Raw genomic sequence first — 57,671 nt, 5'->3', positions numbered from 1 at the left:
AAGAGTGCTTGATACAAACTTTTCTATGTCGTCTATTCTGTGGAACTTGAGCATATAATCACCATAAAGATTGCTTAATATAATTATATGTTCGAAATGTTCAATTGATAATGTGTTATGACTTAACTAATTTATAATTATCTTTTTTTAAAATATAATAATCATTCCCTACTTTTATTTTTACTCCGTTTTCATCATAACCTATAAACTCAACTAAATTAATATCCTTTATATTAAGATCTGTTATTCTTTTTATCTGCTTTGATTTTAAATCTATATACCAAAGATGAATACTACCGTCCTTTTTAAAATAAGGAAGCTCTGATAAAAACAAAATCCTCTCATCATAAGCGATATATGGCTTTGCCGCCCATATATAATCAGGGTTTGATGCTAATATATCCTTTCTATAAAAATTTTTATTTAGTTTTGATGATCTATAATAATCCCTTGTCAGCTCCTTAACATTACCCTGTGAATCTAAAAAAAGAATTTTACCTGCCTTAATATCGTCAAAAACAGCAAACTTTTTATTTTGAGAAATATTATAATTCGTCTCTCCCTTTAAATCCTTGATCTCGACTATTTCACCTTTAACCGTATCTATATAAAATTCAAGGATAGACCCATCGCTTTTTTTATACTTTTCAACTTTTATATTTTTAACTTCCTTTTGAGACTCCTTTACGTTTTCCTTATTCTTTGGTTCTTGTGTTTTTTTATCTTCGACCCTTTTTTCTATCTTCATCTTTTCAAAAAATGCAAAATTGAATTTTTTCAAAAAGTCCAATTTAATAAATCTATCTCCAAAAAAATAAACAACGCTTATTATAATTAAAATTATCAAAGTAATGTTTATTCTTCTTCTTCGCATCATCTTTTCATAATCCTTGCTGAATATGCTGGGCTTTCCCATCCCTTCACCTCCCTTGTTTCTCAATAAGGATTATACACTAATATGTAAAAAAATAAAGGATAAATAAAAAAACCACCATTTTGGTGGTTTTTTGGTGGGCCATCGGGGACTCGAACCCAGGACACCCTGATTAAGAGTCAGGTGCTCTACCAACTGAGCTAATGGCCCGCATTCTAACTGGTGCGCCCAGTAGGACTCGAACCTACGACCTCCAGATTCGAAGTCTGTAACTCTATCCAGCTGAGCTATGGGCGCTCACATATTAACTTATGTAAGCAAAATTAATGGTGGGCCATCGGGGACTCGAACCCAGGACACCCTGATTAAGAGTCAGGTGCTCTACCAACTGAGCTAATGGCCCACATTATGGTGCGCCCTGAGAGATTCGAACTCCCGACACACGGCTTAGAAGGCCGTTGCTCTATCCAACTGAGCTAAGGGCGCTTATCTGGAGCGGGTGATGGGAATCGAACCCACGTAACCGGCTTGGAAGGCCGGTGCTCTACCATTGAGCTACACCCGCATGCCTGGAGCGGGAAACGGGACTCGAACCCGCGACTTTCACCTTGGCAAGGTGACGCTCTACCAACTGAGCTATTCCCGCATAATAAATGGTGCGGGCGGAGGGACTTGAACCCCCACGCACGAGGCGCTAGATCCTAAGTCTAGTGCGTCTGCCAATTCCGCCACGCCCGCATATTTTGGTGAGCCACCGGGGAATCGAACCCCGGACACCAAGATTAAAAGTCTTGTGCTCTGCCGACTGAGCTAGTGGCTCACATGGCTGGGCAGGTAGGACTCGAACCTACGAAATGCGGGAGTCAAAGTCCCGTGCCTTACCGACTTGGCTACTGCCCAACATTTATGGGGTGGATAGTGGGATTCGAACCCACGACCTCCAGAGCCACAATCTGGCGCTCTAACCAACTGAACTATATCCACCACAATGGTGCGCCTTGAGAGATTCGAACTCCCGACACACGGCTTAGAAGGCCGTTGCTCTATCCAACTGAGCTAAAGGCGCTTATCTGGAGCGGGTGATGGGAATCGAACCCACGTAACCGGCTTGGAAGGCCGGTGCTCTACCATTGAGCTACACCCGCGCAATCGACATGTTTAATTATATCATATTTAATCATTTTGTCAAGCACTTTTTTAATTTTGGTCGGGGTGACAGGGATTGAACCTGCGACCTCATGGTCCCAAACCACGCGCGCTCCCATCTGCGCCACACCCCGACTTTTCGTCGTCGGCGTCGTCCGCCTGACGACATAATAGAGTATACAACAGAATGTGATATGTGTCAATACATTTTTTAAAATTTTTTTAGTTAATACTCAAATTTGTATGTAAAGGCTTCAAAATCGCCCTTTTCGTCGAATAGGAGTTTAATACACCCTGGACTTTTATCCCTTGGCAATGTTGTGCTTCCTGGATTTATAAAAAGTATATTATTTACCCATTCAATATTTTGAACATGGGTGTGACCATATAGGACTATATTGGCCTCTGCTTCTAATGCTCTAAAATAAAGTCTTTCAAGTCCAAAGTAAACGTTGTATCTATGGCCATGGGTTAACAATATTTTGTTGCCCTTTATAGTGATTATCTTTTCCGTTTCCTTATATGACCAGTCATTGTTTCCAGCTACATATACGATTTCAATATTATTATATTTTTCGCTTATCTTTTTGACATCCTCTACACAGTCTCCAAGATGAATCAAAAGATCAATCTCACCCATATTTTTAATTGCCTTATCCAGCATAAAGAGATTTTTATGGGTATCGCTTACAATTCCAACCCTCACTTCCGCTCCCCCTATAGCTTATACTTTTCTTCGAATAACTTAACAAAGTTATCAAGCGCCCTTCTTCTATGGCTAATTTTATTTTTTTCTTCTGGACTTAGCTGTGCAAATGTCTTGTTAAGTTCCGGATAAATAAATAACGGGTCATATCCAAATCCATTTTCACCTTTCTCCTCAAAGGCTATTTTCCCAAATACTTCCCCTCTTGCTAAAATTTTATCACCATCATCTGTTACAAAGGCAATCACAGTAACAAATCTGGCATCCCTTTTATCGTAAGGAACATCCTTTAAAAGCTCTAATAGTTTTTGATTGTTCTTTTTGTAATTCCCATGTTCTCCGGCAAATCTTGCTGAATATACTCCAGGCGCTCCATTTAAAGCAAACACTTCAAGCCCTGAATCATCAGCGATACAAGGCAATTTTGTTAACTTACAAATTTCAGAAGCCTTTTTAAGGGCATTTTCCTCAAAGGTAGTCCCATCTTCCTCAACCTCTACCTCTATTCCTACCTCCTTTAATGATAAAACTTCTATTCCATATTTATTAAGAATGGTTTTTATCTCATCAACCTTGTGCTTGTTATTGCTGGCTAGTATTATCTTCTGAAACTTCAACACTAATCTCCTCCCCAATTCTATTTGCAGCACTGCCTAACTCTCTTTTTTGAATTTCGATAAGTTTTTCTATCCCAATCTCTGCAGCTTCAAGCATCATATTAAGTTCTTTTCTATTAAAGGGTGACTCCTCTCCTGTTCCTTGAATCTCTACAAAATCTCCCTTGTCAGTCATAACAACATTCATATCAACCTTGGCCTTAGAATCCTCCTCATAGCAAAGATCAAGCAAGACTTCTCCGTCAAATATACCAACGCTTACAGCCGCCACATAATTTCTAATCGGATAGACAGCTAATTTTTCAACCTCATCAAGTTTATTAATGGCATCCACAAGGGCAATAAAGGCGCCTGTGATGGATGCTGTCCTAGTTCCACCATCTGCCTGAATAACATCGCAATCTATCCATATAGTTCTTTCTCCGATTTTTGTAAGATCAACCACTGATCTTAATGCCCTTCCTATTAGCCGTTGAATTTCTGCCGTTCTTCCATCTATCTTACCCTTTGCAGCCTCCCTTGGCTTTCTCTCCACAGTCGACCTTGGGAGCATCCCGTATTCACATGTAATCCATCCCTGTCCTGTTCCCTTTAAAAATTGTGGAACCTTATCATCGATGGATGCTGTGCAGATTACTTTAGTATCACCAAATTCAACTAAAACAGACCCTTCTGCATGTTTTATGTAATTTCTTGTAACCTTAATTGGCCTTAGCTCTAAGTTATCTCGTCCGTCAACTCTCATTTTAATCCTCCTTAAAAGCTTTATATATTTCATCAGATGATGGCTCTTTTATTTCTATTTCCTTACCACCATCGTTTAATATAATGTCCTTTTCTGTAATTTTTCCAATAATAGATGCATGTATTCCTTTTTCTTTAAATATATTTAAAAGCTCCTCTCCCTTTGAAGTTGAAATTAGCATGGCGCCACTTGAGATTAGCCTATACGGATCTAAACCTAAAGCATTACATATTGATTTTGTTTCTTCAAGCATTGGAATTTTATCCTTATAAACATATACTCCTTTCCCGCTTGATGCTGCGACCTCCCAAATTGCTCCTAATATTCCCCCTTCAGTTGCATCGTGCATTGAATTAACCCCAAATTTGCCTGCAACAAGTCCAACCTCCAAAACGCTGATAGACGGCTGCTATTTTTTTTACTTTATCTAATATATGCTTATCAACTTTAAATATAAGTTTATCATAAAGCTCATTTGCCAAAATAAATGTTCCTTCAAGCCCTGCATAGCCTGTCATGATAAGATCATCTCCAACCTTTGCACCACCAGTTTTAACTATATTTTTCCCTTTTCCTATAGCTGTTATGGATAAGATATATCTATTAACAGCGTCGGTTATTTCTGTATGACCACCTAATATATCTATATTTAAACCTTCACAGGTTTTTATTATATCATCCATTATATTTTCAATTTCTTCTATTTTAGCATTGGGCGGTGCTAAAAGCGTTACGGTTATGCCTATTGGCCTTACCCCTGAAGATGCGATGTCGTTGCTGTTTATTATAACGCCAATTTTACCAATATCCTTAGTTGCAGCCGTAATAGGATCCGTCGTCACCACACAGACTTCATCGTCAAATTTAATGGCAGCACAATCCTCACCAATGGATGGCGTTACTATAACATCTTCATTTATTTTTCTTATTTTTCTCAAAATTTTTTCTCTTAAAATTTCGTTTGGTAGCTTTCCTATATCCATAGCCTAACCTCCATTCCAAATATATTATATTATTTTGTAAGAAAAAATTAAATGCCTTTGTAACATAACTTGTCCAATCATCATATTATAATAATAGAACTTTATTTGTCGGTGATTGAGGTGGATAAATTATTAGCCTTTGCTAAGCTGAAATATTATGCTCTAAATAATATTTTATGGACATTATTTTACTCAGGATGTGGAATCCCGTATTTTTTCAGTGAAAAGGAAAGAGAACATATCAACAAAATTTCCAGCGATGAGGATAAGGAACTTTTAGAAAATCTTATGCCTTTGCATTGTATTTATAAGGAAGCAAAGGCAGGCTTTTCAGAGGCGCCCTCTTCAATTGTAAACCCAGGGAAATATATTTGGGATTTTAATTCCTTTAAAAAAGAAATTACGGTAAGTTCACAAGTTTTTGCAATTACTTCAATGATAAGCCTTTTAAATCAACAGCCTACAACAGAAGCAAAGGATTTTATAATAAGACGACAGATTAAAAACTTTATAGAGTTTCTTACGGGTTATCTTAGAAACAAAGATGGTCTTTTTGTGGATGCAGAGGATAAAACAAAGTTTATCGGAGACAATTTAAAACTAAAACAAAACTCAAAGGAATTTGACTTTTTAGATCAAGTGTTGGTTTTTGAAGCCTTTATGGCTTACAAAGAAACACTAAAGGAAAACTCAGAAAAGGAGAAGATGTATAAACTAGATGGGGAGAAAATATTTAAGTTCCTCTATGAAAACTTCAATCTTGCCCTAGAGTTAACAACAAGAAATCTTTCCTTAATAATATCATCGCTATATAGAGCTTCAAAATATATAAAAGATGAAGAAATATTAACCTCAATTTGCGAGCTTATTGCCTTAGGTTGTGCAGAAATAGAATCAAGAATAAAAATAACTGGTGAAATTGAAAAATCACCAAATAATTTCCTTCCTGCTTCATTAATTACCCATTTTAGAGCAGCCTCGGCTCTTTTAGAAGGATATTTAATAACAAAAATTGAAAAGTTTAAAATCTCCGCCGAAAGAATATTGAATATGCTGCTTGAAACCTTTAACGAAACTTTGGGTATATTTGCCATTGAAGATGAAGTAAAATACTCCATAAGGGATGCTGCAGAAGTTATAAAATGTCTTTATACCTATTTCTTAATAAAAAAGGACGATAAATTATTAGATATAATCGACCTATTTATCAGCAATACTATCGATAAACTCGTTCAGTCAACAGTTGAAAGAAAAGTAAACATCGATGGATTGGATATAGAAATAAACGAAAACATTCCTATATTCAGCGAAGTGAATTTAGCTCCAGTATTTCTAAAGTCAATTAAAATAAGCAACAATTTAATTCCTCTATCTGAAGTATCTAAAAAGGTAGACAATCAATTTTCAATCTATGCAAGCTCAATATTCATTAATTTGCACTATTTGGGAGATACTAATAATGGGAGGGAAGAGGATGACCAACATCAACTGCTCGGCTAATTGCATTTATGAAATGGATGGCAAATGCAGCCTTGATCACATCAGCATAACACAAAACGTTTTAAATCAAGAAACCCAGTGTGCATATTACACGCCTAGAAAAACCCCTCCTAGAAAAAAATAAACCCGCAAAATAGCGGGTTTATTTTTGTTATTTCTTTTCAATATATCCGTAATCGAAGTAAACGAATCCAAGAGCTGACTTATGAACATCCTTTACATAGTCCTTTATACATACAACATTTGTATAGTAGTAAAGTGGGATAAGTGGCATATCTTCCATAAGGATGTCTTCAGCTTCATGCATAAGTTGCATTCTCTTTGCTTGATCAAATTCCTTCTTTGCAGCTTCGATTCTCTTATCATATTCTGGATTGCTATATCCTATGTTGTTTTGTCCTCCATTTGTTACCCACATGTCAAGGAATGTCATTGGGTCAACATAGTCAGCAAGCCAACCGTGTCTTGCAAAGATATAGTTCTTATCGTTTCTTGTCTTTTGGAATACCTTCCATTCTTGGTTAGCAAGTTCTATATTTATTCCAAGGTTCTTCTTTAGCATATCTTGTATTGCCATTGCAATAGCCTGATGGCCTTGGCTTGTGTTGTAAATTAACGTAAGTTTTGGGAATCCCTTTCCATCTGGATATCCAGCTTCTGCAAGAAGTCTCTTTGCTTCTTCTACATTACCCTCTGCTGGGAAGTAGTCCTTCTTCTTAAAGTCTGTTCCATCAGCATCTGGAATACCATTTGGAACGAAGGATGTTGCTGGTAATTGTCCACCCTTAGTTACATTTTCAACTAATGCCTTTCTATCAATTGCAAGAGCAATTGCCTTTCTTACTCTAACATCCTTTATAGCCTTTGCAGCAGCTGGGTCTATCTTTTCTGCATTTGGTGAAAGGTTAAAGATGTAGAAATAAGTTCCAAGGTTTGATAAAATTTGAGCTTCTCCTGTCTTTACCATGTTTGGAATTTCAGCCTGTGGTGGTGATTCAATGAAATCAAGCTGTCCAGTTCTAAACGCAGCAAGGGCACTTGTTGCTTCTTCAAGCATCTTCATTTCGATTCTTGAGAATTTTACCTTATCTGCATTATACCAGTTTGGATTCTTTTCAAGAACGATAGCATCCTTTTGTCTCCATTCCACAAGCTTGAATGGTCCGTTTGAAATATAAGTTTCTGGTCTTGTTGCCCAACCTTGAGGATCCTTTTCAACTACATCCTTTCTTACAGGCATATATGTTGGGAATGCAGTTAAGGATAAGAAGTATGGTGTTGGTGCTTCAAGTGTAACTTCAAGAGTATAGTCATCAAGCGCCTTAACTCCTAATTGGTCAACAGGCATCTTTCCTTCGTTGATTGCCTGACCGTTCTTTATATAGTATAACTGATAAGCATATTCTGATGCAGTAGCTGGGTCAAGAGCCCTTTGCCATGCATAAATGAAATCTTGGGCCTTAACGGGCTGACCGTCAGTCCATTTTGCATCTTTTCTTAAGTAGAACTTATAAGTTAATCCATCTGCTGATACATCCCATTTTTCAGCAATTGCTGCAACTGGTGAATCATTTGCATCAAGTCTTGTTAAACCATCAAAGCAGTTAACAATAACTGTAGCACCGTCAACGGCACTATTTAATTGTGGGTCGATTGTTGCTGGTTCTGCACCTAAGTTATATCTAATTGTTTGACCAGCTCCGCCTCCCCTAGCACAGCCTGAGAATAATGATACTCCTAAGGCTAATACTAAGGCGAGGACGATAAATAATTTTGATTTTTTCATCTTCATTCCTCCCCTTTTTTATGTATATTTATCCGGCACTAAGGCCGGATATTGACATTAATATAAGTGACAAGCAACCATATGTCCTCCACCAACATCCTTAAAAACTGGGTCCTGCTCTGAGCAAATAGGTTTTGCGTATTTACATCTTCCTTTGAATCTGCATCCAGGAGGTGGATCGATTGGTGATGGTATTTCTCCTTCTAGAACTATTCTCTTTTTTGACATAGCCTCATCTGGGTCTGGTATTGGTATTGCAGAAAGTAGTGCCTGTGTATATGGATGAAGCGGTTTTGTATAAAGCTCATTGCTCTCTGCAAGCTCAACCATCTTACCAAGATACATAACCCCAACTCTATTGGAAATATGCTTAACCATTGAAAGGTCGTGGGCTATAAATAGGTAAGTTAATCCAAAATCTCTTTGTAGGTCCTCAAGCATATTTACAACCTGAGCTTGAATTGAAACGTCAAGGGCTGATATAGGCTCGTCACATATTATAAACTCAGGTTGAACTGCAAGGGCTCTTGCAATACCAATTCTCTGTCTTTGACCACCTGAGAACTCATGTGGGTATCTGTTTGCATGTTCGCTGTTTAATCCAACGACGTTTAAAAGATAATGAATTCTTTCCATTCTTTCTTTACCAGTCATGAGCTTATGGATGTCTATTGCTTCGCCTATTATGTCAGCAACCGTCATTCTTGGGTTTAATGATGCATATGGGTCTTGGAATATCATCTGCATCTTCTTTCTATAAGGAAGCATTTGATTTGGAGTAAACTTTGCAATATCTACCCCATCATATATTATTTCACCGGAAGTTGGTTCGTATAATTTTATTATTGTTCTTCCTGTTGTTGTTTTCCCGCATCCAGACTCTCCAACAAGACCTAATGTTTCTCCCTTCATGATTTCGAAGGAAACATCATCCACTGCCTTAACATAGCTTACTTGTCTTCCAAAGAGTCCCTTCTTTATAGGGAAATACATTTTAAGATTTTTTATGCTAATAAGTGCCTTTTTATTTTCCATCATTCATGCCTCCTTCCAACTGGTGCTTCAACTTTTGGCGCATCAGGATGGTTTAGCCAGCATGCTGCCTTGTGATTTTCTCCAACTTCAAAGAGTGGAGGCATATGAGTCATACATACCCTCATGGCATACTCACATCTTGGAGCAAATGGACATCCTGCTGGTGGTTTTAAAAGGTCTGGTGGCTGTCCATCGATTGGCTTTAGCCTTTCCTTTACAAGGGTCTTTGGATTTGGAACGCTCCTTAAAAGTCCCCAAGTATATGGATGCTTTGGATTATAGAATATATCTGAAGTTTTTCCTGTTTCCACTATAAGGCCACCATACATAACATTTATTCTATTACATACGTCAGCAACAACTCCAAGGTCGTGGGTTATTAGAATTATTGAAGTATTGATCTTTGACTTTAAATCCTTCATAAGCTCTAAAATCTGAGCTTGGATAGTAACGTCAAGGGCTGTTGTTGGCTCGTCGGCAATTAGAAGCTTTGGCTCATTTATAAGGGCCATTGCTATCATAACTCTTTGTCTCATACCGCCTGAAAATTCATGAGGATACTGCTTAATTCTCTTTTCTGGGCTAGGAATTCCTACTAGCCTTAACATCTCAACTGCCCTTTTGTATGCCTCTTCCTTAGGCATCTTCTTATGCTTTAAAAGAGGCTCTGTTAGCTGATCGCCAACTGTTAATACTGGGTTTAAAGAAGTCATAGGATCTTGGAAAATCATTCCTATTTCATTACCTCTAATTTTTTGCATTTCGTTTTCTGAAAGGCTAGCAAGGTCTCTACCATCAAACCAGATTTCTCCATCAACTATTTTCCCGTTGTCAGCTAAAAGTCTCATAACTGACATCATCGTTATACTTTTACCACTACCTGATTCTCCAACTATACCAAGGGCTTCTCCTTTATCGAGGTGAAAGGATACGCCTCTTACTGCCTTTACTTCTCCAACATGTGTAAAGAATGATGTTTTTAAGTTCTTTATATCTAATAATCTTTCCATAGTGTCCCTCCTACTTACGCATCTTTGGATCTAGCGCATCTCTTAATCCATCTCCAAGGAAGTTAAATGCAAGTATCGTCAATGATATTGCAAGGGCTGGGAATAACATCTGATATGGATATATATACAATGTTTCCATTGCTTCTGATGCTAAAACTCCCCAAGAAGCCATCGGAGCTGAAACTCCAAGTCCTATAAAGCTCAAGAATGCTTCTGTAAATATCGCTGATGGAACCGATAATGTAAGTGTTACTATAATTGGTCCCATACTGTTTGGAATAAGGTGTCTTAATATAATCCTCATGTGTGGTGCACCTAAAGTCTTTGCAGCAAGAACGAATTCCTGTTGCTTTAATGAAAGAACCTGAGCTCTAACTATTCTTGCCATTGATAGCCAATATGCAATCGCTAAGGCGAAAATTATACTCTTTAATCCTGCACCTATAACAACCATTATAAGAATTACGTAAAGAAGCATTGGTATCGCATAAAGTGTATCAACAATTCTCATCATTATATTGTCAACTCTACCGCCAAAGTAGCCTGAAATACCACCGTATAAAATACCAATTGTAAGGTTTAATATACTTGCAGCGTAACCAACTACAAGTGAAATTCTGGCACCGTATAAAATTCTTGTGAATATATCTCTTCCAAATGGATCAGTTCCAAACCAGTGGGCTGAACTTGGGCCTTGGTTTGCAATTGAAAAGTCCTGTGAATAATAGTTATATGGTGATAAATATGGTCCTACTATTGCAACCAAAGTTATAAATATTACGAAGAAAAGTCCCCCCATAGCAAGCTTATTCTTCTTTAATCTTCTCCAAACGTCCTGCCAATAGGTTTCGCTTGGCCTTACAATTTCATTGATATTTCTTTCTTCCTTTGGAACCTTTTCAAACATATCCTTTGTTAACTGAAGGTTTGTATATTCCATATCGTCTCCTCCTTACGCTTCTAGCTTAATTCTTGGGTCTATTACTGCATATAATAAGTCAACTATAAAGTTAAATGCTATAAGCAAGAAGCTGTCGAATACTGTAAGACCCATTATCATCGAATAATCTCTGTTGTATATTCCTGTAACGAACTCTCTACCAAGACCTGGTATACCAAATACCTTTTCTATAACGAAACTTCCTGTTAAAATACCTGCCATTAAAGGTCCTAAATAAGTAACTATTGGAATAAGTGCGTTTCTTAATGCATGCTTGTAAATAACGACATATCTTGATAATCCCTTTGCCTTTGCTGTTCTTATATAGTCCTGTCTTATAACATCAAGAAGGCTTGACCTAGTTAATCTCGCTATAAATGATAATGAGTATCCGCCAAGAGCTAAAACTGGCATTACATAGTTTGCTGGTCCTTCAAAGCCTACAGCTGGAAGAATTTGAAGCTTAACAGCAAAAACTAAAATTAAAAATGTTGCCATAACAAAGCTTGGAACAGTAACTCCTAATGTTGCAATAACCATAACAAGCTGATCCTGCCATTTTCCTTGATTTAGAGCTGCTGTAACTCCAAGATAAGTTCCAAATATGAGTGAAACAATAACAGTTACAAGTCCAAGTTTAGCTGATGTTGGGAAGGAATAAGCAATAATATCATTTACTGTTCTTCCTTCATACTTTAATGATGGTCCAAGATCTCCCTTTAAAAGATTTTTCATATACATCATATATTGCTCAGAAATAGGCTTGTTTAGCCCAAACTTTTCCTCAAGATTTGCCTTAATCTGAGGTGGAAGCGGCTTTTCGCTATCAAATGGACCTCCAGGGATAGCATGCATTAAGAAAAATGTTGCTGTTGCTATTACCCAAAGAGTTACAATACTGGCCACGAGTCTTTTGATGATGTAATTTAGCATACGATCTCTCCCCTCTTTTTTGCGTTTGTTAACTTTATTTTAATTTGTTTTAAATTTTTTAACAAATTGAAAAAATTTAATTTTCGTTAAATTTTTAATATATTTCTCTCGATTTTTCGTTATTTATTGGATTTTCGAATACATTCTGATATTGCCTTCAGTTTTTAAAAAAATTTAAAAATAATTTAAACTACGAAATAAATTATAATTCAAATAAAATTTTAATTCAAGATAAAATTTTTGAATTAAAATATGTGTTATTTTTTCACGAAAAAGAATTTTTATGCAAATATCTACTAATAAACTAATGATTTTATTTATATTTATAAATTGTTATTTGTAAAACAAATTTAAAATTCTTTTTTCATAATATTTTTTATATTGAATAATATTTTTTTATTAATTTTAATAATTTTTTGAATAATTTTTATTTTGAAGGCATTTGCCCAAAAATAATAGCGCATGCAATTGGCACGCGCTACCTTTTTAAAAGCTCTTCTTCTACTAATTTATTAACCATCTGAGGATTTGCCTTACCCTTTGAGGCCTTCATAACTTGACCTACTATAAATCCAACCGCCTTTGTTTTTCCGTTTTTAAAATCTGTCACAGATTGTGGATTTTCGTCGAGAACTTTATTAACTATTTCCCTTATTGCAGCTTCATCTGTAATTTGAACAAGTCCTTTTTCTTCGACAATTTTTTCAGGATCCTTTCCTGTTTCAAACATATCTACAAAAACCTTTTTTGCAATTGTATTTGATATTGTTCCCTTTTCCACTAAGGAAATCAATTTCACAAGGTCCTTTGCAGTAAATTTTACATCCGTAATTTCCATTTCCCTGTCATTAAGTATTCTTAAAACTTCACCCATAATCCAGTTGCTTATTGTCTTTGGATTTCCGCCGATATTTACAGCTTCTTCAAAGAAGGCTGCAAGTTCCTTTGAAGTTGTAATTATATTGGCATCGTATTCTGGAAGGCCAAATTCTTCTATATATCTTTTTTTCTTTTCATCTGGAAGCTCTGGCATTGTCTTTCTTATATCTTCAATCCATTCATCATCAAGCTTTAAATAAACCATATCAGGTTCAGGGAAATATCTATAATCATGAGCCTCTTCCTTGCTTCTCATAACTATTGTCTGACCCCTTGCCTCATCCCATCTTCTAGTTTCCTGGACTATTCTTTCTCCCTTTTTAATTGCATTTATCTGTCTTTCTATTTCATACTCAAGGGCCTTTTCAAGGGCTTTAAATGAATTCATATTCTTGATCTCTGTTTTTACTCCAAATTCGGTTGAACCCTTTGGCCTTACTGAGACGTTGGCATCACACCTTAAGGAACCTTCCTGCATCTTGCAGTCGGAAACTTCTGTGTATAAAAGGATTGATCTTAACTTTTCAAAGAACATCCTTGCCTCTTTTGGACTTCTCATATCCGGATTTGTAACTATCTCAATTAATGGCACCCCGGATCTATTAAAATCTATAAGTGAGTTTTCCCCCTCATGAAGGGCCTTTCCTGCGTCCTCTTCAATATGTATTCTTTGAATTCCAATTCTTTTTACTCCCTCATCGGTTTCAATTTCAATATATCCTTCGCTGCAGAGGGGAGTTTCATGCTGAGTAATCTGATAATTCTTAGGTGCGTCCGGATAAAAATAGTTTTTTCTTGCCATATATGTATCCTTATTTATTTTACAGTTTAATGCAAGGCCTGCCTTTATAGCAAAGTCTACAACTGATTTATTTAAAACCGGTAATGCTCCAGGAAGTCCAAGACAAACAGGACAGCAATGGGTATTTGCATCTTTACCGAATTCAGTAGTGCAGGAGCAGAATATCTTTGATTTTGTTGAAAGCTCTGCATGTATCTCAAGACCGATAACTGCTTCAAAATCCATATTAGCACCTCCTATAGATTAGGCCTTAAGTTAAGGGATAGAGCCTTTTCAATTCCATGGGCAAGGCTTATAATCTCCCCTTCTTTAAAGTAATTCCCTATAATCTGAAGCCCTACAGGTAAGTTGTCTGATAAACCTGCTGGGATGGATACTGCAGGAAGTCCTGCAATATTAACAGGAACTGTGCAGATGTCTGATAAATACATCTTTAGTGGATCATCAGCCTTTTCTCCAAATTTGAAGGCAACCGATGGTGATGTTGGAGAAATTATTAAATTAACATCCTCAAAGGCCTTCTTAAATTCATTGATTATTAAAGTTTTAACCTTTAGAGCTTTTTTGTAATATGCATCGTAATATCCAGATGATAGTGCATAGGTTCCAAGCATAATTCTTCTTTTAACTTCCCTTCCAAAGCCTTGGCTTCTTGATTTAACATAAAGAACAACGACATCCTCAAAGTCCTTTGCCCTAACTCCATATCTTATACCATCGAATCTTGCAAGGTTTGAACTAGCCTCTGAACTTGAAAGAATATAGTAAACCGCAAGGGCATATTGAGACATTGGAAGATTTATTTCCTTTATTTCAGCATCTAAATCCTTTAAAAGGGCAATTGCCTTTTCTAGTTCCTTTTTAACTCCATTATCTATGCCCTCTCCAAAGTATTCCTTTGGAAGACCAACCTTAACTCCCTTAAGGGATTTATTCAAATATGTAGTAAAGTCCTCTACCTTAACATCTACTGAAGTTGAATCCTTGTTATCCTTTCCGCATATTGCATTTAAAACTAAAGCAGCATCCTCGACATCCCTTGTAAAAGGTCCTATCTGATCTAAGGATGATGCAAAGGCAACAAGTCCATATCTTGAAACCCTGCCGTAGGTAGGCTTAAATCCAACAACACCGCAAAGTGACGCCGGCTGCCTTATGGAACCTCCTGTATCTGAACCTAAAGTATAATATGCCTCACCTGCTGCAACTGCTGCTGCAGAACCACCTGAGGATCCCCCTGGCACCCTTTCTAAATCGTATGGATTTCTTGTCTTTTTAAAGGCAGAGTTTTCTGTTGATGAGCCCATTGCAAATTCATCCATATTAAGCCTTCCAACGATTACTGCCCCATTATCCTTTAGCCTTTCTACAACAGTTGCATCGTATGGCGATACGAAATTTTCTAATATCTTTGATGCACAGGTTGTTTTTCTACCCTTCATGCAGATGTTATCCTTAATAGCCATTGGAATTCCTGCAAGGTCCTTTACATCTTCCCCTTGCGCTATTTTTTTATCTATTTCCTTTGCGGCCTCTATTGCATCTTCAAAAACTTCTAAGTATGCGTTAACCTTACTATCAACCTCATTTATTCTTTCTAATGTTTTTCTTGTAACCTCTTCTGCTGTAACTTCCCTTTTTCTTAAAAGATCCCTTATCTCATGTGCTGACAAGTAATGCATCCTTATCCCTCCTAATCAACAACTTTAGGAACCCTAAAGTATCCATTTTCTTTATCTGGTGCATTTAAAAGGACTTCATCAAGGCTCAAGGATGGCTTAACCTCATCCTCCCTTAAGGCGTTAAACATAGGATATGATGATATGCTTATTTCAACGTTTTCTGTATCAATTTCATTGAGCTTTTCAACAAACTGCAAAATCTTATTAAAATCCCCTACAAACTTTTCCTTTTCCTCTTCGCTAAACTCAAGCCTTGCAAGTTTAGCAACATAGTCAACTTGACTTTTATCTACTGCCATACTAACCTTCCTTTCCCTTTAAGTTTATCTTTATTCATTATAGCAGAATATAGAATTTTTCTAAATATTTTCAGCTTCCTTTATCATTTCTAAAAATTCTGCCTCGTTTACAATATTTATATTAAGTTCCTGGGCCTTTTTCAGTTTGCTTCCAGGGCTTTCACCAACTAAAACAAAGCTTGTTTTTTTAGATACGCTTCCTGAAACCTTTCCGCCTAGCCTTTCAATTAGTGATTCTACTTCATCCCTTGTAAATTTTTCTAAAGTCCCAGTAACAACTATCGTTTTGCCTTCAAATATTTGAGGTGCTGCAGAACCTTCTTTTAGTGTAGCCATATTTACTCCTGCAAGTTTGAATTTTTCAATAAGCTGAAGGTTATGCTCCTCCTTGAAAAATTCAAAAATGCTTCTTGCAATTTTTTCTCCTATTTCTTCAACCTGCATAAAATCCTCAATGCCCGCCTTCATTATATTTTCAAGGGTTTTAAAATACTTTGTTAAATTCTTAGCAGATTTTAAACCTACATATCTTATTCCAAGCCCAAATAGAAATCTTTCTAAGTCATTTTCTTTACTTTTTTGAATGGCTTGAATTAGCTTTGCGGCAGACTTTTTCCCAAACCTTGGAAGATTTACAAGGTCCTCCTCCTTTAAAAAGTAAAGATCAGCAGCATCCTTAATAAGATTATTATCTAAAAGTAGATTTACGACCTGTGGACCTAATCCTTCTATATTCATGGCATCCCTTGACGCAAAGTGAACTATGCTTCTTTTTATCTGGGCAGGGCAGGACATATTAGTGCATCTTAAAACTGCCTCTCCTTCCTCCCTTACAGCCAAACCACCGCATACAGGGCAATTCTTTGGCATTTCGAAGGCAACTTCGCTTCCATCCCTTTCTTCAAAAACAACCTCGACAACTTCAGGGATTATTTCCCCTGCCTTTTGGATAATTACTGTATCTCCGATTTTTATATCCTTTTCCCTAATATAGTCTTCGTTATGTAAAGTTGCCCTTGAAACCGTCGTCCCTGCAATCCTAACCGGCTCTAAAATTGCAGTTGGAGTTATAGCTCCGGTCCTTCCAACCTGAAGGATAATATCCTTTAATTTTGTTTTTTCTTTTCTGCTGGATATTTATAGGCAACTGCCCATCTTGGGGTTTTGGCCGTTTGGCCTAATATGTCCCTTTTATCAAGCTCATTAACCTTTACTACAACCCCATCTATATCATAGGGCAGATCTCCCCTTGTCTCTCCTAATTCCTGAATTTTTTCTATAACTTCATCTATATCTTTGCACACATATCTTACTGGGCTTACCTTAAACCCAAGCTCCTTTAAATATTCAAGTCCGTCCTTGTGCTTTTCAATTTTAGGTCCTGAATATCTTTGGATGTTGAATATAAATATGTCAAGTTTTCTCTCTGCTGTAATTTTGGGATCAAGCTGCCTTATTGAGCCTGCTGCTGCATTTCTCGGATTTGCAAATAGGGGAAGCTCTAATATCTCACGCTCTTCATTTAGCCTTTCAAATTCTTTTTTAGGCATATAAACTTCACCACGAACCTCTAAAAGGTTCTTATCTTTAATCCTTAGAGGGAGAGATTTTATAGTTTTTACGTTTTGAGTAACATCCTCTCCTATATTTCCATCTCCCCTTGTTGCTGCCCTTATAAGCTCTCCCTTTTCATAAAGAATTGAAACGGAAAGTCCATCTATCTTTAATTCCACCACATATTCAACCTCACCAACTGCCGATACTACCCTATTGTGCCAATCTTTTAGCTCTTCAAAGGAAAAAACATCCTGCAAAGAGAGCATTGGGACAGCATGCTGAACCTGTTGAAATTCTTTAAGGGGTTTTCCCCCAACCCTTTCGGTGGGGGAATTTGGTGATTTAAACTGAGGGTATTCCTCCTCAAGCTTTTTAAGTTCCCTCATCAGCATATCGTATTCATAGTCACTTATCTCAGGATTATCCTCAACATAGTATTTATGGTTGTGGTATTCTATAATCTCCCTAAGCTCTTCTATCCTCTTTTTTATATCCTCCATCCTATCCCTCCTAAACAACCTCAAGGGGTGCTGTTGATAAAAGTAAAGTTTTAACTCCTGCCTTTTCAAAGCTAACCGTAACCTGAAGATCTCCCTTAGAATCCTTTATGGCAATCACGATTCCAATTCCAAATATCTTATGCTTTACCCTATCGCCAAGCTTAACTTGAATATTATTCTTCTTTTTAGGCTCTTCAATTTTTACTTTGCTATCAACAGTATAGGCAAGCTGAGTATTAGGCTTTAGGTCTTCATAGATAAACCTTGATGGCTTTGATGTCTTCCTCGATAGATCCTCCAAAAGGTCCTCTGGAATTTCATCTATAAAGGAGGATACCGGGTTAAAGGAGGTTCTTCCAAAAATTAGCCTCTGTTTTGCACATGTAAGATACAATATTTCCTTTGCCCTTGTAATTCCAACATAGCAAAGTCTTCTTTCTTCCTCCATTTCATCATCGTCCTCAAGGGCTGAAAAATGAGGGAATATTCCATCCTCCATGCCGGCTATAAATACAACTGGAAACTCAAGCCCCTTTGCTGCATGCAGCGTCATCAATGTCACTGATGTTTTTCCTTCTATCGTATCTTGGTCTGATACAAGGGATATCCTTTCAAGATAAGCCTCAAGGGTTTTTTCCTCCGAAGTTTGTTCAAATTCAACTGCAGATGAATAAAGTTCCTTTAGGTTTTCAATTCTTGCATCCGCCTCAGGGGAGCCCTCCTTTTGAAGCTCCTCTAGATATCCTGTTTTTTCAAGTATTTCGTTTATAAGTTCTGAAACCTTTATTTGATTTTTTATGCTTATAAAGTAATTCATTAGGGACGTAAACTTTCTTATTGCCGACTCTGCCCTTCCTGATATTCCAACTAAAGCTAAATTATTCAAGGCATCAAAGAAGGATATGGACATCCTTTCTGCTGCCTGCCTTATTTTATCTAAAGTGGCATCCCCAATGCCCCTTTTGGGTGTATTTATAATCCTTTCAAGGCTCAGGGTATCCTGCGGGTTGTTTATAAATTTTAAATAGGAAATAATATCCTTAATTTCCTTTCTGTCGTAGAACTTAAAGGCACCAACAACCCTATAGGGGATTCCCTGCCTTACAAAGGCCTCTTCTAAAATACGTGACATAGCGTTGGTTCTATAAAGAACAGCAAAGTCCCTATGGGAATAACCGTCCCTCAAGAGCTTTTCAACCTCATAGGCTATAAACCTTGCCTCTTCTTGATCTGTTTCCGCCCTGAAAAACTTTATATTATCCCCAAGTTTATTCTGCGTCCATAGCCTTTTTGCCTTTCTATTTTCATTGTTTGCAATAACATAGTTTGCTGCTTCAAGTATCCTCTTTGTGCATCTATAGTTTTGCTCTAATTTAACAACCTTAGCCTCAGGAAAGTCCTTTTCAAAATCTAGGATGTTTCTAATATCAGCCCCTCTGAACGAGTAAATTCCTTGATCATCATCTCCTACAACACAAAGGTTTCTGTGCTCCTTTGCAAGAAGATTTACAAGCTCATACTGAGCCCTATTGGTATCCTGATACTCGTCAACAAGGATGTATTTAAACTTCTTTTGATAATGTTTTAAAACATCTTCGTGATTTTTAAAAAGCTCAATTGTCTTAAAAATAATATCATCAAAATCAAGGGCGTTGTTTATCTTAAGTTTTCTTTGATATAAGGAATATATTTCAGCTATTTTTTTGCTTCTAAAGTCATTACTCATCCTCAAATATTCTTTTGGATCGATTAACTGATCCTTTAAGCTTCCTATTTTGCCTAGCATCTCCTTTGGAGGATATACCTTTTCACTAAGATCAAGCTCCTTTAAAACCTGTTTTATTATCTTTTCCTGGTCAGATGTATCGTATATTACAAAATTTTTGCCATAACCTAATCTTTCTATATCGTTTCTAAGTATCCTAACACAGGCTGAATGGAAGGTGCTAATCCACATGTGCTGGGCCTTATCCCCAACAAGGGACATCACCCTTTCCTTCATCTCATCTGCAGCCTTATTTGTAAATGTTATGGCAAGTATTGAATAGGGGCTAACTCCTCTTTCTATTAAATATGCTATCCTATAGGTTAAAACCCTTGTTTTACCAGAACCTGCCCCTGCTAAAATCAAAAGGGGGCCTTCTGTTGTAGTTACCGCCTCATATTGTTCCTTATTTAACTTGCTAAGATCCAGCATCTTTTCCACCTCTAAAACAAAATTCTTTAATATTATATCATTCCCCATAAATCATTGACAACAAAGTAGAACTACTCCTTAGACCTTACAGCCTCCCTTAAAAGCTCAACTTCCTCATCCGTCAGCTCCCTATACTCGCCTAATTCTAAGTTTTCATCAAGTTTTAATGGGCCAAATTCTATTCTTTTTAAATATATAACCTTTTTCCCAACCGCCTCAAACATCCTTTTTACCTGATGATACTTTCCTTCATATATAACAAGCTCAATTTCAGAAACTTCACCTGAAACTAAAATTTCAAGTTCCGAAGGCAAAGTCCTATAACCATCGTCAAGGACAACCCCCTTTTTAAACTTTTTAACATCATCTTCAGTTACCCTTCCTAAAACCTTTGCGTAGTATTTCTTTGGAACGTGTCTTTTGGGAGATAAAAGAAAATGATTAAGTTCACCATCGTTGGTTAAAATCAAGAGCCCCTCAGTATCCTTATCAAGCCTTCCAACTGGTGATGGGGAAAACACCTTGTATTCATCTTCTATAAGATCAAGGACGGTTTTTTCAACATCATCGTATGTAGCCGTAATTACCCCTTTAGGCTTATTGAGCATAAGATATATAAATTCTCTGTAAAATACTTTTTCGCCATCAACTAAAATTTCATCCTCTTGAGGGTCCACATGGATGGAGCTATCCTTTACTACTTTCCCATTCACTTCAACAAGTCCATCCTTTACCATCATCTTAACTTCTTTTCTTGTTCCATATCCTAAATTTGAAAGTATTTTATCAAGCCTTTCTCTTTTCATATTATCTCCTCCACCATTTTCATTAATATGATTTTAACCTCAAAAAAGAAAAAAGGCAATTCCAAAGGAACTGCCAAACTAATCCACCGCCTTTTCCCTTTGAACATTCTCCCTCTCAAGCAATAGGGCAATTAGCATATTTGATATTACAATCTTTGGAAAGGCCATAGCAATGAATCTTCTCATCCTTTTTACCTTTTCATCCTTTTCTTCTATATTAGCATCATAGGATATTAAATATTTTTTATCAAAGGCATTTTTCAAAAGCTCCTTGTCAAATTCAAGTTGAGTCCTTGCAAGTAAAAGCCTATTTATCCATGGCATATTTTCTTTATAGTTTTCGCTTTCTATAATTTTATTATATTCTTCTAATATTCTCTCAGATAGTTCCTTTAGGGTATAAACCCTCTTTCTTTCTATTCCAAGCTGTTCTGCTGCTATTTCAAGCATCGCAGGAAAAACTCCCTCTAAAGAAAGTTTCCCATTTGAATACTGCTGAATAGTCCTTATTATCTTATCCAAAATAATTTTATTTGCTGCACTTTTTCTAACCCCTATATCAAGTCCTAAAAAGGCATACATCCTTTTTAGGTAATTTATATCAAGGCTTTTTATAAACTCCTTCCCCTCATCAAATTCCTTGTTTGGAATAAAGTAGTATTTGTGTCCTTTTAATTTTCCAAAAACCCTTAAAGTATCAAGATAACCCAGTTCAATATTTTCCTTTGACCTTTCTCCATCGAATTCTAATGTCCCCCCAAGATCCTCAGAGTTCTTTATCTCGATTATATTAATTCCCCTTTTATTTACCCTTTTGACAAATCCAACTCCTGAAATATCAACAGTTATTATGTTTTTTATATCCTTTTTTAACATTAAGCTCAAAGGGATATTATCATAAATTCCACCATCTATAAACTTTTTATTGTCTATCTCGTGGGGTTTAAAGGCTGGAAAACAAGCACTTGCAAGAAGATAATCAACAAGCTTTCCCTCAGGAATTTCATCCTTAAAAACCTCAACGGGTTTAAAATCCGTAAGGGAGAAGGTAACTATTCCAAGATCTATTGGGGATCTTCTTATTTTATCTTCATCTATAACTTTATTTAGCATCTCCTTAAGGGGGGAAACATCAAGTCCTCCGTTGGTTATTAAATTTTTTATGGTATTTATAATAGGTATAGTCTTTCTACCTCCTTCCCCAGCTGCCACAATTTCCTTTTCAACATTTATTACATTTTCTATGCTTATCGTAGTCCAAAGTTCATAAGCAACATCAAAATCTCCTTGAACTATTATGGCACCATTTAGAGCACCAACAGAAGTCCCTGTAACAGCCTTTATAGGGACATCAAGTTCCCTAAGGGCCTTCCAAACACCTATTTCATATGCCCCTTTGGCCCCTCCACCTCCAAGGACCAGACCAAAACCATCCATCTTCCATCCCCCTCTTTAGGGCTTAAACCCTTTCTTCAATAGATTTATATTTCTCATAATATTTCATAACCTTCTTAACATAATTTACAGTCTCAACAGGCATTTTATTTATCTCTTCTACTGTATCTACGCCTCTTTTTTGCATCCTTCCAATTCCACCGTTATATGCAGCAAGGGCAAGATATTTATTCCCGTTAAATCTATTTATAAGCCCCTTTAGATATTTAACTCCGCCTTCAATATTCTCAACAGGATCAAAGGGATTAACCCCAAGGGATTCTGCCGTCTTTGGCATTAGCTGCATAAGGCCTATTGCACCTGCCCTTGATATGGCATTTGGATTAAAACCAGACTCCTGCTTAATAACTGCCTTAATAAGGGCCTCCTCAACACCAAATTTTCTCGAGGCCTCTTTAATGGCAGCTTCAATTGAAATACCCTTTTGTAAACCTTCTATTTCTCCTTCATAATCTCCATTTGATGTATTTTTATTCATATCTTCATTTGTTTTTACGCCCTCTTGATTTAAACTTGACTTTAAAATATTCTCTAAAACTGTTTGAAAGAGCATTTGCCCTTCAATGCTAGTCGACGCTGTCCCTTGCATAATATAAAGCTGTAAAAGCTTTGCAACATCATCTACTCTCACGGCTACCACCTCGACTTTATTATAGCACATTTGTTTTTTGTTTTTTTACTTATTTTTTCTGTATTTTTTCCCAAAAAATCACACAAAATAATATAAAAATTTTTATATTTTTACATTATTTTATTCCAAAATCAAAAAGGGGTGATAAAATGACCTGCCCAAGGAAAAAGGATGTAGATCTTCAAAACATCGACGATAAAGAGCTTGATATTTACACTCCCGACGGACTTGATTATCCAATAATCGAAAAAACAAACAACGCCCTTTTATGGCCCGACTCACCCAAAAGCGGCATAGACATCGAAGACTTTTTAGATGAAACAAACGTCCCCGAACACCCAAACAAGCCACTTAAAGATATGGATATGCCATTTTAAAACCCGTCCTATCTGGACGGGTTACTTTCTAAATACAAATAAGTATTCATGCATTATCAATAAAAAATTATACTTTAAACTTTTATTCTTCCAATATGGTGTAGAATTACAGTTATGCTGCTCTTTAATTATTATTTCTTTTAACTTAAATCCTGCATCAATGAACTTTTGCATTACACTAAAACCTATAGGAATTATATGCCCTTTTTTCCTTGTATCTCCTATTAAAATTGCACAATACTTATCCTTCTTTAATACTCTATAACATTCCTTTGCAACCTTTTCAATTTCTAACAAAAATTCTTTTACATCTAAATGTGATAAATCTCCATTAATATTTTCGCTATATTTTATTATATTTGCATAAGGTGGATGAGTGCATATTAAATCTATACTATTATCTTCAATAAAATATAAATTTCTTGCATCACCTAATTTAATATCTATCTTGGGATTATATTCATAGTTAAATTTTAAATTTTCTCTAGTTATTTCTAATGCAATAGGATTAATATCTACACCAACAGCATTTCTATTTAACAATTTTGCCTCTACTAAAGTGGTTCCACTTCCTACAAATTGATCTAATATTAATTCTCCTTCATTAGAATATCTTAATAAAATATTTCTTGGTATATATGGCGACCAATTTCCTCGATATTTACCTGAATGTGTTGCCCAATTACCTCTATCCGGGAAACTCCATATTGTAGTTGTTTCTAATTCAAATTTTTCCGGTGAAAGGTTTGTTAAATAAAGTTGTTTGCTTTCTTTTAAAAGCATATCGTTTCCTGAAAAAATCTTCTTTATGAAATCCTTTGTAAAGTTATATTTTTCAACGCATTTATCAATTTGCTTTTCTTCATAATTATTTAATATTTCTTCAATTATTCTTATGAATTCATTATTATGAAGTTTTTCAAGATGTTTCGGATAATCTTTTTTATAAAATAATTCATCACAAAACTGGCATTTTATTTTTCTTCCCATATTCTAATCCCCTATTTTAGTATTTCTTCTAATATGCCATTCTCTAACATACATATATTCAATACATAATCAATTTTATCAAAGGCCTCTCTTAATGGTCTATGTGAATCTCTCCATCCTAAGCCATCAGTAATCCAGATAAATTCATGCTCAGGAGTTTTTGATTTTATAAAATTAAATAAACTTATAAATTCACCTGATACTGACTTTAGTTTCGAGCCTCCTCCACTAAAATAGTTGGCTTCTACAAGGAAAAGTTTTTTGCCATTATCTATCGCAAAATCAAATTTTCTATCAGCTTCATCTACTATTATGTCATATCCTAAAAATCTTTTTATATTATTTGCTTTTGCTTGTTTTATGTAGCGATAATTGTATTTCAAACAAATTTCTTTTATAAATTTTTCTACTATATCTTCCATAATCCTTCCAATCCTGTTTTTCCTTGCATTTGAATCCAAACCAACCTCTATTCCAATAACATAATCAATTAAGTTACTTATTTTATTATTTATAAATAAATTAAATATACCTGATTTATCTGCAAACTCTACAACTTTTTCAACTTCATCATTACTTAATTTTTGACATCTTTTAAAATTATAAACTATATAATTGAATTTATTATCGATGGAATTTATATCTAAAGCTTTTATTTGTTTTTCTCTTATAGCTAGCAAAATAGGCATAACCTCTATAACTTCAGGATAATTTAAAATAATATTTTTAAATTCATCCTTTACATTATCTTTGCCGAACAAATTATTCAAAAGAATAAGCTTTGGAGCTATATCATTAATATTATTAAATACTTTCCTCCAATCGACAAAAAAATCTAGTTTTCTTATGGTTTCTTTTAAATTACTTAAAATAAACTGAAATACATCTTCATCATTTTTGCAATTTATTTTTTCTTTATAAATATCTAAATACTTCATATTACCCCATCCCCATTGTAATTTTATAATTAATAATTTAATACTAATATTTCATTTATATTTCCTCTTTTATCTGCCTTTGAATTTATATAACGTTTTGCTTTTATTCTATAAATATTAAAATCTTTATATAAGTCGTCAAAAAAATTATCGTTTTCATCTACATTTTTAGGATCTGAATTACTTAGCATTAGATAAGCCCCTTTTTTATTTGCCTTTTTAAAAAATTCGGCTAATTCGATTTGAGCATAATCGTCAAAATTGATTTCATTATAAGATGTAAAATTTGAAGTTTTGCTAATAGGTCTATACGGTGGATCAAAATACACAAATGTATCTTTATCTATAAAATCAATACTTTTTTTGTAATCGTCACAAAAAACTTTTACTTTACTAAGCACTAAACTTACGCTATATAAATTTTCGGCATCGCAAATTGTAGGATTCTTGTAATCTCCAAAGGGAACATTAAATTTACCTTTGCTATTTACTCTATAAAGTCCATTAAAACATGTTTTATTTAAGAAAATAAAGTATGCTGCTTTCTTTACATCAAATTCATTGTAGTTATTATATTCATCCCTAATTTTGTAATAAAATTCTTTTCTTTCTTCTTCACTATATTTTTTATATTTCTCTTCTATTTTTGAAAGCATTAATATTAAATGTTCTACATTATTTTTAATTATATTATAAACACTTATCAATTCTTTATTAACATCAAAAATATATGCTTCATTAATTTCATATTTTTGTAAAATATCAAATAAAACAGCTCCTCCGCCAACAAAAGGCTCTACATATCTACTTATTTTCCCATCCTTCAATTGCTTAGGATAATATTCATTAAATGTTTCTAGTAACTGTCCTTTACCTCCCGCCCATTTAACAAATGGTTTTGCTTTATTAGTTACTTTCATTTGCATTAATGCGTTAATCATTTATCGCATTTCTCCTTTCAAAATAAATAAATTAAAAAAATTTCTCTAACATTTTTCTTTTTTATAGTAAAATATTTTATCATAAATTCATATTTTATGATATTACATTAATATAAATAATTGGGATGAAAATAATGATTCAATATCTTCAAGAAAAGAAAACAATAAAAATCAACGACAACATAGAACATCAATAATTGATATAATTTGTAATAATAATGAAATTATACACGTATTTCCGGGTTCCTTATCATCTAAAGACGTTTTATTAAATTCATTATATAATATTTTACTTTGATAAAAAATATTTGGATTATAAATAATCTTTAGCTTTTTACTTAACACACAAAAAGCACTTTATACAAATGCCAATTAACAAACTTAGAATAAAATAGGCATCCGATAAAGTGCTTCAATAAAATTATTATTGTTTGTTTTTATTATTTTCTTTTATATTTTTTAACATATGAACATTTATCATTGGTATTCTTACAGGTGGATTAATTCCTGCAAGGGCAGTTGCTGATAAAATATATGATCTTGTAAGTTGCGATAAAGCCACTACACCATTTAATTCCAACATATTTTTAAAATCGTCAAACTTTAAATGATTTTTATTACCTATAAATTTACCTTCATAAACAATTAATATCTTAAATAGAACACTTTTCCCCTTCTTAGCAATAAAAGTTGTTTTAAACTGAACAACACCAAAATAAGCATCATTAAATTCTTCTATATTTATAATGTCATAGTCAAATTCGTTTTTTACATTAACTTTCTCATTTCCTTCATCAACTTCTTTTGTTTCTAATTCAAATTTTACTACTCTACTTGCTATCATTTGAAAATTAGCAATTATTTTATTTGCGTCTATCATGCTGCGTCACCTACAATTTCTTCAATATTGGATGATATAATATTATCATCAGTTATATCCCAGATTGTAACACTTTGCTCTTTTTCTTTGAAAATAATTTTAAACTCCAATCCTAATGCTGATGCTATTTTCCATAATTGCTCTACAGAAGGATTATATTCACCACTTTCAAGTTTAGAAACCATCGCTTGAGTGCATCCCAATTTTTGTGAAAGCTCTTTTTGCGTCAAATTATTATTAATTCTATAATTTATTAATGTTGTTGCAATATCAACCAAAATATCATCTAGTTCAAAATATCTCGTTTCTTCTTCATCTGCTATGTCATCAATTAAATCATATGGATTGCCTAAATATTTTTTTATATCCATCTCTAACCCTCCAATTTAAACATTCTAACTTATAAGTATTACCTATTAACTTAATTTTAGACCTAAAGATAATAATTCTTTTATTCTTTTCTCAGCTATTTCAATTGCTTTGTTGTAACCATCACTACTTTTTAATTTTTTATTATCTTTTTCCTGAAAACAATTTAACAAAATTACTACATCTTTATTATTAAGATAAAAAAATGAAAACAATATTCTAATATTTTTTTCTCCAACAAATCTCATAGAATATAATTTGTTATTATCTTTAAGTTGCTCAAATGATTTTTGAAATATACAATTCTTCTTCAAGTTAGTTAAAAACTGCAAGTTCTTTCTATATACCCTTGAAAAATTTTTCTTTTGACCACTTTCCTCTATCAAATCCTTTAATTCTTTATTAAAGGTAATATAAGTATATATATAATCAGAATTAAAAATTTCTGGATAAAGTATTTTATTAATCTCTTGCTTTTGTGATTTCATCCTTTCACCTCAATTATATAACTTATAAGTTATAAAAGTCAAGAAAATCTTTTAAAGATCCTTTACTCCGATAACAATGTTAGAACCAATGTTATTTTTACTCAATATATCTATATTATTAAGTTCTGTCAAATTCAAGTTGTATAAAAATGGAAAAAATGAATATAGATTTTCTGCTTCAACTATATCTATATAATCTCTATTTTGTGCTATTAAGTAGCAAGCAATCAAAAAGGCCTTAACTTGTGCATTTTCTATTATTATTTTTTTACCAGATTTATAAATTCCAATCTTTTCATTTTCAATTAATCCCCATTCCTTTAAGCTCATAATAATTCTATCTATAGAATATTTTAAAGTCTGTCTTTCGCCCCATTTTTCATAAATTTTGTTTTTTATATTTTCAAGCTTAAATCTCTCATCTAAATATAATGCTTTACCAATCAAAGAAACAATATCGTTGAAAATTGGAAAGGCAATCATCATAAGGCCATAATGAAGAGCAATCTTTTCTTCTTCTTTTACATTATCATATAAATCTAACGCAAAATCTCTAATGTTTTTATATTCTACATCCACCCATGCATTCATTAATATTGCAGCAGCTTTTCTTATCGTATCTTTACTTTGATAAAAATTACTTATGTAATCTTTTAAAAATTGCCTAATATTTTCGCTATCATTACCTTTTTTAAGTTCTTCGACAGTTAAATTTAGCCATTCTAACTTTACTGGTTTTAAAAATCCTACAAGCTTCATAAATTCATCCTTCCTTAGTGTTTTATTCTAGCAAATGGAACTATAACCTCTTCAAAAGATATACCTCCATGGCTTAATATTGATTCACCATCCTTATAAAAGGAATAATTATTGTCACATATAATATAATTATACTCATTAGGTAATCCTGTTCCAATCCATTCTATTATTTTCTTATCATTTAGATAAATATTTTTTAAATCGTTTTCATAAACAGCAATTCTACTTGATAATGTTTCAAGCAAAACACCCTCTTTAACGTTACCTTGTCCTATCGCTGATATATTCCCATGATCTGAAGTAATAAATATTTCATATCCATATTCTAAAATATTAGTAAAAAACTTATCTAAATATCCTTCATTCAAATAAAATTCAATATTATTATATAGCCCCTTATAATCAAACATTTGATTATGAACAAATCTATCTATTAAATCAACTACAATGCCAATTACATCTACATTCTTTTCCAATGCATTTTGCAAGCCTTCTTCCTCAAAAGTTTTTACATTTCTAAAAAACATAATATTCTTCTCATTATAGCCATGATTTATAAAAAAATTTTTAAAATGTTTTTCATCGTAATTTGACGTAAATAGAGTCTCTTTAAAATTAATAGGAATTTCTCCGGAAAACAATGCCTGTCTTGAAACAGAAGTTATAGTTGGAATCCATGCAAAACAAGCTTTATCTTCAATCAAATACCCCTTCTTATTAAGATAATGCTTAATAATACTCCAATTAAATTGTGACATGCAATCAAATACTATTAAAATTACTTTTTTCTTCTTTTCTTTTTTAATGGTATTTATTATATAATGTTGAATTTGATGAATCATTACAGGTCCATTAAAATAAGACAAATATGGCAGTTTACCATAATTCATATAAAGCCAGTTTTTAAATTTATCGTTTAAACTTAAACTTAGCGATTTATATTCTTCTTTATTTAAAATGCAACTTATTCTAACTATTTCCCCAAAAATCTTGGCTAATTCTATCCAATCTTTATAATCACTGATGCTATCAGTTTTCTTCTTTAATTTATTAATCATCATTCCATATTCGTTATTTAAAACAGAATTTCTATCTAGTATAATCCCTATTTTAGCAAATTCGGGTATATTATCATTTATTTGAATATCAACAGAATGCAAGTATCCTTCCGAGAATAAATTATCAATATACACTTTTATATCTGTATCATTAAAATCAACAATGCTTTTTATAGACGGATTAATAAAACTATTCACAAACATTTCCCACTGATTTTGTAAAAAATTAAAGAATTTATCTTTCCCCATTAATATTTCATTAAGTAAATCATAATCTAAATTCAATCTCTCATATAAATGCTCTACTAAAATGCTAGGCAGCTCAATTCCTTTGTAATATAACCTTAATATGATTTTAATTAAGTCATTAAAAGTGTTAATAAGTTGGATATCAATATAATAAACATTTTTTAATAAAAAGTCACAAGTTTCCTCATAAGATAATATTCTTTTAATATTTTTTGCTTTTTCATAAATAATACCATAATTTTCTCTTGCAATATATTTTAAAACCCTAACATCAATATTTTTAAATATATCATTTAAACTTATATCAACCAAAAAATAATCCTCTTTAATATCATATGGAATATAGACATTATCATTTACTATTAATATAAGCTTCTTGGAGGAATTCCTACATTCCGCTTCAAAATAAATTCTATAATATTCGATGTCTTTAAATTCAAAAATCTCATAACCTTCCTTTAGTATTTTTTCTATTATAAGTTCGTTTGAAATTAAATTGTCAAAATCAAAAATTAAAATATGTTCATATAAGTTTAATGGAATTTTTCTCAACAGAATATCATTAATATTCATACCATCACTCCACATATACCATATATAAAAGCTTCAAATTAGGAATTATTTTCTTTTTATTTTCTATTAAATTCAATTTATTTTTTTCTTCCATTTCAATTTGACTTAATCTATGTTTTTTAATTGATTCTATTCCAATTTTCATTGCAGCTTCTTTTCTAAGATTATAGGCAGTTTTATACTTTTCAAGTTCTTTTTCAACATTTTTAAAATAATCTTCCTTCATATCGCTAAAATAGTTATATCCAATATCCTTGGCAATTTTACTTATAATACTAAATATATCCTGTCTCAATCCACACTCTCCATCAAAATCAATATTTTCTTTTAAAAACAATTCAAATAAAGCCTTTGATGTTGCTGGTCTATAATCACCTATAGAATTAATAAATACAGAAAAAACTTTGCAATACCTTTCATTATCACTAATATTTACTTCCCAAAGACTCCAATATCCTTTTTCAAATTTATTACTAAGATTAACTCTAGGTATCTTATCTTTAATAGGGAATTCTTGAATATTTAAAAGGCTTTTTATTCTTTCGTCAAATAAATTAATTGGAATAAAATCTAATTTTACTTCTTCACCTATCGATAGACATTTATATTTATACATTTCCTTTAAATAATATATTATATCTTGTGATGGTAAATCATAAATAAGATCTAAATTTAATTCTTTTTTATCCTTAAGGATTTCTTTTAATTCAGATAAATTTTTTGTTTTTTCTTTAATTTTTTCCTCCACACTTTTTATAAAGACATCCATATATTTAGGATTAGCAATTGATTTTATATAAACATCTGTAAAATCAACCCCTGCATCAAAACTATCAAGGACATCGCTTATCTTATCTACTCCAAATTCTTTATATATAATTTGTAATTTTTCTTCTAGAATTTTTCTTACTCTATTTTCAATAGTATCCTCTAATATGAAATTAAATACTAAAACATCCCTATGCTGTCCAATTCTATCAACTCTTCCTATTCTTTGTTCTATTTTCATCGGGTTCCATGGCATATCATAATTAATAACGATATGACAAAATTGAAGATTTAACCCTTCTCCTCCTGCATCAGTAGATATTAAAATATCCGCATCTTCTTTAAAATTTATTAATACTTCTTTTCTTTCATCCATATCCATAGAACCATTTAATAATGCAATTTTATATCCTTTCTTTGATAACATTTCCTTTAAATAGTTTTGTGTCCCAATAAACTCGGTAAATATTAAAAACTTCGCTTCATTTTCTTCCATTCTTATTTTAAAAATTATATCGTAAAGCATCTCAAGCTTCGCATCAATAAATTGATATTCTGCTTGTTGTGCAACTGTCAAAATTTCTTTAAGTTCCTCAATTTCCTTTTTAATATCAAAGCTTGTCGTTGCAATTAATTCTTCCAGTGCTTCCTCTCCATAACCATCATATATATCTTCAATATCATATTTTTCATTATCAAAATATTGATTATTTAAAACTTCAATTCTTCTCTCAACAAAGTCCCTTATTGCCCTTGTGCTGCTTGTTACAAGTCTTTGCATGAGAACCATTAAAAAACCTATATAATTTTTTCTTTCTTTTATAGCTCTATTATATCCTCTTGAAACATAATTTGTTACCTTTTCATAAAGCAATCTTTGCAATTCATGTTTTTCCGTCCAATTTATATTAATTATCTTTGTATATCTATTTTTAAACAATTTATATCCATCAAAGTCTATTGCATCTCGTTTTTCAGTTCTAATTACATAGGGTGATACTACTTGTCTTGTTATTGCTTTTTCATTTGGAAATGCTTCTTCATCTAAAAATTTTAAAAGTCTTAAAAAAGAATCGCTTTTACCCTGATGCGGTGTTGCGGATAATAATAGTAAATATGGTGTGGATAAAGATAGTGCCTTACCAAGTTTATATCTTGCAACATCTGAACTGGATCCTGACAATCTATGAGCTTCATCAATAATTATTAAATCCCATCCTGACGAAATTAAATTGATAAATCTTTCACTATTTAATAAATCTATATCTTCTTTTGTCCAGCCAGCTCTGTTTTCTACTGGCTTAACAGAATCATGAGATGTTATTACCTGATCAAATTTTGTCCAAATATTCCCGTCGCCATAAATCTTTTTTAGTGAATCAAAATATTGAGGCAATATTATATTAAATTCCTCCTTAAATTTTTCCCTAAGTTCCTCTTGCCACTGCGTTACAAGCCCCTTTGGCGTTATTATTAAAATCCTTTTTATAAGTCCCCTTATTTTTAGCTCTTTTAAAATTAATCCGGCTTCAATTGTCTTTCCAAGACCAACTTCATCAGCCAAAATATATCTAATATTGTCATTTGAAATTGCCCTTTTTAAAGCATAAATTTGATGGGGAAGTGGAAGAATACTGCCGCTTATTGGCGACAGTATTCCATTTGATATTTCATTTTTAATTTTAGCTGAATATAAAATATATTTAAATTCATAAATATTATTTTTTATTTGCAATTCTATATTTTCTTCATTAAGTTTTAAAAGTTTATTTGTTGACGTATCTAAAGCTAAAAATATTTTATATCCCCAAAGTTCAACAACATCTAAAATTTTAACGTGTCTTTTTAATTCCTTAGCATAAACATATTTACCTACCTCAACCATATCAATCACCTAATCTTGTTACAGCATTATCGTAATACATAAGAAGGAAATTATCTTCCTGCAAAACAGTTTCTGGAAGCCTCTCGGCAACCTTTACGATTGTTTTATAATCTTTTTTCTGCCATAAATCTTTAAATCCAGCTCTTATCGCCTCTGTTCTAAAAACTTTAAGTTTACCCTTTGTATTTAAATAGCCTTCAAATTCCTTTAATAAATTTTTATTTCTTAATTTTTCAATATCAGATTGTTTATTTGGATCTGGAACATACCATCTTCCTTCTTCATCCTGTAAAAAGTTCTCCTTTAACATATCTAAAAGCTCCGGCATTTTTTCATGTTTAAATTCATGCTTCTTTTGTAAAAATTTCGGCTGAATCTCTTGATATGTTTGAGGTTGCTTTTCAAGTTCACTTCTTATCCACTGTATTGCACTTTTTTCATCAACAATTACAAATGTAAGTTGCTCCATAAGTTCTAATTTATATCTTTTTTCTTCATACTTTATAACCTGGCTTGGTAGGAAGAACATTCCATCTCTTTCAACAAATCTTTCCTTTAATCCTTTATAAAATTCAGCAGCACCCATAGGTATACTTAATCCTTTTTGAATATGATAAGCAATCATAGCATCATAAAGTAAATAATTTTGCCTCTCTGGAATAATCTCTAATTTATTGTTATTCTCTATTATAACTGGTAACATTTCAAGATGTTGCCTTACAAAATCCCAAACTCCATCCTCTGTTCCAGCTTCTAACATAAACTTCTTTTCAAAGCTTTCCTTGGGTTTGTAGGCTGAAATTAATAAATCCTTATTTGTTGTATTTGCATATGTCAATTGATTGGTTGTTGATTTCTTTTTATCTAAAATTCTTACATTTGCAATTATAAATCCTGACCTTAACATTGCCTCCTGAATCGCATTCCATACGGAGTTCTTTGAGTTATGAAACTCTACAGTTATCCACCTTCCCGGCTTTAAAATTCTATACATCTCTTTAAAACACTGTTCCATTAGTTCTTGATATTCTTTAAGTCCTTTTCTTTGAATTTTGTTTATTATCGCCTCTGATTTATTATTTGTAAATACTTTAAGCCATGCTTCCCATATAAAGTTAAGCTCTGAATACATTAGGTTATCACCAAATGGTGGGTCAGTGAAAATATAATCTATAGAATTATTCTTTATATAAAATAAATTAACAGTAGAATTTGTTGATATTATATAATTATAATTTTTTATATTCTTAAATATTATTAATGCTTTATGAATACTGTTTATTCTTGTTTTTAACATCGATATAATATTATTCTCTTCATTTAAACTTGGAATATATAATGTTCCAGATAATACACCAACATGCCTATTCCCATATTCAGGCATATATCTATTCCTTATTGAGGCTCTCGCTAAGGATGATAATATAGAAGCAAAAAATAAATAACAAAACTTAGAATTATATTTTTTTTATTTAAACAACTTAACACCCACAAATTCCTCTTTATATAAAAATGATGCACATGTGTTATACCATACTTATCATTTCTTCTTGATTCATCCCCCTCTGGCATCCTGTTTGTAGGATACCAGTAAGGAATATCCATATCATCAATCTTTTGAATTAGTCTTAAATCAAATTCATCTGGTTTTTTTTCATATCTTTTGCCGTTTACCGTATAGTTTATTAAAACTGGAACCTGCTTTGCTTGAGTGATAAATTCCTTCAATGCCCTATCATAAACTGTAGTTTTAGCCCTTTCAAGATTATTTTTTTTTAAGAATTGCCCCACAAGAATGACATTTAAATTCATTAAGAACTTGTCCATCTTCTTTATTTACTGCTACATCCCAAAACACAATTTCCTCTCCACAGCTTGGGCATATAAAAACATCTGACCAAACTGTGTAGTTAATTCTCCCTTTTATAGGCTTCCCTTCTATATCTAATATAGGCTCTCCATTATCATTAATGTGAATAGTTTCATACATCCATCCGCATTCCTTTTCAACTTCCTCCAAAATACTTTTAGCTTCCTTTTCAAATTCTGCAGGATCAACTGGGGTATTATAATTATATGCAATAAATGTTGCAGCAGGAGATATATCGCAAAGTATGGCTCTTCTTGCACCCCACTCTATTTTTTTCCCTCTTTCTTTGAACTCCTTTTCAAGCTGAAGTTTAAACTCTGGATCAGGATTTTCGCACATAGCTGCTGCAACCCCTGTCATACCCGTCCCACAAAATCCATCAAAAACAATATCTCCTGGCTTTGTATAATGAAGTATATATCTCATTATAGCCTTATAAGGAACCTTTGTATGATAGGAATGTGCATTATATATAGGATCGTTTTTCCCTTCCGATACATCTGCTGTAAAAGGCTCTACATAATAATCATCACTATTCTCGTCATATTTTTTACCAAAATTTTCTATAAAATCATTTATAAATGAATTGGGGCAAGCTGTATAATAAGGTGGATCTGAAAGATTTATTATATCCTCATCTTTAGCTATAGGGAAACCTTCTATATGCCTTACTTTGTCTAAATCATCTTTTGTAAGCTTCATATTATAACCTCCATTACTTTATTAATATTCTTACTTTATCCTTTTGTTTTCCCTTTAATAAATTGTTTATATATTTATCTATCGCATCTTTAAATTCGTCTACAGTTATAGGTCCTTTAGGAATTATATCCTTTAAATTTTCGCTTTTTATTTCTATCTTATCAAAGCCATCCATTAGTTGGTTAATAGCATTAATAAAGCTAATTGTAATAATTTCAGGTAATTTTTTATTGCTTATAAATTCTTCAATTTCCCTTTTTTCATCTGATTTTAAATATTTCATGTTTTCTACAATAATACTATCCTCAAGTGCCTTTAAAAGCTGTTGTTCCCAATCATTTAAAGTATTTAATATATCCTCCTCTATTGAATCCATTAGGCCATAAACTAAAACTTTATTATTATCCTTAGGATTAAATTTACAATGCGGACATATTACATTTCTTTCAATATCATCATTTGTCAAATTAAAACAAGTTAATGCAGAACTAAACTTTTTGCTAATGTCATCAAATTTCTTTGAATTAAATATATCCTTTATCTGGCAAAGCTTTCTCAAGTTATCAAATTCTTTGCTTGAAAGCAGTTTAGCCTTTTTATTATCTGCATTAATGTCCAATCTATATTTCTTATGCTCATCCAAATAAACTTCTTTATATCTGTTTTTTGCTTTTTTTAAATCTTCCAATATTTCGTTAATATAATCTTCATTTAGCTTACTTAAATCATTCATAGCTTCTTTTATCTTGTTTTTAACCTTATCTATAATCTCTTTAAAAATGCTATCATCTATAAATGCATCTGCCGTCTTTAAATATTCTACATAAACTTGTATTTTTTCTCTAAATTCCAATATAAATTTTATATCTTTTAATATTTTATTAGGTTTAAAATTTTCTTCTATTTCATCTGCTGTATATTTAAAGGATTTTAATTTAGCAGGGGTGTTATATATTTTTAAGCTATCTAAAAATTCTTTAAATTTGTTTAATTTATCTAAATATGTATCTTTTTTTCTTTCGATCATTTGAGGAACACAATCCCAAATATATATGCCTTTATTAATTTGCTCTTTTACATAAAATATATCTTTTATAATTGTATCCACTTCCTTTAAAATATCAGTTATTGCTTCTACTCTCCTTGCTGGATTTTTTATATGTCCTGGTATACCTAAACATTCCGAAAGTTTTATTAAAGCTTCAATCGGGATATCCTTTGGTCTTTTTATATATTTAAATTCAATTATATTATACAGATTTGCTGATGCTAATTCATTAAGTTTTGTTGAATCATATTCTTTATTAACTGCATCAGTTAGGATAATATCACCACTATAAACAAGAGAAGCTAAAATAACCACAACAAAATTAGGCTCCAATTTAAATTTTTTATCAATTTCATCTTCACTTTTATCTTTTTCAAATAAATCTTTTTTGTTTATAACCATTCCAGGTGCTAAATCTGAAACTAAATCTAAGTAATGTTTAGCATAAATAGAATCAGAGGGATCAACCCTTTCCCCGTCAAGAAGTCCTAATGAATCCAAAACTCTTAGTCCAAGTTCTTCTTTTTTGCCTGCAATACAATTTAGAGCTGCTTTAGTTGCCTGTTCTATGTTGTTAAATGTTATAATTGTTGAAAACTTAGGATAATCAGGATATATTTGGTTAAAATAGCTTGATAAATAATTTGAAGCTATAACATCGATTATTTCTTTAAAGCTTTTTTCTCCTATAGTTTTAATTTTTATAGCTTCTAAAATAGTTTTTTCTTGACCTTTATACCTTATTTTAAAACAATTTAATATATTATTCTTTATTAAATTTATTATACCTTTTTCAAATTCTTTTGCTTTATCTAAATACGTCCTTTTATCCGAACTATTTCCAGGTGATGCTATCGCCAATTCATTTGCAGCCGCATAAAGTTTAAGTTGATTTTCAAAATCATCGTTTATTACATTAAATATAAAGAATACCTCATCTTCTTTGTTTTGATCCTTCCAATCATTATATTCAAAAAGTCTTAAAAAGTATATATAAAAATCTCTTGGTGGTTGAGCTGTTGGCCTTTCATTAGGGTTTCCAAGGAATAAATATCCTTTTCTTTCTACATTTTTATCTGTCCATAAGAGCTTATATTCCCAAATTTGATGTCCGGGAACGCTTGATGTAATATCTTCCCATTCTAATAATTTTAATAATAGTTTAAAGTAATATCTATTTAGATGGTCTTCTGAAAGCATTTCTACCTTTTCTACAATCTTTGCTTGATAATCAACAACCTTCTTTAAATCAAGGTAATATTGTCCATTATTTTCATTATATGAAATGAATTGACCACTAACCGTCTTTATTATTTCTCTAAGTATTGTTGAAATTGTCGACAATAAAAATTCTTCATCAATTTCAGGAGATTCTATAATGTTTAAACATAAATCATCCTTTATATTTTCTATAGTAATTCCAATTGGTGCATATATATCACCTGTTGTCAATCTATGAACGCTTAATGCCTTTATTATTTTTATAGCATATTTTTTATAAACTGGCTTAGTGAAGGAAGAATCGATTATATTTTCTAAAGTCTTACTTTTATCTACAACTTCTCTAATCTGCACATCTGTCCTTGCTGCCGTCATTTCTTTTAAATGATCCCAATATGAATCATAGGAAATAATACCTGTATCATTTTCTGGAATTTCTTCATTCAAAATCTTTTTTATTGTTAAACTTATTGTTTTTAATATATGCCTGTGCTCTGCAATATATATATTTTGAAAAACCTCAATATATTTAGGATGTATTGGATATAAATCAACAAATGTTTCAAGGGTATTAACCATATTATTATAAAGATGAGTGAACTTTTGAAGGTGCTGCCTTATATATGCCTTTTGCCTTTCATCCTTTTTCAACAGTCTTTTTGATACTACATATGCAATATCTTCTCTTCTTATAATTATATTTTCGTATCTATCCCTAATTTGTAATATCTTGTCTTTTACATGTGAAAATTTTGGACTATCAAATAATGATTCTTGAAGTCCTGCTATAATTCTTATTCTTGTATTTTTACAAACTTCCCCAAGCTCCCTTAAAAAGCCTAAATCAAGAATAAGTTCATGTTCTCTTTTGGTCTTTAAAAAATCTAAAAGCTCATCAATAATAATAAGATATCCTTTGTCTGGATATTTTTCCTCAAATTTAGCCATCATTTCAATTAAAGATTCTTTATTATTTGTTATTTCATTCATTTCAGGGAAGATAAAATCAATGCCTCTGTTTTTTAAATCTATTTCTATTTCTTTTTTCAATATAATGTCTCTAAGATTTGTATAAACAGATCCCAATTCTATTCTTAAAACTTCAAATTTCCCAGCTATCTTTTCTGCTTCTATTTTAAATTTCTCATTATCAACATATTGTAATAACTCTCTATCTTCTGCAATTGATGATATAACCGACATTAAGTGTGATTTTCCTGTCCCATAGTTTCCTACTATAAATATTCCTTTATTGTCCATTATGTTATCAAATTGCAGCTGAGGTATTACAACTTCATTTAATAGTTCAGCCATAGAATCCGACATAACATAAGATTTTACTAAATTGATTGCTTTTTCTTTTTGATTAGCATCCAACAATTGAATTAAACTCTCAAGCGGCTCAAAATTTACTATTTCATTGTATCTCATTTAATCACCCCTACACTGTAATTAAATTATTTAACAAATCATCCAATATATATTTTTTAAATTCTTTTTCTCCTATTTTAGCATAAGTTAAAATATTATTTTTATAATTTCCTCTTACTGATGCAATTATATTTTTATATTTGCTTATATTTTTGAGTTCTTCGATTGGATTTAATTTTAAATGCTCTTCGAATAAGATTTCTGTATTGTCAACAATTATGGTATCATGTTCCTTTTTAAGCAGAATATTTTTAAGCTCTTTATCTGCATATATCCATCTTTCGTTAAAAGGAACATAAATAAGTCGTTTTGATAATTCTAAATTAAGGTTTATATAAGGAATGCTATTTTTTTCAGCAAAATTTACTAACAAACTATTTATTTTTTGAAAATCTTTGGTGATAATTAATATCAACTTATAATAATTTTGATTGATATTATTTAATTTTTGTAACAAAGTCTCCTCAAACAAAATAATAACACCTCCTTTAAATTTTTAAAATATATAAAATTAACTAATTTTTCTTTTTTATCCCATCCTCCAATGCTCCAATTTTCCCTCATTTTTAATTAGCATTATCTCGCTTATTATGGATAGTGCGATTTCGGGTGGGGTGTTGCCGCCAAGCTTTAGGCCGATGGGGGCGTAGACTCTTTTTAGGGCTTCTTCGTAGCCTTCTTTTTTTAGGTTACTAAAGATGTAGTTTACTTTGTTTTTGCTGCCAATCATTCCTATGTATTTTGCATCCCTTGTTATTACTTCCCTTAAGGCAGCTTCGTCATATTCGTGTCCCCTTGTTACTATTACAATAAAGCATCTATCGTCAATTGGATAATTTTTAAGATTAGTGACTATATCTCCAAGGACAATTTCGTCAGCTTCAGGAAATCTTTCTCTGCTTCCGAATTCTTCTCTGTCTTCAAAGATTACAACATAAAGGTTTAAGAGCTTTGCAAATTTATAAAGTTCAAGGGCAACGTGGCCGCCACCGACTATGAGCAATTTTTCTCTGCTTCCAATAACCTTTATAAAAACATCAACCTTGCCACCGCATTTTGATTTTAAATCAGTATCGTTAAGGGTATAGGTAAAGGTCTTTGATGTGCCTTTTTTTATCGTTTCAAGGGCATCCTCTGTAATCTTTGCCTCAAGAATTCCTCCCCCAACCGTTCCAAAGGATGTGCCATCTTCAAAAACAAGCATCATAAAGCCCTCTTTCCCTGGTGAAGAGCCATATGTGTTTGTTATTGTGCAAAGGGCCATCCTTTTATTTTCCTTTAAACCTTCTAAAACCTTTTCAAAAATCAAATTTTCCATCAAAATCCCCCCAACATAAAAATAGCTTCTAAAACGCCTCCTGCAACAGCAAGGGCTTTATCTGAAACGGTATAACAGTGCTCTTTATTTCCCCTTGGGTCTATATCTCCAATTTTCATATTCTCATAAACTTCATATCCGTCCATGATAAGTCCACGGATAACGCCATCTATAGAAGCTGTAACTAATGTATCGTCAACATAAAGAATTTCATAACCCTTTTTTACATAATCGCCTATATCCTTAATTAGTTTAACTTTTCCTTCTTTAGGTGATCTTATAACCCTCTCTTCCCGATATCCTAAAACATCCCCTGGAATTCCTGTATTCTCTTCTGCCCTTCCCTTAAGATAAACCCTTCCAAGGTAATGACCTCTGTTTGTCTCAACCACAGCATTTACATCAACTCCAGCCTCAAAACCTGGGCCAAGTCCTATTGTTATTGGTGCCATGTCTATTTTTGTCCCTAAATTTTTCTTTGCAAGAACTGCATCTACTAAAACGTCTACATTAAGATGATTTAATATGCTTAAATTTTCATCTATTAAAACAGGAATCTTATCCTCCCTCCACGCCCTTTCTATATCAGTTAACTTTTCTACTAAAATTCCCTCTGTGTCCTCAACCTTTATGCTTTTTTCATAAACGCAGGAGGCAAAGGCAACCCTTCTTCTTATAACCGAAGGCCTTTCAATTTCCGTCATAATTATTTTAAACCCACACCTTTTGAGCCTTAGGGCAACGCCTGATGCTATATCCCCTGCACCTTTAATTAAAACTATCCTTTTATCTAAATCTTTAAGGTCTTTTTCTATATCAACATCTTGAAATATTTTTACATCTTTAAAATGGACCTCTTTAATTTCATGAGAAAAATCCTTTAAAAATGTTTTTCCGCCTCTATCACCTTGAAGGGCAAAAAAATTTTTCGAAAATCTAAATGGAAAAATTATGGGCGATCTGAACTCAAAAAGGCAGGTTGGAACAATAATCTTTTTTTCCATTTCATATTCATCTATTAATCTATCAATATCCTCCCTCTTAAAAAGGGGCATATCACCAGGTAAAAACATTACCCCATCCTTTAATTCAATTTCCCTTAATCCAAGCTTTATTCCTTCGCTCTGTCCAAGGTGGGCATTGGGGTTAAATATGCATTTTACTTTGTATTTTTTTGAAATTTCCTTTACCCTTTCATCCCTATAGACTACTATAACTTCCCCTGCCTTCGATTCCACTGCGTTTTTGATGGTCCATTCAATTAAGGGAAGATCTTTATATTTTAAAAGGAGCTTGTCCTTATTCATCCTACTTGAAAATCCCGACGCTAAAATAACAATAGAAACCATAAAATCATCTCCATTTTTCAAATATGCCAAGCTTTACTGATGAAACTGCAAATTCATATCGGACTAAATGAAATATTTTTTTTGCTAAGGCCTTCTTTTCCTCATCATCCACTTTGTTTATGACAACAATTTTTCTGCTGTCATCTGGGGCACCCTTAAAAAGGCCCTCCTTTGAGGTAATGAGTTTTGCAATTTTATATTCATCCAGAAGGTCTCCAATCTTTGATCCTGTGATGGTGCAAAACCTGTCTAGCCTGAATACGTTTTTTTCGTTTATTGTTTTATAAAGAGAATCTATTCCTATAACTCCTATTACAATGCTTGAAAAGGAAGGAATTACAGGCTCGTGCTTTTCAGGTGCCTTTATTGGATGTCCCCTTGAGCCGTCACCTTCTATAAGGACAATGTCAAAATATTCCCTTATGGTCTTTATTTTTTCCTCCTCAAGGCCTATAATTTTGTTCTCGTCATTTATACCGTTTCCTATTACAGTTATCCCCTTCATCCTTTTAAAGGGAAATTCTACATATTTATAATAGTAATCGTATTGATCATCTAAAGGGTAATATATTTTGGTGGTCGTAGTCACTAAAACTTTTTTTTGCCTTAGCTCCTTTGCAATGCTAAACATAAGGCTTGTTTTTCCGCCAGCCCCAACTATGGTTACAACGCCATCTTTTATTCCAAGTTTTTTAGCTATATCCATGCTAATCCCTACTTTTTAAAAAGGTTTTTAGAATATCAACTTGGTAGTTTTCCTTAACCTTTTCTAATAGTTTAATCCCCTCTTTGCAGTAAAATTCTAAATCATCCTTAAGGTAATCCTCAAATTCCTTTCTAACTCTTTCGTTATACTCCATATTATTTTTAATCTCTGCCTTTATTCTTAGAAGGATTCCATTTTCATAGGGGCTTTTCAGCTTTTGAACAAAGGTATCAGCCCTTTTAAGGTGTTCCATAGCACTTTGGTATTTCCCCTGCTTAATCAACGTTAAAGTTAAATATCCTTCAGCAACTGACCTTAACCAATATGCGTCAATTTTTTCGTATATGTCAACAGCCCTTGCTAAATAGTCCCTTGCCTTTAGGTAATCTCCCATCTCATAGGAAGCATGCCCTGCATTTGTTAAGAATACCGTAATTCCAGTCATTATTTTTGAATTTAAACACATCTCTATAGCCTGCTTGTAGTAAACTAATGCTCCTTTAAAATCCACATTTAACCTTTTTATATTTCCCAGGTAATTTAAGGCTGCAGCTATGTTTAAAACTTGGCTACCATCATTATTAAGCCCTTCTAATATCATGAGGGAGTGTTTAAGGGAATCCTCTGCCCTTTCAAATTTTTCATGCATTATATAGTTTAATCCCTTGAGTCTTAAAAGAACTGCTATTTCTTTTTTGTTTTTGTGCTTAGTTGCAATTTTAAAGGATTCATCTATATATTCTCCCATCCCCTCAACATCGTGAACCTGTATTGCATAGTTTATCATCTGCCTTAAGGATTTTAAGAGCATTTCATCATCTTTAAGATGTCTTGATATTTCTATTGCCCTTTGAATAAAACTTGTCCCCTTTGTATATTCTCCTTCCCAAATGAAATATCTTCCCTTTAGGTAACAGAATAGCAGCAAAATCCTTGGATATTCCTCATCAGAGGATTTTATTTTCTCAAGGTCCTCCTCTATCTCATCAAGCTTTTTAAACATCGTTTTTTGGCTTTCTTTATCAAAGGACTTTATATCGCTGCCCTCTGGAAAAAGTTCATTTGTGTAGTTTAAATATTCGCATAAGTTTTTGAGCTTATACTTTACTGCCTTTAATCTCTCTCCTGCACCTTCAAAGTGGTAAATCAACCCTTCATAATAATAGGCATCCTTCTTATCTCCCTTTAATTTAGCTTCAATAAGGTTGGCTATTTTAAGATGAAGTATCCTCTTTTTAGCCTCCGACAGATTTTCATAGACAAAGTCCCTTAGCTTTTGGTGGGTAAATTTATAAAATATATCTTCTTTTTTTGTTTCGGTCAAAATGAATTTATAAATAAGCTCATCTAAAATATCTAGTAGCTCATCGTCCTCCATATTGGATAAAAGTTTAATATATTCATAGGGTGCCTTATCGTAAAACATGGATATTATATCTAATACCCTTTGAGCTCCCTTGGATATCCCTAAAAATCTCGTATTGAGTATTTCCTTTAATTTTACATTAAAGCTTTCTAACTTTTTTCCGTTCTTCAAAAGGTTTACATATTCTACAATAAAAAATGTGTTACCTTCCGTTTCAATGTAGATGTTCTGTAAAATTTCATCAGGAACTTCCTTTGAAAGGGCCTTTAGGACAAAATTTTTGGTATCTTCTTTGTTAAACCTTAAAAGCTCAATTTTTTCTATCCTGTCGTATTTTACGATTTCAGAATAGAAGTTATTTATCTTTTTATCATATCTTGCAGTTAGAATAAAGGAAAGGTTTTTTCTTTCTATGGCTAACAGCTTTTTTAGTATTGAAAGGCTGATATTATCCATCCAATGCAGATCCTCAAATATAAAAAGGAGTTTATGTTTGTTTGATAGGTTTAAGATAATACTCATAACAATTTCTTCAATGAGTTTATACTTGTTGGTATCGTAATTTATTGCTTCGTCGATTTTAAAAACTTTTTCTAAGGAAGGGAAAAAAGATGATAGGGCTATTTTCCAGGATCTTGGAATGTCCTCCATCTTAAGTTCTTCACCAAGGGAATTTAAAATATCACCCCAGGGTTTTAAAATATAGCTCTCCTCCGCTGCATAGCAGTTTACCTTTATTATTTTACATCCTTTAAAGGAGTCCACAAATTCTTCAACAAGCCTTGTTTTACCTATTCCTGCTTCGCCTAAAATTAATATATTTTTAAAGTTTGAGCCATCAGTAAAACTAGAAAAGTTTTGCAATATTTTTGAATATTCTAAATCTCTTCCGTAAAAAAATTTTTTCTTCTCATCTTTTCTTTCTAAAATTATTTTTTCATAAAGATTTTTAGTTTTTGCCTCAGGATTTATTCCAAGCTCCCTTGACAGCTTTTCTTGAAAATTTTTATAAAGCTCAACAGCTTTATTTATCTCACCGTTTTTTGCATAAACTTGCATTAAAATCCTTATAGCCCTTTCATCAAATTCATCTACAAGGAGTATCTTTTTAGCATAATCCTTTGCTTCGTTAATTTTATGTTCCTTAATAAATAGGTTTATTTTGTCATATAGCCTTTTTTTGTATATTTCCTTTAACTCTTCTCTTTTTTGCATTACAAATCCCTCAAAGGGTTCACAATCTTTAATGCAAAACCCCTCTAAAAAATCACCTTTATATTCTTCTATGGAACCGCTGTTTAAAAACTTTACAACATCGCAGTTTATTTCAAGTTCAGGATTTAAAGTAAGGTTGGATTTGCCGTGAGATATGAAAACTTCTATGTTAAAGGCCTTTTTTACAGAGTATATCGCGTTTCTTAAATTTTTTCTACCCGTCTCCTCGTCCTGGTCAGCCCAAAAAAGGCTAATTAGCTCTTCCCTTGTTGCATCCCTTCTAAGAAGCATATAGTAAAAAAGAGCCTCAGCCTTTTTAAATGGAAATGTTATTGTTTTATCATTAAAGGTAACTAAAGGACTTCCAAACAGTTTAACCCTCACCATCATAACCCCTCTTAAAAGTTAATTGACATTTAGTTAACTTATTTATTATTATACACTTTTTTGAGAAAAAAGGATATAATATGATTAAATCTTAAAATTTTAAAATATATTTATGATTATTATATTGAAAATTTTCTTGAACTTATGTATTTTTATATTAAGAAAACATATAATAAACTAATCAAAAATATATTTCAATGGAGAGTGATTTTATGTCAGGAGTTGCAAAGATCGAATTGAAAGATTTTCTTAGCAAGCTTATATCTGTATCTGATTTAAGCAGAGGAATGGCATCTAAAATTATTCAAAAAGTTAATAAAGATAAAGAACAGTATATTGTTGTTAAAAATAATAAACCAGAGGCAGTTATTATATCCGTAGATGAATATATAGAATTATTAGAGGCAAAAGAAGATTTGCAGCTCCTTCAGATGGCAGAAGAAAGGATAAAAAATAGCAATCTTAACCAAGCTATTTCTCATGAGAATGTGTTGGAAAGATATAACATAAAAGAAGAATCATTGGACGAATTAATGGAGGCTGTTGAAATTGAATGAAATGTGGCAGGATAAATACCTTAAAGAAGCATTAGATGATTTAGATAAATTGGATAACGAATTAAGAAAAATTGTTTTAGCAGGTATTAAGAAAGTTAGACAAAATCCTCTGCCTCAATCTGAAGGTGGTTTTGGTAAACCTCTTGGTAATAAAAATGGTAATAACTTAACCGGATTTTTTAAAATAAAATACAAAGGAATAGGAATAAGAGTAGTATATACCTTAATAAGAGATAAGAAAGTAATGTTAATTGTTGTTATATCAAAAAGAGATGATAACAATTGTTATGATTTAGCAGCAAAACGGAAATCAAAATATGGTAAGAAGTTATTTGAAGGCATAATAGATGAAAAATAGTGTTTTCAAATATAAAAAATGCTCCTCTTATGGTTGATATTAAAATAATAGTCATAAGAGGAGCTTAACTGTTATTTACAATTAAAATTTTTCAAATAAACCGATGCGGATCTATTCATTTCCTTTGCAAAATTTGAGGCATATTTTACAGTTCAACCTTTGTTAGGATTTCCTTTTCTAATTTATGTGCCCTTTCTTCAAGCTCTGCAACTTCCTTTGAAACTTTGTTTACAAACTCTTCATCCTTGATTGATGCAAGATTTATTTTTACGTTTAATAGGGCTGAAAGGATTGCTGTTCTTGCCATCATGCAGGATACAGCGCCGTCAGTTACAGCATTTTTGTTTCCCTTTACTATAACTTTCTCAGAGATCTCAAATATCTTTTCAGCATCCTTTGCAACTTCAAGGGGAACAAGGGCAGCTTCTTTAAGGGCACTTTGAATCGCTTCTTTTCTTCTTTCCTTTTCTTCATCTGTCTCCTTTGGCATCTTAAAGGCATCCATAACCTTGTCAAAGGCCTTTGAGTCTTTGTCTATATCTTCTAATAATTTATCCTTAAGTTCCTTTGCCCTTTCTAATATTTTCTTCATTTCCTCTTGAACTTCTTCATATCCTTTTTTACCAATAGTTAGGTTTGCAACCATACCTGAAAGGGCAGCAGCAAGTGATCCTGCAAGGGCTGCAACGCTTCCGCCGCCTGGAACTGGTGATGCGCTAAAGGTCTCTTCTACAAATCCTCTAACTGTTTTTTCTATAAGCATATCTATCATCCCTCTCCTTATCGTATATTAATTTTCCATTCTTAAATACCTTTTCAACTATGCTAACCCCAATATGATAGGGGATAAATTTATATGATGGATGTTCTAATATGATTATATCTGCCTTTTTGCCTACATCAATGCTTCCTATTTCCTTTTCCATTCCTACTGCTGCTGCTGCATTTATCGTAACGGCAGTTATTGCCTCCTCTAGAGACATATTCATATAAAGTGTTGCAAGGGCAATTACAAGGGATAAATTTTCAGTAAAACAGCTTCCTGGGTTAAAATCGCTGGCAAGGGCAACAGCTAGTCCATTATCTATCATATATCTTGCTCTTGCAAAATTTTCCTTTAAGCTAAAGGCTGTTGCAGGAAGAAGCGTTGCTATAACTCCCCTTTTGGCCATCATGTCTATTCCTTTATCGCTTGCCTGCAATAGGTGATCCGCCGAAACCGCTTCAACCTCTGCAGCAAGTTCAGCACCGCCAAGGGATACTATTTCATCGGCATGGAGCTTTAACTTAAACCCCATCATCTTTGCAGCAAGAAGAAGCTTTCTTGATTCATCCACAGAAAATACATTCTTTTCGCAAAAGACATCCACAAATTGTGCAAGATTCTTTTCTTTTATGTAGGGTAATACTTTTTCTATTATAAAATCTATATATTCTATGTTTCTGCATCTGTATTCCCTTGGAATTGAATGGGCACCAAGAAAGGTTGGAATTATGTCAATTGGATGAATATCATTTAATTCTTTATAAACCTCTAGCTGCTTTATTTCCGTATCAAAGTCAAGGCCGTATCCTGATTTTCCTTCAACAGTTGTAACCCCAAAGCTTAGCATAGAGTCAAGCCTCTTTTTGCCAAGCTCAATTAGCTCATCTTTGCTTGCCCTTCTTGTGGCTTCAACTGAATTTATTATTCCACCACCCTTTTCCATTATCTCCATATATGTGGCACCCTTGAGCCTTAGGTAATATTCATCGGCTCTGTAGCCGCCAAATACAAAATGGGTGTGGGAGTCTATAAATCCAGGCAATACTGCCTTTCCCTTTGCATCATAAACTTCATATTCACTTTCATTTATTTCCTTTAATATTTCTTCAGTTTTTCCAACTTTTTTAATTATTCCTTCTTCTACTAATACTGCACCATTTTCGATTATATTTAGCTTCTTCATATCTTCCCCTTTTTTGGGAGAAGTGCCGCTGCAGGTTACAAGTTCACTGGCATTTTTTATTAAGATTTTCATATTATCACTCCATAATTCTGTTTTCAAGAATCTGGTCCATTGAGAAATCTTCTACCCCAAGATAATAAACTGCAGTATCGATTAAAGCTTCCATAGGAACAAGGCCTATTATTTCGCTGCCTATAACAGGAACTCCATATCTTCTTGCCTCAACCTTAATAAGTTCAAAGGCTCTGTAAAGGGCTGTCTTTGTATAGTCGGTCATGTTCATCGAAACTTGAACAATACCTCTATCCTTAAGCTCTACTCCTATCGCTTTACAGTATCTTAATCCTCCATTTAGGAAACGAACATTTCTTGCAATTTTGTTAGCAATTTCTATGTTGTTTGTTCCAAGATTTACGTTAAAGGCAACAAGTGGCATTCTTGCACCAACTGCTGTAACTCCAGCCGTTGGATGCACCTCTTGAGGTCCAAAATCAGGTTTCCATTCAGGCTGCTTTATCTTTTCAAACATTCCTTCAAATTCGCCCTTTCTAATGTTTGCAAGGTTTTCCCTATCAGGACTTGTTGCTGACTTTTCATAAAGGAAGATTGGAAGGTTATATTTTTCTGATGCTTCCCTTGCAAATTCCTTTGAAAGTTCAACGGCTTCAGTCATAGTCATATTTTTTACAGGGATAAATGGAACAACGTCAACTGCTCCCATTCTTGGATGTTCTCCCTTATGGTTTCTCATATCTATAACTTCAATTGCAACTCCCATTGCCTCAAGCATAGCCTCTTTAACCGCCTGTGGTTCTCCAACTACAGTTACAACAACTCTATTGTGGTCAACGTCTCTGCTGTAATCAAGAAGTTTTACTCCTTCTTTTCCTCTAAAAGGATTAACTATTTTTTCAATTTTATCAAGGTCCCTTCCTTCGCTAAAATTTGGAACACATTCAACTATTTTTGTCATTGCCATAATGATTGCTCCTTTCCTTTAAATATTGGATGGGCCAATGGCCCATCCTATTATCTATCTATTCCATGCTTTTTAAATGCAAAGTCAACAACTTCCTTTACAAGGCCATCGTCTGCAAGATAAGGGAGTGTAATATGATCTGTTGTGCTCTTTTTGTTGTGTTCCACTGAAACTTCAATTGCATGTTCGTTTCTCGCCCAAGCTCTTCTTGCAACTCCTCCCATAACATCCCACATCATAGCACTCTTTATTATCTCATCTACTCTTAAGCTTCCATCAAGCACAAGGCCAAATCCACCGTTTATTGACTTTCCAATTCCAACACCGCCACCGTTGTGGAGGGCAACAAGGCTCATTCCTCTTGCTGCATTTCCTGCAAAGCAGTGGGTTGCCATATCAGCCATTATGTTGCTACCATCCTTAATGTTAGCTGTTTCTCTAAATGGTGAGTCAGTTCCTGATACATCGTGGTGGTCACGCCCGAGCATTATAGGACCTACTTCTCCCTTTCTTACCATTTCGTTAAACTTAAGGGCTATTCTTGTTCTTCCTTCTGCGTCTTGGTATAGAATTCTTGCCTTTGTTCCAACAACAAGCCTATTCTTTTCTGCATCCCTGATCCATATCCAGTTGTCTCTATCCTGTGGCCTTCTGTTTGGATCTATGCATTCCATAGCAGCTCTGTCGGTCTTTCTTAGGTCTTCTTCACTGCCGCTTAGACATACCCATCTGAATGGTCCATAGCCATAGTCAAAGAGCATTGGTCCCATTATGTCTTCAACATAGGATGGGAATATAAATCCATTCTTTGGATCGCCACCCCTTGCAATTTCCTTAACTCCAGCGTCATAAACTGCCTTCATGAAGGAGTTACCATAGTCAAAGAAGTAAGTTCCTCTTTCAACAAGTATTTTTATAAGTTCATAATGTCTTCTAAGGCTTCTATCTACTAATTCTTTAAACTTTTCTCTATCGGTTTCAAGAAGCTTTGTTCTTTCTTCAAATGTAAGTCCCTGTGGGCAATATCCTCCCTCATATACCGCATGGCAGGAGGTTTGGTCTGATAATAAATCAACGTGGATGTTGTTCTTTACTATATATTCAAGAAGGTCAACTACATTTCCATAGTAAGCAATTGATATAGGTTCTTTTTTATCAAGATGTTCCTTTGCAACCCTAAATACTTCATCAAGATCTGATGAGATATATTTTACCCAGCCTTGGTTGTATCTTGTCATTATTCTTGAGTAGTCAACTTCAGCTATGATTCCAACTCCGTTTGCAATTTCAACTGCCTTTGGCTGTGCACCTGACATTCCTCCAAGACCTGAGGACACGAAAAGTCTTCCTCTAAGGTCTGCATCATGGCCAAGGCCAAGCTTTAATCTTCCTGCATTAAGTATTGTATTGTATGTTCCGTGAACGATACCTTGAGGTCCTATATACATCCATCCGCCGGCAGTCATCTGTCCGTAGTTAGCAACGCCCATCTCTTCAGCAATTTCCCAATCATTTGGATTGTCAAACATACCAACCATAAGGGCGTTTGTTATAATTACCCTTGGGGCATCTGGCTTTGATCTAAAAAGACCAACAGGATGTCCTGATGCAACAACAAGTGTTTGGTCTTGAGTCATAACCTCAAGATATTTTTTAATTAACCTATACTGCATCCAGTTGTGGCATACAGAACCTGTTTCACCGTATGTTACAAGCTCATATGGATAAAGCGCCACATCAAAGTCAAGGTTGTTATCTATCATAACTTGGAAGGCCTTACCTTCTATACAGTTTCCTTTATATTCATGGATTGGCTTTGCCTTGATGTTGCCTTCCGGTCTAAATCTATAACCGTAAATCCTTCCTCTTGTTAATAATTCTTCCATAAACTCTGGTGCAAGCATTTCATGATATTCTTCTGGAATGTATCTTAGGGCATTTTTAAGGGCGATTTCAGTCTGTTCCCTTGTTAGCCTAAATCCTCTGCTTGGTGCTCTTCTTATACCTTCAACAAATTTAGGATATTCAGGTATTTCGTCAAGCTTTATTTTCATTGCGCTTTTTATGTCCAAGTTCGTTATCATTGTATCACCTCTCAAAATCTTAATTTTAGATGCCTGGCACCTTAGTTTAAGTTTCTAAATGTAAAAATCTTAAATCTTAAGTGCCTGTCACTTTAAAATAACCCTACTATATTGCCGTTTTCATCTATATCTATCTTTTCAGCTGCAGGCACCTTTGGAAGTCCTGGCATTGTCATAATATCCCCTGTTAGAACTACTATAAATCCTGCACCGGCAGAAAGTCTAACTTCTTTAACTGTTATATCAAAATCCTTTGGTGCACCAAGTAATGAAGGATTATCTGAGAAGGAATATTGAGTTTTTGCCATACAAATTGGTAGCTTATCAAGTCCAAGTTCCTCTATCTTTTGAACCTGTTTCATTGCTTGTGCTGTAAATGTTGCACCATTTGCTCTATAAATTTCCTTTGCAATCTTATTTACCTTTTCAACTATTGAGAGATTAATATCATATAAATAGTTAAAGTTAGGCTTGTTGTTTTCTACAAGGTTTACTAATTTATTTGCCATGTCAATTCCGCCTTCGCCGCCCTTTGCCCAAACTTCGTTTAATGAAACTTCTACATTGATCTTTTGGCACAATTTATGGAGAAGTTCAATTTCAGCCTCTGTATCGCTTACAAATCTGTTTATCGCAACTAAGACAGGAAGACCAAATTTTCTTACGTTTTCAACGTGTCTTTCAAGGTTTTCAAATCCCTTTTCAAGAGCTTCTAAGTTTTCTTTTGAAAGATCTTGCTTTGCAACTCCACCATGCATCTTAAGAGCCCTTATTGTTGCAACTATTACAACTGCATCTGGTCTAAAGCCAGCATAACGGCAAACTATGTCAAAGAACTTTTCTGCACCAAGGTCAGCACCAAAACCTGCCTCCGTTACAAGATAATCTGCAAGTTTCAATCCAAGCTTTGTTGCTATTATACTGTTTGCACCATGGGCTATATTTGCAAAAGGTCCTCCATGGATTAGGGCTGGTGTATTTTCAAGAGTCTGCACGAGGTTAGGCTTTATTGCATCCTTCATCAAAACTGCCATTGCTCCTTGAACATTTAAGTCTCTTATTGTAACTGGCTTTCCATCGTATGTATAGGCAACAACCATTCTTGCAAATCTTTCCTTTAAGTCCATAAGGTCGCTTGCAAGGCAGAGAGCTGCCATAACTTCTGATGCAACTGTAATCATAAATCCGTCTTCCCTTGGGAATCCATTTGCCTTTCCGCCAAGTCCAACAACGATTTGCCTTAGTGCTCTATCATTCATATCAAGAACTCTTTTCCAAACTATTTGTCTTGGATCTATTCCAAGGGTATTTCCTTGATGGATGTGGTTATCTATAGCAGCTGAAACCAAGTTATGAGCTGCAGTTATAGCGTGCATATCGCCTGTAAAATGTAAGTTTATATCCTCCATTGGAACAACCTGTGCGTATCCTCCACCTGCTGCACCTCCCTTTACACCAAAAACTGGGCCTAAGGAAGGTTCTCTTAAAGCTATTATTGCCTTTTTGCCTATCTTATTAAGAGCTTGACCAAGTCCTACAGTAGTTGTTGACTTTCCTTCTCCAGCTGGAGTTGGATTTATCGCTGTGACTAGAATTAATTTTCCGTTTGGTTTATCCTTTAATCTCTTAAAAATATCAAGGGAAATTTTTGCCTTATATTTTCCGTATAATTCTACTTCATCCTCTTCGATCCCCCAATCTTTTGCTATATCCATTATGGGTTTTAACTTTGCACTTTGTGCAATCTCAATATCACTTGGAACTCTAACTTCCATAACCCTACCCCTTTCTTTTTATTTCTTTGTTTATATTTTACATTTTAAGTGTCTAAAAATCGTCTAAAGATTATTTTAAGATTATGAATTAATTATGAAGTAAAATGTATTTTTAATGTTTATTAAAATATCATTTAAAGATTTAAGTCAATAATATTTTAATTTTGTTTTTTCAAAAAATAGACATCATATTGTTTTTATAATGCATTTTTTTGTTCTAAACCTTGTTATTATTCATTTTTTAAGATTTTTTTGATAACACCTTCTTATTTTTTCCCATTAGTCTAAATTTATTAAATTTACAGAATTTTACTACTTTTTGTAGAATTATTGATTTTATTGTCGATTTAGGTATAATGTATATTTGTGAACAAAATGTAAAAAAGGGGAGGTTTTATAATGTCACACGGTCCAAATAAAGGCCAAAAGTTAACATTGGTATCATTAATTCTTATGATCTTTACTTCCGTGTATGGCTTTAACAACATTCCAAGATCCTTCTACAAGATGGGATACGCTGCTATTCCATGGTATATTCTTTCAGCTATAACATTCTTCGTTCCATTCGCTCTTATGATGGCAGAATTCGGTGCTGCCTTCAAGGATGAAAAGGGTGGAATTTATTCATGGATGGAAAAGTCAGTAGGACCTAAGTTTGCATTCGTTGGAACCTTCATGTGGTATGCTTCATACATCATTTGGATGGTTAACGTATCATCTGGTATTTGGGTTCCACTTTCAAACGCTATTTTTGGTAAGGACACTACTAAGAGCTGGGCATTCCTTGGTTTACAAGGACCAAAACTTCTTGGTGTTTTAGGTATTCTATGGATACTTTTCGTAACTTACCTTTCATCAAAGGGACTTGAAAAGATTAAGAAGGTAACTTCACTTGGTGGATCAGCAGTTGCTGCATTAAACATCTTACTTTGGGTAGGTGCACTACTTGTTTTAATATTAAATAAAGGACACCTTGCTGAACCAATAGTTGGACTTTCAACATTTACTCAATCACCAAATCCAAAGTATGCTGGAAATGTCTTAGCTGGTCTTGCATTCGTAGTTTATGCTATATTTGCTTATGGTGGAATTGAAGTTGCAAGTGGTCTTGTTGACCAAACTGAAAATCCTGAAAAGACTCTACCAATGGGAATTGCAATTTCAGCTGCTATAATTTCAGTTGGTTATTCATTAGGTATTTTCCTTGTTGGTATATTCACAAACTGGGCAAAGGTTATAAATGTTGATGGCGTTCATCTTGGAAATGCAAGCTACGTTATAATGGGTAACCTTGGTTACCAAATTGGTATGGCATTAGGCACAAGCGAAGCTACAGCAATTGCAATGGGACAATGGATTGCTAGATTCATAGGACTTTCAGTATTCCTTTCAATAACAGGTGCATTCTTCACATTAACTTACGCACCACTTAAGCAAATGATCGAAGGAACTCCTGCAGAACTTTGGCCAGGAAGATTTGGCGAAGTTAAGGATGGAATGCCAAAGTTTGCTATGTGGGTTCAAGGTATCACAGTTGCTATAATGATAGCACTTGTTTCCTTCGGTGGAGACTCTATGGCAAAATTCTTTGATATTCTTGTTATGATGACTAACGTAGGTATGACATTACCATATATGTTTATCTCTTATGCATTTGCTCCATTTAAGAAGAATACTAACATTCATAAGCCATTTGAAGTATTCAAAAGCTACAACAGCGCATTAATCTGGACAGTAATCGTTACTTTAACAGTTGGTTTTGCTAACTTCTTTACTGTTCTTGAACCAGCGCTTCAAGGAGATAAGCTAACAACATTCTGGTCAGTAGCAGGACCAATCTTCTTCTCAATCATTGCACTTGCAATATATGGAAGATATGAAAAGAAGGTAGCTAATAAGGCTAACAAAGCTGCATAATAAAAAGTCCGGCAAATGCCGGGCTTTTTTTATTCTAATAATTTTTTTAATAGGGGTAACCCCTGCATAATAGTTATCAAACAATTGTATATTGACAGGAGGTCTTTATATGCGAAAAATATTATCAAAATCATTTGTTTTCATTCTAATTTTAACATTATCTCTTGTTTTTAACCAACAATTCATATTTGCAGCAACAACATTAGGTTCCAACGATCACTTAAAATGTGCTTTCTTTTCTCATCTTGTTTACTCTAATCTTGATAAATATACTAACAAAAAATTGATAGATATTAATTTTTTTGGGGATAAAAACATAGCAGAATTCTCAAATGGATTTATAGATGCAATCATGGATAAAGAAACATACGAAGGAAAAAAACTATCAATTTATTTGAAACAAAATAATTTGATTAGTTTAAGCAATAGATCAAAAAATGTAAATTCACTGAATAAGATTATGAAAAATATATTGATTAACCAAGGGATTGACCAGTGGGTTATAAGTTCTGTTTATAATTTGGATACATATTATGATAATAATAAAAAAATTCAGACTGTTGACAAAGTATAATTTTTTAAAGAGAATCCATCGCAAAAAAAGGATTCTCTTTTTTTATGTCGAAATATAATAATATACGAAGTAATAAAGGAGGATAAGTATGCTAACAATCAACAAAGATAAAACTCGTAGAGAACAAGTAGAATTTATCTCTGTTGATCAATTGGTTCCAGAAGATCATTTAGTTAGAAAAATAGAAAAAGTTATCAATTTTGATTTTATATATGATCTTGTAAAGGACATGTATTGCTTAGATAATGGAAGACCAAGCATAGATCCTGTTGTATTAATTAAAATAGTTTTAATTCAATATATGTTTGGTATAAAATCTATGCGTCAAACAATAAAAGAAATAGAAACAAATGTTGCATACAGATGGTTTCTAGGATTTGGTCTTACTGACAACATTCCCCACTTTAGCACATTTAGCAAAAATTATGAGCGTAGGTTCAAAGGAACAGATTTGTTTGAAAAAATATTTAAGAAAATATTACAACAGGCAATTGAATATGGATTAGTAAATATAGATGCTGTATTTATAGATTCAACCCACATCAAAGCAAATGCTAACAAGAAAAAATATGAGAAAGTATTTGTAGAAGAACAAACAAAAACATACAAGGAAGCATTAGAAAAAGAAATAAACGAAGATAGAGAAAATCATGGGTTAAAGCCATTGGATTTTGAAAATGAAAATGTAAAAATGAAAGAAGTAAAGAGGAGCACAACAGATCCAGATAGCGGAATGATAAATAAAAATGAAAAGGAGCATCAATTTGGTTTTTCCCTACATACAGCCTGCGACAAAAATGGAATGATATTAGGGACTATATTAACAGCTGCAAATGTTCATGATAGTGTAATGTTTGTGGACATATTAAACGAAGTAGAAAAGAATGTAGGGAGACCAAGAGCAGTAGCAGTAGATGCAGGCTACAAGACTCCTCATATATGCAAAGAATTATTAGATAGGAATATATTACCATCCATGCCATACAAGAGGCCACAACATAAGGAGGGATATTTTCCAAAGAAAGAATTTGTTTATGATGAATACTATGATTGCTATATATGTCCCAACAATCAAATATTAGAATACGCAACAACAAACAGAGATGGATATAGGGTATACAAATCAAATCCGGAAGTATGCAAGAACTGCCCATATTTAAGCATGTGCACAAGCAGTAAAAATCACACAAAAATAGTCAATCGACATATATGGGAAGGATATCTAGAAGAAGTAGAACATTTGAGACATACATACGAATGCAAAGAACTATATAAAGATAGAAGCAAAACCATAGAGAGGGTATTTGCCGACTTGAAGGAGAAGCATGGTTTGCGATGGACAACACTAAGAGGGATAGAAAAAGTGTCCATGCAAGCGATGCTTGTTTGTGCTTGCTTTAATTTAAAGAAGATGGCAAATTGGATGTGGAAGAAGGGACAAAACGGCCCTGGAAAGGGCAAAAATTTCTTTGTATTTATAAAATATTTATCAAAAATGCTTGTAAAA

Annotated in this window: 49 protein-coding genes, 13 tRNA genes and 1 pseudogene (1 of these 63 running past the window's edge); 7 read left to right on the top strand and 56 right to left on the bottom strand. The window is 33.1% G+C overall.

What is annotated here, in order from left to right; genetic code table 11:
- The 20 genes from CAAU_RS09075 to CAAU_RS15250 form a co-directional block, all read right to left on the bottom strand.
- On the bottom strand, positions 1-54 hold the start of the coding sequence (locus tag CAAU_RS09075; RefSeq protein WP_008909137.1) for a hypothetical protein. Its footprint begins 810 nt before the window's first position; 54 of the gene's 864 nt are visible here — the first part of the coding sequence; it begins with the start codon at positions 52-54; its stop codon lies off the left edge, out of view.
- A 61-nt stretch (positions 55-115) separates the two neighbouring features.
- Positions 116-916 carry a hypothetical protein gene (locus tag CAAU_RS09070; protein WP_008909136.1) on the bottom strand — a complete coding sequence of 267 codons (801 nt, stop codon included), beginning with the start codon at positions 914-916 and terminating at the stop codon, positions 116-118.
- A 92-nt stretch (positions 917-1,008) separates the two neighbouring features.
- Positions 1,009-1,084 (bottom strand) — tRNA-Lys (locus CAAU_RS09065).
- A gap of 10 nt (positions 1,085-1,094) precedes the next feature.
- Positions 1,095-1,171, bottom strand: a tRNA-Arg gene (locus CAAU_RS09060).
- Positions 1,172-1,201: 30 nt separating this feature from the next.
- Positions 1,202-1,277 (bottom strand) — tRNA-Lys (locus CAAU_RS09055).
- Positions 1,278-1,283: 6 nt separating this feature from the next.
- Positions 1,284-1,360 (bottom strand) — tRNA-Arg (locus CAAU_RS09050).
- A 5-nt stretch (positions 1,361-1,365) separates the two neighbouring features.
- Positions 1,366-1,439 (bottom strand) — tRNA-Gly (locus CAAU_RS09045).
- A gap of 5 nt (positions 1,440-1,444) precedes the next feature.
- A tRNA-Gly gene (locus tag CAAU_RS09040) sits at positions 1,445-1,520 on the bottom strand.
- An 8-nt stretch (positions 1,521-1,528) separates the two neighbouring features.
- Positions 1,529-1,612: transfer RNA gene (locus tag CAAU_RS09035), tRNA-Leu, on the bottom strand.
- Between the two features lie 6 nt (positions 1,613-1,618).
- Positions 1,619-1,694 (bottom strand) — tRNA-Lys (locus CAAU_RS09030).
- 3 nt (positions 1,695-1,697) lie between these two features.
- Positions 1,698-1,774, bottom strand: a tRNA-Gln gene (locus CAAU_RS09025).
- Between the two features lie 7 nt (positions 1,775-1,781).
- Positions 1,782-1,858, bottom strand: a tRNA-His gene (locus CAAU_RS09020).
- A gap of 5 nt (positions 1,859-1,863) precedes the next feature.
- Positions 1,864-1,940, bottom strand: a tRNA-Arg gene (locus CAAU_RS09015).
- 5 nt (positions 1,941-1,945) lie between these two features.
- Positions 1,946-2,019, bottom strand: a tRNA-Gly gene (locus CAAU_RS09010).
- Positions 2,020-2,078: 59 nt separating this feature from the next.
- Positions 2,079-2,154: transfer RNA gene (locus tag CAAU_RS09005), tRNA-Pro, on the bottom strand.
- Positions 2,155-2,246: 92 nt separating this feature from the next.
- The gene (locus CAAU_RS09000; protein ID WP_008909135.1) at positions 2,247-2,726 is read right to left on the bottom strand and encodes a metallophosphoesterase family protein; all 480 of its coding nucleotides are present in this window, start codon (positions 2,724-2,726) and stop codon (positions 2,247-2,249) included.
- An 11-nt stretch (positions 2,727-2,737) separates the two neighbouring features.
- Entirely contained in the window at positions 2,738-3,343 is a 606-nt protein-coding gene (locus tag CAAU_RS08995; RefSeq protein WP_008909134.1) for an XTP/dITP diphosphatase, read from the bottom strand.
- Positions 3,309-4,088 carry a ribonuclease PH gene (gene rph / locus CAAU_RS08990; protein WP_008909133.1) on the bottom strand — a complete coding sequence of 260 codons (780 nt, stop codon included), beginning with the start codon at positions 4,086-4,088 and terminating at the stop codon, positions 3,309-3,311. The genes CAAU_RS08995 and rph overlap by 35 nt, the downstream gene beginning before the upstream one ends.
- Before the next feature lies 1 nt (position 4,089).
- Positions 4,090-4,437 (bottom strand): AIR synthase-related protein, encoded by a 348-nt coding sequence (locus tag CAAU_RS15255; protein WP_008909132.1) that lies wholly within the window; start codon positions 4,435-4,437, stop codon positions 4,090-4,092.
- Between the two features lie 4 nt (positions 4,438-4,441).
- A complete protein-coding gene (locus CAAU_RS15250) occupies positions 4,442-5,071 on the bottom strand; it encodes an AIR synthase related protein (RefSeq protein WP_008909131.1) in 630 nt (209 codons plus the stop codon).
- 120 nt (positions 5,072-5,191) lie between these two features.
- On the opposite strand from CAAU_RS15250, the gene CAAU_RS08980 reads away from it, so the two are divergent.
- Complete coding sequence (locus tag CAAU_RS08980) at positions 5,192-6,571, top strand: hypothetical protein (protein ID WP_008909130.1); 1,380 nt, start codon at positions 5,192-5,194, stop codon at positions 6,569-6,571.
- A gap of 151 nt (positions 6,572-6,722) precedes the next feature.
- Here the strand turns inward: CAAU_RS08980 and CAAU_RS08975 are convergent, their stop codons facing one another.
- From CAAU_RS08975 to CAAU_RS15445, 13 genes and pseudogenes are all read right to left on the bottom strand, one after another.
- A complete protein-coding gene (locus CAAU_RS08975) occupies positions 6,723-8,363 on the bottom strand; it encodes a peptide ABC transporter substrate-binding protein (protein ID WP_040306390.1) in 1,641 nt (546 codons plus the stop codon).
- 51 nt (positions 8,364-8,414) lie between these two features.
- Entirely contained in the window at positions 8,415-9,392 is a 978-nt protein-coding gene (locus tag CAAU_RS08970) for an ABC transporter ATP-binding protein (RefSeq protein WP_040306437.1), read from the bottom strand.
- Entirely contained in the window at positions 9,392-10,402 is a 1,011-nt protein-coding gene (locus tag CAAU_RS08965) for an ABC transporter ATP-binding protein (protein WP_008909127.1), read from the bottom strand. The genes CAAU_RS08970 and CAAU_RS08965 overlap by 1 nt, the downstream gene beginning before the upstream one ends.
- Before the next feature lie 10 nt (positions 10,403-10,412).
- A complete protein-coding gene (locus CAAU_RS08960; RefSeq protein WP_008909126.1) occupies positions 10,413-11,342 on the bottom strand; it encodes an ABC transporter permease in 930 nt (309 codons plus the stop codon).
- A 12-nt stretch (positions 11,343-11,354) separates the two neighbouring features.
- On the bottom strand, positions 11,355-12,275 hold the full coding sequence (locus CAAU_RS08955) for an ABC transporter permease (RefSeq protein ID WP_008909125.1): 921 nt from the start codon (positions 12,273-12,275) through the stop codon (positions 11,355-11,357).
- Between the two features lie 478 nt (positions 12,276-12,753).
- The gene (gatB, locus tag CAAU_RS08950; RefSeq protein ID WP_008909123.1) at positions 12,754-14,181 is read right to left on the bottom strand and encodes an Asp-tRNA(Asn)/Glu-tRNA(Gln) amidotransferase subunit GatB; all 1,428 of its coding nucleotides are present in this window, start codon (positions 14,179-14,181) and stop codon (positions 12,754-12,756) included.
- Positions 14,182-14,192: 11 nt separating this feature from the next.
- The gene (gatA, locus tag CAAU_RS08945; protein WP_040306388.1) at positions 14,193-15,644 is read right to left on the bottom strand and encodes an Asp-tRNA(Asn)/Glu-tRNA(Gln) amidotransferase subunit GatA; all 1,452 of its coding nucleotides are present in this window, start codon (positions 15,642-15,644) and stop codon (positions 14,193-14,195) included.
- A gap of 5 nt (positions 15,645-15,649) precedes the next feature.
- On the bottom strand, positions 15,650-15,937 hold the full coding sequence (gatC, locus tag CAAU_RS08940; RefSeq protein ID WP_008909121.1) for an Asp-tRNA(Asn)/Glu-tRNA(Gln) amidotransferase subunit GatC: 288 nt from the start codon (positions 15,935-15,937) through the stop codon (positions 15,650-15,652).
- 60 nt (positions 15,938-15,997) lie between these two features.
- Positions 15,998-17,994: pseudogene (gene ligA / locus CAAU_RS08935) on the bottom strand (NAD-dependent DNA ligase LigA).
- A gap of 10 nt (positions 17,995-18,004) precedes the next feature.
- A complete protein-coding gene (gene pcrA / locus CAAU_RS08930) occupies positions 18,005-20,188 on the bottom strand; it encodes a DNA helicase PcrA (protein ID WP_192811214.1) in 2,184 nt (727 codons plus the stop codon).
- A 74-nt stretch (positions 20,189-20,262) separates the two neighbouring features.
- Complete coding sequence (locus CAAU_RS08925) at positions 20,263-20,997, bottom strand: pseudouridine synthase (RefSeq protein ID WP_008909117.1); 735 nt, start codon at positions 20,995-20,997, stop codon at positions 20,263-20,265.
- Positions 20,998-21,075: 78 nt separating this feature from the next.
- Positions 21,076-22,434 (bottom strand): patatin-like phospholipase family protein, encoded by a 1,359-nt coding sequence (locus tag CAAU_RS08920; RefSeq protein WP_008909116.1) that lies wholly within the window; start codon positions 22,432-22,434, stop codon positions 21,076-21,078.
- Positions 22,435-22,456: 22 nt separating this feature from the next.
- Positions 22,457-23,083 carry a lytic transglycosylase domain-containing protein gene (locus tag CAAU_RS15445; protein ID WP_008909115.1) on the bottom strand — a complete coding sequence of 209 codons (627 nt, stop codon included), beginning with the start codon at positions 23,081-23,083 and terminating at the stop codon, positions 22,457-22,459.
- Between the two features lie 149 nt (positions 23,084-23,232).
- Here CAAU_RS15445 and CAAU_RS08910 point away from each other — a divergent pair, with 149 nt between their 5' ends.
- Complete coding sequence (locus CAAU_RS08910; protein WP_008909114.1) at positions 23,233-23,460, top strand: hypothetical protein; 228 nt, start codon at positions 23,233-23,235, stop codon at positions 23,458-23,460.
- 21 nt (positions 23,461-23,481) lie between these two features.
- On the opposite strand, the gene CAAU_RS08905 is transcribed toward CAAU_RS08910, so the two are convergent.
- From CAAU_RS08905 to CAAU_RS08825, 18 genes are all read right to left on the bottom strand, one after another.
- Positions 23,482-24,450, bottom strand: a complete 969-nt coding sequence (locus tag CAAU_RS08905; RefSeq protein WP_008909113.1) for a TRM11 family SAM-dependent methyltransferase — start codon at positions 24,448-24,450, stop codon at positions 23,482-23,484.
- A gap of 11 nt (positions 24,451-24,461) precedes the next feature.
- Positions 24,462-25,388, bottom strand: a complete 927-nt coding sequence (locus tag CAAU_RS08900) for a type II restriction endonuclease (RefSeq protein WP_008909112.1) — start codon at positions 25,386-25,388, stop codon at positions 24,462-24,464.
- A gap of 29 nt (positions 25,389-25,417) precedes the next feature.
- Positions 25,418-26,329, bottom strand: coding sequence for a DNA adenine methylase (locus CAAU_RS08895; RefSeq protein ID WP_008909111.1), 912 nt, complete (start codon positions 26,327-26,329; stop codon positions 25,418-25,420).
- 424 nt (positions 26,330-26,753) lie between these two features.
- Positions 26,754-27,209, bottom strand: a complete 456-nt coding sequence (locus CAAU_RS08890) for a hypothetical protein (protein WP_008909110.1) — start codon at positions 27,207-27,209, stop codon at positions 26,754-26,756.
- Entirely contained in the window at positions 27,206-27,580 is a 375-nt protein-coding gene (locus tag CAAU_RS08885) for a helix-turn-helix domain-containing protein (RefSeq protein WP_008909109.1), read from the bottom strand. The genes CAAU_RS08890 and CAAU_RS08885 overlap by 4 nt, the downstream gene beginning before the upstream one ends.
- A 45-nt stretch (positions 27,581-27,625) precedes the next feature.
- Positions 27,626-28,066: a type II toxin-antitoxin system RelE/ParE family toxin gene (locus CAAU_RS08880; RefSeq protein ID WP_008909108.1), complete on the bottom strand. Its 441-nt coding sequence runs from the start codon at positions 28,064-28,066 to the stop codon at positions 27,626-27,628.
- A 51-nt stretch (positions 28,067-28,117) separates the two neighbouring features.
- Positions 28,118-28,825, bottom strand: a complete 708-nt coding sequence (locus tag CAAU_RS08875; RefSeq protein ID WP_008909107.1) for a hypothetical protein — start codon at positions 28,823-28,825, stop codon at positions 28,118-28,120.
- A gap of 14 nt (positions 28,826-28,839) precedes the next feature.
- Positions 28,840-30,705, bottom strand: a complete 1,866-nt coding sequence (gene pglZ / locus CAAU_RS08870; RefSeq protein ID WP_008909106.1) for a BREX-3 system phosphatase PglZ — start codon at positions 30,703-30,705, stop codon at positions 28,840-28,842.
- A gap of 4 nt (positions 30,706-30,709) precedes the next feature.
- A complete protein-coding gene (locus CAAU_RS08865; protein ID WP_008909105.1) occupies positions 30,710-33,358 on the bottom strand; it encodes a DEAD/DEAH box helicase in 2,649 nt (882 codons plus the stop codon).
- 1 nt (position 33,359) lies between these two features.
- Entirely contained in the window at positions 33,360-34,742 is a 1,383-nt protein-coding gene (locus CAAU_RS15025) for a DNA methyltransferase (protein WP_008909104.1), read from the bottom strand.
- A 26-nt stretch (positions 34,743-34,768) separates the two neighbouring features.
- Positions 34,769-35,170, bottom strand: coding sequence for a hypothetical protein (locus CAAU_RS15240; protein ID WP_008909103.1), 402 nt, complete (start codon positions 35,168-35,170; stop codon positions 34,769-34,771).
- Positions 35,124-35,930 carry a DNA methyltransferase gene (locus CAAU_RS15020; RefSeq protein ID WP_008909102.1) on the bottom strand — a complete coding sequence of 269 codons (807 nt, stop codon included), beginning with the start codon at positions 35,928-35,930 and terminating at the stop codon, positions 35,124-35,126. The genes CAAU_RS15240 and CAAU_RS15020 overlap by 47 nt, the downstream gene beginning before the upstream one ends.
- Positions 35,931-35,943: 13 nt before the next feature.
- On the bottom strand, positions 35,944-39,630 hold the full coding sequence (locus CAAU_RS08850; RefSeq protein WP_008909101.1) for a DUF6079 family protein: 3,687 nt from the start codon (positions 39,628-39,630) through the stop codon (positions 35,944-35,946).
- Positions 39,631-39,640: 10 nt separating this feature from the next.
- Positions 39,641-40,102, bottom strand: a complete 462-nt coding sequence (brxF, locus tag CAAU_RS08845; RefSeq protein WP_008909100.1) for a BREX-3 system P-loop-containing protein BrxF — start codon at positions 40,100-40,102, stop codon at positions 39,641-39,643.
- A gap of 57 nt (positions 40,103-40,159) precedes the next feature.
- The gene (locus CAAU_RS08840) at positions 40,160-40,948 is read right to left on the bottom strand and encodes an XdhC family protein (protein WP_008909099.1); all 789 of its coding nucleotides are present in this window, start codon (positions 40,946-40,948) and stop codon (positions 40,160-40,162) included.
- Positions 40,948-42,297: a selenium-dependent molybdenum cofactor biosynthesis protein YqeB gene (yqeB, locus tag CAAU_RS15515; RefSeq protein ID WP_008909098.1), complete on the bottom strand. Its 1,350-nt coding sequence runs from the start codon at positions 42,295-42,297 to the stop codon at positions 40,948-40,950. Before yqeB ends, CAAU_RS08840 begins: the two co-directional genes overlap by 1 nt.
- 4 nt (positions 42,298-42,301) lie before the next feature.
- Positions 42,302-43,003, bottom strand: coding sequence for a selenium cofactor biosynthesis protein YqeC (gene yqeC, locus CAAU_RS08830; RefSeq protein WP_008909097.1), 702 nt, complete (start codon positions 43,001-43,003; stop codon positions 42,302-42,304).
- A 1-nt stretch (position 43,004) separates the two neighbouring features.
- Entirely contained in the window at positions 43,005-45,971 is a 2,967-nt protein-coding gene (locus tag CAAU_RS08825) for an ATP-binding protein (protein WP_008909096.1), read from the bottom strand.
- A gap of 212 nt (positions 45,972-46,183) precedes the next feature.
- Between CAAU_RS08825 and CAAU_RS08820 the strand changes: the two genes are divergently transcribed.
- A complete protein-coding gene (locus CAAU_RS08820; RefSeq protein WP_008909095.1) occupies positions 46,184-46,528 on the top strand; it encodes a type II toxin-antitoxin system Phd/YefM family antitoxin in 345 nt (114 codons plus the stop codon).
- A 1-nt stretch (position 46,529) separates the two neighbouring features.
- Entirely contained in the window at positions 46,530-46,886 is a 357-nt protein-coding gene (locus tag CAAU_RS08815) for a type II toxin-antitoxin system RelE family toxin (RefSeq protein WP_040306424.1), read from the top strand.
- 145 nt (positions 46,887-47,031) lie between these two features.
- Here the strand turns inward: CAAU_RS08815 and CAAU_RS08810 are convergent, their stop codons facing one another.
- The 5 genes from CAAU_RS08810 to CAAU_RS08790 form a co-directional block, all read right to left on the bottom strand.
- Positions 47,032-47,649, bottom strand: coding sequence for a cyclodeaminase/cyclohydrolase family protein (locus tag CAAU_RS08810; protein ID WP_040306384.1), 618 nt, complete (start codon positions 47,647-47,649; stop codon positions 47,032-47,034).
- Complete coding sequence (gene hutI / locus CAAU_RS08805; RefSeq protein WP_008909092.1) at positions 47,627-48,907, bottom strand: imidazolonepropionase; 1,281 nt, start codon at positions 48,905-48,907, stop codon at positions 47,627-47,629. The genes CAAU_RS08810 and hutI overlap by 23 nt, the downstream gene beginning before the upstream one ends.
- A 4-nt stretch (positions 48,908-48,911) precedes the next feature.
- A complete protein-coding gene (gene ftcD / locus CAAU_RS08800; protein WP_008909091.1) occupies positions 48,912-49,814 on the bottom strand; it encodes a glutamate formimidoyltransferase in 903 nt (300 codons plus the stop codon).
- Positions 49,815-49,864: 50 nt separating this feature from the next.
- Positions 49,865-51,898 (bottom strand): urocanate hydratase, encoded by a 2,034-nt coding sequence (locus tag CAAU_RS08795; protein WP_008909090.1) that lies wholly within the window; start codon positions 51,896-51,898, stop codon positions 49,865-49,867.
- A 92-nt stretch (positions 51,899-51,990) separates the two neighbouring features.
- Positions 51,991-53,673, bottom strand: a complete 1,683-nt coding sequence (locus CAAU_RS08790; protein WP_008909089.1) for a formate--tetrahydrofolate ligase — start codon at positions 53,671-53,673, stop codon at positions 51,991-51,993.
- Positions 53,674-54,072: 399 nt separating this feature from the next.
- Between CAAU_RS08790 and yjeM the strand changes: the two genes are divergently transcribed.
- The 3 genes from yjeM to CAAU_RS08775 form a co-directional block, all read left to right on the top strand.
- Positions 54,073-55,590 carry a glutamate/gamma-aminobutyrate family transporter YjeM gene (gene yjeM / locus CAAU_RS08785; protein ID WP_008909088.1) on the top strand — a complete coding sequence of 506 codons (1,518 nt, stop codon included), beginning with the start codon at positions 54,073-54,075 and terminating at the stop codon, positions 55,588-55,590.
- A gap of 109 nt (positions 55,591-55,699) precedes the next feature.
- Positions 55,700-56,164, top strand: a complete 465-nt coding sequence (locus CAAU_RS08780) for a hypothetical protein (protein ID WP_008909087.1) — start codon at positions 55,700-55,702, stop codon at positions 56,162-56,164.
- Between the two features lie 88 nt (positions 56,165-56,252).
- Positions 56,253-57,671 (top strand): IS1182 family transposase (locus tag CAAU_RS08775; protein WP_040306418.1); only part of this gene is annotated, 1,419 nt, incomplete at its 3' end.

The organism is Caloramator australicus RC3 (genome assembly GCF_000297115.1).
GTDB classification, from domain to species: Bacteria; Bacillota; Clostridia; order Clostridiales; family Caloramatoraceae; genus Caloramator; species Caloramator australicus.
The sequence above is the reverse complement of the archived record's forward strand: the minus strand, read 5'-3'. Positions and strand labels throughout refer to the sequence as shown.

What these genes read in the sequence shown, in the direction of transcription:
- CAAU_RS08780 (WP_008909087.1), top strand. Translation starts at nt 55,700, where the DNA reads ATGCGAAAAATATTATCAAAATCATTTGTTTTCATTCTAATTTTAACA.
- CAAU_RS08890 (WP_008909110.1), bottom strand. Translation starts at nt 27,209, where the DNA reads ATGATAGACGCAAATAAAATAATTGCTAATTTTCAAATGATAGCAAGT.
- CAAU_RS08875 (WP_008909107.1), bottom strand. Translation starts at nt 28,825, where the DNA reads ATGAAGCTTGTAGGATTTTTAAAACCAGTAAAGTTAGAATGGCTAAAT.
- CAAU_RS08820 (WP_008909095.1), top strand. Translation starts at nt 46,184, where the DNA reads ATGTCAGGAGTTGCAAAGATCGAATTGAAAGATTTTCTTAGCAAGCTT.
- CAAU_RS08970 (WP_040306437.1), bottom strand. Translation starts at nt 9,392, where the DNA reads ATGGAAAATAAAAAGGCACTTATTAGCATAAAAAATCTTAAAATGTAT.
- CAAU_RS08790 (WP_008909089.1), bottom strand. Translation starts at nt 53,673, where the DNA reads ATGGAAGTTAGAGTTCCAAGTGATATTGAGATTGCACAAAGTGCAAAG.
- yqeB (WP_008909098.1), bottom strand. Translation starts at nt 42,297, where the DNA reads ATGGTTTCTATTGTTATTTTAGCGTCGGGATTTTCAAGTAGGATGAAT.
- yqeC (WP_008909097.1), bottom strand. Translation starts at nt 43,003, where the DNA reads ATGGATATAGCTAAAAAACTTGGAATAAAAGATGGCGTTGTAACCATA.
- CAAU_RS08905 (WP_008909113.1), bottom strand. Translation starts at nt 24,450, where the DNA reads ATGGGAAGAAAAATAAAATGCCAGTTTTGTGATGAATTATTTTATAAA.
- hutI (WP_008909092.1), bottom strand. Translation starts at nt 48,907, where the DNA reads ATGAAAATCTTAATAAAAAATGCCAGTGAACTTGTAACCTGCAGCGGC.
- CAAU_RS08815 (WP_040306424.1), top strand. Translation starts at nt 46,530, where the DNA reads ATGTGGCAGGATAAATACCTTAAAGAAGCATTAGATGATTTAGATAAA.
- CAAU_RS08795 (WP_008909090.1), bottom strand. Translation starts at nt 51,898, where the DNA reads ATGATAACGAACTTGGACATAAAAAGCGCAATGAAAATAAAGCTTGAC.
- gatB (WP_008909123.1), bottom strand. Translation starts at nt 14,181, where the DNA reads ATGGATTTTGAAGCAGTTATCGGTCTTGAGATACATGCAGAGCTTTCA.
- CAAU_RS08975 (WP_040306390.1), bottom strand. Translation starts at nt 8,363, where the DNA reads ATGAAGATGAAAAAATCAAAATTATTTATCGTCCTCGCCTTAGTATTA.
- CAAU_RS08885 (WP_008909109.1), bottom strand. Translation starts at nt 27,580, where the DNA reads ATGGATATAAAAAAATATTTAGGCAATCCATATGATTTAATTGATGAC.
- CAAU_RS15025 (WP_008909104.1), bottom strand. Translation starts at nt 34,742, where the DNA reads ATGCCTGAATATGGGAATAGGCATGTTGGTGTATTATCTGGAACATTA.
- CAAU_RS15255 (WP_008909132.1), bottom strand. Translation starts at nt 4,437, where the DNA reads ATGCACGATGCAACTGAAGGGGGAATATTAGGAGCAATTTGGGAGGTC.
- CAAU_RS08920 (WP_008909116.1), bottom strand. Translation starts at nt 22,434, where the DNA reads ATGGATGGTTTTGGTCTGGTCCTTGGAGGTGGAGGGGCCAAAGGGGCA.
- ftcD (WP_008909091.1), bottom strand. Translation starts at nt 49,814, where the DNA reads ATGGCAATGACAAAAATAGTTGAATGTGTTCCAAATTTTAGCGAAGGA.
- CAAU_RS08895 (WP_008909111.1), bottom strand. Translation starts at nt 26,329, where the DNA reads ATGATTAACGCATTAATGCAAATGAAAGTAACTAATAAAGCAAAACCA.
- CAAU_RS08825 (WP_008909096.1), bottom strand. Translation starts at nt 45,971, where the DNA reads ATGGTGAGGGTTAAACTGTTTGGAAGTCCTTTAGTTACCTTTAATGAT.
- rph (WP_008909133.1), bottom strand. Translation starts at nt 4,088, where the DNA reads ATGAGAGTTGACGGACGAGATAACTTAGAGCTAAGGCCAATTAAGGTT.
- CAAU_RS08880 (WP_008909108.1), bottom strand. Translation starts at nt 28,066, where the DNA reads ATGAAATCACAAAAGCAAGAGATTAATAAAATACTTTATCCAGAAATT.
- CAAU_RS08925 (WP_008909117.1), bottom strand. Translation starts at nt 20,997, where the DNA reads ATGAAAAGAGAAAGGCTTGATAAAATACTTTCAAATTTAGGATATGGA.
- pglZ (WP_008909106.1), bottom strand. Translation starts at nt 30,705, where the DNA reads ATGAATATTAATGATATTCTGTTGAGAAAAATTCCATTAAACTTATAT.
- CAAU_RS08850 (WP_008909101.1), bottom strand. Translation starts at nt 39,630, where the DNA reads ATGAGATACAATGAAATAGTAAATTTTGAGCCGCTTGAGAGTTTAATT.
- CAAU_RS08840 (WP_008909099.1), bottom strand. Translation starts at nt 40,948, where the DNA reads ATGGAAAATTTGATTTTTGAAAAGGTTTTAGAAGGTTTAAAGGAAAAT.
- CAAU_RS15250 (WP_008909131.1), bottom strand. Translation starts at nt 5,071, where the DNA reads ATGGATATAGGAAAGCTACCAAACGAAATTTTAAGAGAAAAAATTTTG.
- CAAU_RS08810 (WP_040306384.1), bottom strand. Translation starts at nt 47,649, where the DNA reads ATGCTTATAGAAAAAACAGTTAGAGGATTTGTAGAAGAGACCTTTAGC.
- CAAU_RS15020 (WP_008909102.1), bottom strand. Translation starts at nt 35,930, where the DNA reads ATGAAGCTTACAAAAGATGATTTAGACAAAGTAAGGCATATAGAAGGT.
- CAAU_RS08910 (WP_008909114.1), top strand. Translation starts at nt 23,233, where the DNA reads ATGACCTGCCCAAGGAAAAAGGATGTAGATCTTCAAAACATCGACGAT.
- CAAU_RS08865 (WP_008909105.1), bottom strand. Translation starts at nt 33,358, where the DNA reads ATGGTTGAGGTAGGTAAATATGTTTATGCTAAGGAATTAAAAAGACAC.
- CAAU_RS08960 (WP_008909126.1), bottom strand. Translation starts at nt 11,342, where the DNA reads ATGGAATATACAAACCTTCAGTTAACAAAGGATATGTTTGAAAAGGTT.
- yjeM (WP_008909088.1), top strand. Translation starts at nt 54,073, where the DNA reads ATGTCACACGGTCCAAATAAAGGCCAAAAGTTAACATTGGTATCATTA.
- CAAU_RS08900 (WP_008909112.1), bottom strand. Translation starts at nt 25,388, where the DNA reads ATGAAGTATTTAGATATTTATAAAGAAAAAATAAATTGCAAAAATGAT.
- CAAU_RS09070 (WP_008909136.1), bottom strand. Translation starts at nt 916, where the DNA reads ATGGGAAAGCCCAGCATATTCAGCAAGGATTATGAAAAGATGATGCGA.
- CAAU_RS15240 (WP_008909103.1), bottom strand. Translation starts at nt 35,170, where the DNA reads ATGAATTTAAATGTCATTCTTGTGGGGCAATTCTTAAAAAAAAATAAT.
- CAAU_RS08965 (WP_008909127.1), bottom strand. Translation starts at nt 10,402, where the DNA reads ATGGAAAGATTATTAGATATAAAGAACTTAAAAACATCATTCTTTACA.
- CAAU_RS08955 (WP_008909125.1), bottom strand. Translation starts at nt 12,275, where the DNA reads ATGCTAAATTACATCATCAAAAGACTCGTGGCCAGTATTGTAACTCTT.
- gatC (WP_008909121.1), bottom strand. Translation starts at nt 15,937, where the DNA reads ATGGCAGTAGATAAAAGTCAAGTTGACTATGTTGCTAAACTTGCAAGG.